Consider the following 57671-nt stretch of genomic DNA (forward strand, 5'->3'; position numbering starts at 1 on the left):
GCCGTGGCCGCCTGCCTCAATAGGCTGTTCTTCTGCAATGCCTGAGATCTGGCTTAAGCCGGGAAGGGCGTCGAATTCACCGAGAATGGCAATGACCGGACCTTCGTCGCCTGCTTCACCCATGACGGCGGTCGGCAGTCCTGCGATGCCGCGCGAGACGCGAAACCCTTCAGCTTCAAGCATTGCAGCATGAGCAGCGCTGGACTCATATTCTTCATAGTTGGTCTCGGGATGATCCCAAACCGTGTCGCTGAGTTCGAAATAAGCGGCACTTTTGCCGTCCACAATATCCCAGATATCGTGATGGTTCTTCGCCATAGCTCGATCCTCCATCGTCTGGCTCCCATTATATTGGGGTCCGTTATTGTCGGCCCTTATGTTCGGGATTGCGCTTTTCAGCGCAATCCCGTCGAAGGGAGTAATCTGAAGTGGTGCTGATTACCCCCTTCTGCGTTCTTGTCAAACATTGAATTGAAAGCCATCAACCGTGAATGTCTGACCGGTGATGAAGCACGGTTCGGATGTGGCAAGGAAAGTGACAAGGCGCGCGACATCGTCAGCGCAGCCAAGGCGACCGAGCGCGATGCCCTTGATGACTTCATCGGCGCGTTCGGTAACATTCGTGTCGATCTCGGTGCGGATGACGCCGGGGCAGATCGCATTGACGGCGATATTCGGGCCAAGTTCCTTGGCGAGCGAGCGCGTCATGCCGAGAATGCCAGCTTTTGCAGCGGCATAGGCAAACCTGCTGACGGCTGCGGTCACGCCACCGGAAAGTGCATTGAGCGACGACATGGAAACAATGCGGCCGCCGCCCTGTTTCAGCATATGTGGCGCTGAATGCTGGATATAATTGAAGCAGCTTTTCAGATTGATGGCGATCGCGCGGTCGAACTCATCTTCCGAAATATCGAGAATGCCAACCGGGGCAGAACGGCCTGCATTGTTGAGCAGAAAGTCAAGGCGGCCAAATGTTTCAACGGTTTGTGCGACGACTTCACCAGCCCGCTTGTGGCTGGAAACATCGGCCACGCAGGAGATTGCCTTGACGCCGAGGCCTTCGATTTCTGCTGCGGTTGCCGCGAGCTCTGCTTCCAGCAGATCAACCAGCGTAATGTCATAGCCCGCACGCGCCAGATCGAGAGCGCAAGCCTTTCCGATGCCTCTTGCCCCGCCGGTAACAATGGCAACCTTGTTTTGTGAGTTCATTTCCAGATGCGCTCCTTTTTGTATTGCCACTTGATCGTATGTCTGCCACATTATTCCACAATAGGAATTTGGTTCACATATATGAACATTGAAAACAGTGGTGAAGTTAAGTCGGCCGTTCGGGTTCTCGAGATCCTCGAATTCCTCGGTCGTGCGCATAAACCTGTGACGCTCAAAGCAATAGTCGCTGAGCTTGGTTATCCCAAAAGCAGCACGTTCAATCTGCTGGCAACATTGGTGGCTCGGGCCTATGTCGTGCGGGACGATACCGAGTCCTATCGCATCCACGAGGCGTTTCGTGACGGGCCGGGCTGGTCAAGCGGCGGCGATGCATATCTGATCGCGACGGCCCAGCCGATTATGGATGCCATGCGTGACAGTGAAGGCGAAACCGTCTTTCTCGGCACACGCCGCAAGGATGGGCGGGTTAAGCTCCTCGCCAAGAGCGTCAGTCATCAGGCGGTCCGCTTTGATTCCGATCTGACAGGGTCTGATCCTGCCTATTGCACGGCAATGGGGCGGGTTCTTCTGGCGCATTGGCAGCCGGAAAAGACATCTACCTATCTAGCCAAAGAACGGATCGTTCCTTTGACGGATAAGACGGTGATCGATCGCGTACAGATACGCCGTATCATTGAAGCTGCCCGCGAGGACGGTTTTGCAATCTGTGATGAAGAGGCGGTTGTCGGCGGGTCAGGCGTCGCTGCTCCGGTTTTCGATGCCAGCGGCGACGTGATTGCAACGCTCAATATGGCCACCATCTCATCGCGCTTTACCGCATGCCGTCAGCGCATGGTCGATGCTGTCGTCAAGCACGCGGCGGAGTTGAGCGCACGCCTTGGATACAAACCAACAACAGCAGACAAGCAATAACATGGATATTGAATTCAAAGCAAAGCGGGTCCTGGTGACCGGGGCCGCAAGGGGAATCGGACGGGCTATCTGCGGGGCATTTGCTGCGGACGGTGCAATCGTCACTGCTACAGACGTTCTGGATGATGAACTGGCAGAATTGGCCCGTGAGGCACAGCCCGGGCGTGGCGGCTCGATCAAAACCGTGCATCTGGATGTGACTGATGAAGCCGCGATAGCCGCATTGGCGGCGGTCGAAGAGGCCAATGGTGGGTTCGATATTTTCGTCCATGTAGCCGGTGGGGTCCTCGGACAGAAGAAGCGCCCGGTGGAAAATGTTCCAGCCGCCGATTGGGATCGCATCTACGATATCAATGTGCGCGGTGCATTTCTGGTCGCCCGGGCACTTGTCCCCGCCATGAAGCGGAGGGGCACCGGCAAAATGGTCTTCATTTCCAGTGGGGCCGGTCTTGGCGTTAGCCTCACGGGCATTCAGGCCTATGCAAGCGCAAAGGCTGCGCTGATCAGTCTTGCCCGTCAGTTGGGTCACGAGCTTGGACCGTTCGGGATCAACGTCAACGCCGTCGCTCCCGGTTTTTTGCGCACCAGCCCTGACTATGAGCGTCAGTGGGCTTCCTATGGTGATGAGGGGCAGGCCGCAATGATCAACGAAATTCCGTTGCGTCGTATCGGGCTGCCGGAAGACATCTCGAATGCTGTGCTCTTTCTCGCATCTCCCTTTGCGAGCTGGATCACCGGGCAGACATTATCGGTCAGTGGAGGGCCGACATCATGACAACCGACGCGCCTGTTCCAACCTGGACATGGTCTGAAGAACGGCTTCAAACCATCATGAACCGCGCCCGCGCTGGCCGCAGTTTCAAACCGTCTTCATGGCAAGGCGGCGCTCGATGTGCCGTCGCTTTGTCCTTCGATTCAGACCATGACACGTTTGAACTGCGTGATGGCGGAAAATCGATTTCGGCCTTGTCGCAGGGGCAGTTTGGCCCAAGGCAGGGGATCCCGCGTATCCGCGAAATTCTGCGCCACGATAACATCCCGGCTACATTCTTCGTGCCTGCCATTTCGGCCATGCACTATCCTGATGAACAACGCGCCCTGATCGGCGAGGGGCACGAAATTGCCCTTCATGGTTGGATACACGAGCGCAACACATTGCTTGACGGTGAAACAGAGCGCGATCTTCAACATCGTGCCGCTGATGCGCTGGAAAAGATCACCGGTGTTCGCCCGGTCGGCATTCGTACGCCGTCCTGGGATTTCAGCGACAACACATTGCAGATCACTTCTGAAATGGGATTAATCTATGATTCATCGCTTATGGCGGATGTAGATTGCTACGAGCTTTTACTTAATGGCGAGCCGTGCGGTGTCACCGAACTGCCTGTGGAGTGGATTCGGGATGATGCAGCCTATCTCGTCATGGACAGATGGGGCGGGTTGCGCCCGCAGATCGCACCGCACGATATTCTCCAGATATTTCTCCGGGAGTTCGATGCAGCCTATGAAGAAGGTGGTATTTTTCAGCTGACCATGCATCCGGATATCATCGGGCACCGTTCGAGAATTTGGATACTGAAAGAGCTGATTGCGCATATTCGCACCCATAAGGATATATGGTTTGCGACTCACGCGGATATTGCGCGCTATGCCAAGCTAAATGGTTGATAACTAGAGCTTTTCGGTGCTGCTGAAACTAACCTTGGCCCGATTTTCGGGCCGGGTGTGTTTAGTCATGTACGGCTTTCATAAAGCAGATCAAAGTTCATATATATGAACAAAATTCTGCTTTTCATCACTGGTCAGTGGGTTCAAACTCTTTGCAACCGGGCAGAGAAAAGCGCGTAACCGCCGCCCGCATTGCAGATAGAAAACACAAATAAGCATGAGGGAACTATGCTGAAGAAAATTGCGGCCATTGGCCTTTGCACTTTGTCGACGCTTTATAGCGGCAGCGTTTTGGCGAAAGATTGGAAAGCTGTGACCGTTGGTGTCGAGGGCGCCTTTCCGCCTTTCAACCTGACAAGCCCCGGCGGTGAGCTTCAGGGCCTTGACCTTGATGTCATCAAGGAAGTCTGCAAGCGCGCCGAGCTTGAATGCAATATTGTTGCGCAGGATTGGGACAGCCAGATTCCGTCGCTGCTCGCTGGTAAATTCGACGTAGTACTGACGATGGGGCCAAACCCGGAGCGTCGCAAGGTCATCGATTTCTCCGATCCATATGTGATTACGCCGAATACGTTCCTGGTGCCAGCCGATGGTCCTTTGGCCAATCTGCCGCACACGGGTGAAAGCCTTTCCACGGATACCGAGGAAGGCAAAAAGGCGATTGCTGATCTCAAGGAAGCGTTGAAAGGCAAGACGATTGGTGCTTCGCTTTCGACCAGCCAGTTGCAGTTTGTCGAACAGAACTTCGGTGATGCCGTTCAGGTCCGCACCTATAAGGGATCGGAACAGGTCAAGCTGGATCTTGAATCCGGCCGCGTTGACGGTCAGTACGATAATGTGGTTTTCGCACGTGACCGCGCTGAGAAGAGCAATGGCAGGCTGAAAATCACCGGGCCGCTTCTGGTTGGCGGTATTCAGGCAACCAATGTCTGCATCGGCCTGCGCAAGGAAGAGCCGGAGCTGAAAGCCAAGCTCGACAAGGCACTGGGCGAAATGCGGGCAGATGGCACGCTCGCTAAGATGTCGGAAAAGTGGTTCTCCATGGATTTGAGCCCGAAGAGCTAAGCGAACAGAACCCTCGTCTTTTCAGAATGACCCCGCGTTTGCGGGGCTTTTTCTTTTTTGGTGCCGTAAACGGTTCGCTCGATCTGGCGATGCGATCATTTTAAATGCGCACCTTTGACTTCATTCATACTCTATTCAAACATTTGGAATTAAAGCATAGTCCGGCTATATGAAGGGACTAAGAATGATATCTGTAGTTAAGACTACGGTTGCATCGCTTTGTCTCGCGGCGTGATGGCATTGCTTTCGCCGATGCTCGCAACGACCGCTTCCGCAGCAGAGTTGCAGCGTTGTGCTAGCGAGGGCGGCATTTGCCGACTGCCTTACCCGGCTGAAGTTGTCTATGGAACAGGCGGGCGCAACACGCCCCGTTTCATCGATCGCCAGGACGTGACGTGCTCGAATCGTGTTTTTGACGACCCGGCACCGGGCAAAAAGAAAAGCTGCTCTTTCGTTGTCCGTGACCGTGACTACCGAGACGGTCGCCTCGACCGTCCCGATCGTCGGGGTCGACCAGATCGTTACGACGACCGGGACCGGGATTGGAGACCTTGCGCCAAGGAAGGCGGATATTGCGACTTCTATGGTCGTAAACGGGTTCGCTATGGCGCAAACGGTCGCTTTATAGAGCGCACTTTCCGTGATGGGGTCGATTGCGGTAATTATTCATTCGGTGATCCGGCACCTGGAAAAGGAAAAGCCTGTTATGTGCTGGACTAAGCACTAAGGCATTCTGCAAGCCCGAAGGTATCCTGTTAGGTTGCCTTCGGGCTTAATTTATCCGAACGCGCCTGTGTTGCTGCACGCCTTCAATGCGCGGTTACAAGACTGTGTATGATCGAGAACATCGTGCGCGCGCCATCGGCTGCCGCAAGAATGGCCTGTTGCATTGGCCCAGCTGCGCAATCACCCGCAGCATAGACTCCCTTCAACGAAGTCTCATTCATCTCATTGCGCCACAGGCCGCCATTATCGCGTAAATTGAGTGCCAGTCCCGTGACGATGGGTGTTTGGCTTTGATGTGGTCTGATCCATAGCGACTGGATATCCTCTCGACGTTCATCCTCGATCACTATTCCACCGATGGTGTGACCATCGCCGCTAAGAACTTCTTTGATCGGGATTGTTACCAAACTGATATCTGCGCGTGACAGATCTGGCAGTTTCCCGGTTGGCAGGTCAGCGCCATTGGTGAAGACGGTCAGGCGACCCGCCCAGTTTTTGAAGAATGCGGCGCGATCCAGCATTGCTGTAGTTTCCGCAAGCACCCCCCAATGCTCGCCGCGATGCTCAAAGCCATCGCAGAAAGGGCAATTATGAACGCCGCGGCCCCAGTTTTCCGCAAGGCCTTCAATGGCTGGAAGCTGATCCGTCACGCCAAGGGCGAGGAGAATTTTGGGCGCAGAAACAACGTCTCCATCGACCAACTCTACTGAGTAGCCTCCATTTGTTGGCCGGATCGCCTGGGCAAGACCTTCGCGATAGGTCACTGTGTCATAGCGTGATAACTCTTCACGCGACACCTTCCGAAATTCTTGCGGCATGATACCATCCCGTGACAGGTAACTGTGCATGGCGGGCGCTTTTCGATTTCGGGGCTCTCTGCCATCGATGATTAGCACTTTGCGCAGTGCGCGGCCAGCAATGAGGGCTGCTGAAAGTCCAGCGGGGCCACCGCCGATTATAATGGTCTCGTAATTTCGCATGATTGTTATCCGGTCATCTTGATTGCCGTTGAGGGAGTCCGTGCCCAAGCAGCTTGGTCCAAACTATCGTTGTGAACTCCGAAAACGGTGCTTAATCACATATGACACAACATAAGTTACATGAAAAGAGGGAGTCAATAGTCATGTAACTTCACTTGTATCAATTTGCTTCCTGTCCAGAAATGCCCGATAATCAAGCTCGTCTTTTCAGGTCGATACAAAGAGTGAAAACATATGAGGCAGGATAGCCGGCTCTCCCGCATGTTGCATGTGTTGATCCATATGGATCACCACGACGGCGCCATGACTTCAGAAGAAATCGCATCAATGTTGGATACCAATCCGGTAGTGATCCGACGCACGATGGCGGGGCTTCGTAAGGAGGGCTATGTGCATTCCGAGAAGGGACATGGCGGTGGCTGGACATTGGCCCGGCCGCTAAATCAACTGACCTTGTTTGACATTTATCGCGCTGTTGGCGAGCCATCAATTTTCGCGGTCGGTCCCGCCTATGACATGCCCGGTTGCGTTATAGAACAAGCAGTTAATGACAAGCTTAAAAGCGTTTTCAATGAAGCAGAGCAGCTGCTTATGACACGATTACAAGGCGTCACCCTTGCAGATATCGCGCAGAATTTTTCGACAAGCATGGCGAGGAATGGCCATCCGGGAAAAGCAAAACGGTCCTCTGCCTGAAGCTCGAGCTGGAGATCATTTGCGGGGCGGCTCTTGCCTTCATTTAGTCTAGTCTCCCACAATTTCACGACCATGAATAAGCCACATTAGGACAGGGTTCCTCGCCTTGAAGGCACGTGCAGGGACGGTGCTCTTTGAGGTTGAATCCGCGTAAAACCTCATTCAGCAACGGTTCATGATCACGCAGGTAACGCTTCTGTGAAGTTGCCGTAATTTGCCTCTATTCGCATTCCAGCATGCGCGGAATCGGAAGCAGGCCCTTTGCTTATCAGTTCTGCCTTCCAGAAGGAGAAGGATTTATGTCTATTCGTTCCAAGCTTCGCGCCACTGTTGCGATACCGGTGATGTCGATCTGTGTTTTTGCACAGCCATCTTTCGCGGATATGCTTTCGCAGCCTTATCAAGTGGCACAGGAAAACAGCGAAGAGCGAGCACCTCAGGAGCAGCCCGTTGAACAGCCACAGGCAGAGGGCGAGGGTCCTTCTGAGGAAGGCCAGGGGCGTCGTCATGCTGAGGAGCAGAAGCAGGCTGAACAGGAAGAAGCGCGGCGTCAAGCCGAAGAGCGCAAGCGTGCCGAGCAGGAAGAAGCGCATCGTGAGGAAATAGAAAAGCAGCAGGCGGAAAAGGCAGAGGCTGCAAGGCAGGCTGAAGAACGCAAGACGGCTGAAGCGGAAACGCAGCGTCAGGCGGCTGAACAGGAAAAGGCCGAAGAAGAAGCTGCCGCACAGCAGAAGGCGGCAGAACAGGCACAGCGTAAAGCTGAGCAGCAGCAGAAAGCAGAGCAGGAAGCAGCGGAACGCCAGGCTGAGAAGCATAAGCAGGAGAAGGCTTCTGCCGACGAAGCTGAAAAGCAGGCTGCCGAGCAAAAGAAGGCGGCAGAGCACGAAACGCAGCGCCAAGCCCAAGAGAAGAAGCCTGCATCGGAAGAAAGCGCGTCGAAAGGCGAGGCTGAACCAGAACAACAGGTTCCTGCCCACAAGAAGCCAGCAGCGAAGACGCCGGATACAAACGGGGCATTGGAAGAGACTGCCAAGGAGCCTGCGGAACGGCCAAAGAAGAGGCCGGCTCCTGCCGACGATGCACAGGCGCAGAAGCCAGCGCCACAGCCGGAATCTGCACCTGTTCCAGTGCAGCCGACCGAACCGCAGGCTGGTGAACTCAATCCCCTTCAACCTGCGGAACCGCCAGCTGTCAATGAACAGCATGGAAAGAAGAACCGCGAGCCGTCGCCGGTAGAACAGCAACCAGTGGAGCAGCCGCAGGAAGCTGAAAAGAAGCCCGAGCGTGTGCCTGCAATTGTGGACAAGCGCTCAGCTGCCGAAAAGGAAGCAATCGCGAAGGATCCATCGAAGACCGACGAAACCGTGGTTCTACCGGTCGAAAATGGCGCTGCCATTCTCGATAGCGACAAGGATGCCGATAATAGCGGTGGCAATCAGGCCCGCGAGCAACGTCGCAAGCAGCGTGGTCAACAGCGTGAAGCCGAAGCCTCAGCGCCGCCCCCCGCAGACGACGCATCCGCTCAGATTGCCATCCCCGAGCAGATCAAGGCCGATCTTCCCAAGAAGATTGAAGCCAATCTGAAGGAAAAGGGAAAGCGCGTCGACGAAGCACCGGCTTTCGTTGTCCCGGAAACCACAAATATCGTGAACAACACCGTTGTTAACAACACGGTCGTCAATAACACGACGGTCAACAATGTGACGAACAACGTCAGCAATGTAAAGGTGCTCGAGCAGGTCGATAACCGGGTTGTTATGGATGTCGGCGACCGGATGTTTGTGCGCGGCGATGACCGCCCACGTCTGCGCCACAATGCCGAAGAAGCCTATTATGATGAGCTGCCACGCGGCCGCATGCGCGAAACGATTGTGCGTCCCGGTGGCTACCGTGTGGTCACTGTTTATGACCGTTATGGTGATGTTGTGCAGCGCTCCCGTATCGACCGCGATGGCAACGAGTATCTGATGGTTTATGCCCCCGACTATGAAGATACGTCGCGTGCCGCCATCGCCGATGTTGGTTACGATCTGCCACCGATGCGCCTCACGATCCCTGTCAGCGATTACATCATCGACGTAACAGACGATCGTGATCGTGACTTCTATGACTTCTTGGCCATGCCACCGGTCGAGCGTGTTGAACGCGTCTACACGATCGATGAAGTTCGTCACTCTGCTCGTCTGCGCGATAAGGTGCGCCGCATTGATCTGGACACAATCCACTTTGCGACCGGTAGCGCTGAAGTCTCGCTTTCACAGGCCAAAACGCTGCGCAAAGTGGCTGATGCCATGCAGAAAGTTCTTTCCAAGGACCCCGGTGAAACCTTCTTCATCGAAGGCCACACGGATGCTGTCGGCTCTGATCGATCGAACCTCGTTCTTTCCGACAAGCGCGCAGAGTCAATCGCAAGCCTGCTGACGGAAGTCTATGATATTCCAGCTGAAAATCTCGTCACGCAGGGTTACGGCGAACGGTTCCTGAAGATCAAGACTGATGGACCGGAACAGGAAAACCGCCGTGTCACCATCCGTCGTGTAACCCCGTTGGTTCGCCCGGTAGCGCAGCGCTAACCACCGGTGGCGCATCACAAGCAACAGGTCAGGCCGCATGACAAATGCGGCCTGAACCATAAGATCAGTCTCCCAGCACCTGTTTGTCGTCGCCGTCGCGGGACCGGACAAGCTCCTCCTTGATCTGACGGAGCACATGGGCAGACCGGTTACGGTCAGCATAGGCAACCATGTTTGCCAGAATATCGATGGTCGCCAGATAGGCGTAGCGGGTGGATGTGGGGCGAAAGATATTCTTGCCTTCATCAAGATCGATTGTGATCACCAAGTCAGAAGCCTGTGCAACGGGGGAGTTGCTTTGGGTTATCGCAATCGTGGGAATAGCGCGTGCCCGCAGCAAATTCATGCAATGCACCAGATCACGGTCACGTCCCGTGATGGATGAACCGATGACAACTGTTCCCGGTTGGGCGGCAGCGGAAAGCATATGGTTCATGCTGTGATCTGTTGAAGCATTGATGCGACATCCAAGGCGGAACAACCGGTTGTGGAGTTCGTTGGCGATCATGGCCGAGTTGCCGGTAGCACCGAAGGCCTGAATGAAATCAGCCCCACGCAGCAAGTGGGCGGCCCTTTCCATGGTAGCCAGATCGAGTTGGCGGTGGAGTTGAAAAAGCGCGTTTTGTGCTTTGGTGATAATGTCTTCAGCCACTTCTTCTACCGTGCTGGTTTCCGTCTCCGGCATCAGATAGCGCAAGCCGACATAGGTGATTTTGGCCAGCTGTACCTTGAAGTCGGAATAACCCTGACAGCCGATCCGCCTGCAAAATCGCGTTACCGTCGGCGGAGATACGCCCGCTTTCTCAGCAAGCTCGCCAATGGAGGAGTTGACGACGAAATCGACATTTTCAAGCACAACAGCAGCGAGCTTTTTCTCAAGACCGGAAAGCCTGCCTTCCTTGTCCGACAATGCGTGAATGACGTCCATGGGATCTCCGGTCAGGTTGCAAACTGCGCTTGGCAGGTGATCTTCCAAGTTTATACTCTGAAAAATAATTACATAACTATGGAAATTGTCTACGTTCTGATTAATGATTATCTCTCAATTGCGGTCAATCAAGAAAATAATATACACCGCCATCGAAAATCGCGTCGCACATCCGAGAGAGGCACTCTATGACGTTCCCCTGGCCAGAAGCAGGCACGCCACTTGAAAACATCCCCACCCCAATGCCGGTCATCGATGAAGATCGTATGACTGCAAACATTGCGCGCGCGCAGGCTTACTTCGACCAGCATGGGAAGGCTTTTCGTCCGCACATCAAGACGCATAAGATTCCGTCTGTCGCACAGCAACAGGTAGAAGCGGGAGCCAAAGGCATCAACTGCCAGAAGATCACCGAGGCGGAGGTTTTTGCCGAGGCCGGTTTCGATGACATCCTCATCACCTATAATATTTTGGGTGCAGCGAAACTTGCGCGGCTGAGAGCGCTCAATGAGAAAATTGGTGGGTTGAAAGTGACCGTCGACAGTGACGTCACGATCAAAGGACTTGGTGAGACGTTTAATACCGAGCGGCCACTCGCCGTTCTGGTGGAATGTGATACGGGCGGCAAGCGTTGCGGTGTACAGACGCCTGATGCTGCGGTGGCGCTGGCTGAATTGATCTCCGCGCAGCTGGGCTTACGCTTTGCCGGGATTCTAACTTATCCGGCGGCGGGTGGGGCAGATCGGGTCGAGAGTTTCATCGTTGAGACAATGGCAAAGCTTGCCGCGAAAGGAATAGATTGTCCGATCCGTTCCAATGGCGGCTCACCGGACCTTTATTCCGCCCATCTTGTGCCATCGGCGACCGAACACCGTGCCGGTACGTATGTCTACAACGACCGCAGCATGGTTCGGGCAGGGCATTGCACCCATGACGACCTTGCCATGCATATTCTGGCGACTGTGGTTTCGCGGCCTGCGCCGGGCAGGGCGGTTCTCGATTGCGGCTCCAAAGCCCTGACATCGGATCTTCTGGGCTTTGTGGATCACGGCGTCATCGAAGGATTTGACGGCGCAAGGGTTGTCACCCTTTCGGAAGAACATGGCGTGGTTGATCTGACGGACTGTAAACAGGGATTTCCACCAGTGGGAGCCGTTGTCCGTGTCATCCCGAACCACACATGTGTCGTCAGCAACCTTTTCGACCACATGGTTTTTCATCGTAACGGCGTGGTGACTCGTGTTGAAAATGTTGCCGCGCGTGGCACCGTTTGGTGAGTTACGTGTTGTTCGTGGAGTGAATTGACAGCGCACTCCAAAAATTATGAACAGAACTTATGAAAAAAGAGCCGGATTTTCCGGCTCTTTTTTCATCTGATAAGTAAAGTTATCCCGTTCGACACGTTGTTCCTGGCGCCAAAGGCCTTGAAAGAACGTAGATTATCGATTTGTCTTTGCTGAAAGATATCTACGGCATCGTGAAAATCAATTTCACAAATTTTCATTCATCAGCCTGATGATGGGTCTGGATCGAGATATCTGGTTGACACAGCCAATATTCGACGCATTATCAAGAAAATAAATTACAGAAAATAATCAAAGGGCGAACACAAGGCGGAGACCATTTTCATAGACCGATTTCAATTGTTGTGCCGGCAGGGTCGCCGGACTGCGTGAACTGTTCCCTGTGTGCAGGACATGGAGACACTCTTGAAGCCAGCGCGCGTGATCGTGAGATCGTGTGCGTGTTCATTTCCCAATAATACGTCCTTGCTGAACCCGTGCACCTGGAACCAACACATGCGCATATTCACAGCCTCGATGGCTACGGAAACGAATACATTTTCCCCCGTTCCAACGGACATGGATGCATTCAAGGCTGCCTTTTATGCTGGGCCGGGCGAGCACCCGGAAACACCGACTTTGTGTTCATCGGTTGTGCCTATCTTGCGACGCCGCGGCAAAGCTGAAGGTTTCACGGTTATAGAAGGCACGTCCTGCTGGGCTGAACCTGCCGGTCTCATTCAACGCCAGACCTATGAGACGCTGCGTGATACAATTCTGGCAGAGCTGGAAGCAGCGCTTCCTGTGGATGCTGTCGTTCTGGGGCTGCATGGTGCGATGGTGGCGCAGGGCTACGATGATCCGGAAGGGGACTTTCTGGAACGAGTGCGAGCAATCGTTGGTCCTGACATTCTGGTCGCTGCCGAATTCGATCCGCACAGTCACCTGACCGCAAAGCGTGTGGCCAATCTTGATATCATGGCAACGTTCCTTGAGTTTCCGCATACGGATTTCGAAGAGCGTGGAGAACATGTCGTTGATCTGGCTCTCAGGATGCTGCGCAGCGAGATCAAGCCCGTGATTTCGACCTTCGATTGCCGCATGATCACCATTTATCCCACCAATCGCGAGCCAATGCGGTCTTATGTTGATCGCCTCGCGGCCATGCAGGGTAAGAACGGCGTCCTGTCGATTTCCGTGATCCATGGTTTCATGGCCGGCGACGCGCCCGACATGGGGACGCGGATTGTCGTCGTTACCGATAATGACAAGACGAAAGGCGACGAGATTGCACAACAGCTGGGACACGAATTGTACCGCATGCGCAAACTCACGGCTATGGAGATGTTCGATACAGAAGCGGGGCTGAACCGCGCATTGGACGTGCGCGCCAGCGACCCGTCCCGCCCTGTTGTCATCTCCGATATCTGGGATAATCCAGGCGGTGGCGTGGCGGGTGATGCAACCTATATTCTGCGCCGCATGCTGGAGCGCAAGCTCGACAATTTTGCGGTTGCCACCATCTGGGATCCTGTCGCCGTTGCTTTCTGCCATGCGGCAGGCGAGGGGGCCGAGCTCGAAATCCGTGTCGGTGGAAAGTCGTCATGGCAAGGCGGTGAGCCGCTGGATTTGCGCGTTACCGTACAAAAAGTGGCGGATGCAGGCTGGCAGAGTTTCCGCAACAGTCGGGTCAATCTTGGGCGCGTCGCAGTCATCCGTCCCGTTGGTACACAGATCGACATCATTCTGATTACCAGTCGGTCCCAGACCTATGAGCCGGATATCTTCTCCAATCTGGGGATCGATTTTGCCAACAAGGACTTCCTCGTCGTCAAGTCGACCAACCACTTCCAGGCCGGGTTTCAGCCGATTGCATCGGAGATCGTCTATATCGCAGCGCCAACATCATATCCGACCAATCCGGCGGTGACACCATACAGGAAAGCAAGTCTGGAACTCTGGCCACGGGTCGCCGATCCGCTGGGGCTGGACTAACAACAGCGAACCATCCGTCAGTTCAATTATAAAAGGGGAGTTACAATGAAGAAACGTTTCCTGATCGCGGCCACCGCCGTACTTCTATGTTCAAGCGCGATGGCTTTCGCGCAATCGTCGGATGGTATTCTCACCATCGCAACCATTGGCGAGCCGCCAACGCTGGATGCGATGCAGACTCCAACCGATATTGTTCTGACGATTGATCAGCATATCTTTGAGACGCTTTACACCTATGATGAACAGTGGAAGTCGGTTCCGTTGCTCGCTGCTGGCATGCCGGAAATCTCCGAAGATGGATTGACTTACAAGATTTCGCTGAGAGAAGGGGTGAAGTTCCACGACGGTAGCGACTTTGACTCCAAGGACGTCGTTGCATCCTTGAAGCGATGGATGGAAATCAATTCCAAGGGCAAGCAGGTTGCCGGCATCGTGGACAGCCTGGCTGAAGACGGCGACCATGCCGTCATCATCAAGCTCAAGTCGCGTTATGCGCCGCTACTCGCGACGCTCTCGCAGGCGTCGATTATTATCCCGTCGGAGACAGTCGCCGATACGCTGACGAAGTTCGTTGGAACCGGTCCCTACGCGCTCAAGGAACGCAAACCGGATCAGTACACGCAGCTCGTGCGCTTCGATGATTATAAATCCCCGGAAGGCGAGCCAAGCAACTATGCAGGCAAGCGCGAGGCCATCGCAAAGGAACTGCGCTTTGTGCCTGTTCCCGATGCGAACACACGCGTTGAGGGGCTGATTTCCGGTCAGTTTGATTTCGCAGATTCGCTTCCTGTCAGCGCCTATGAGCGCGTTGAGGCAAGCGGCAAGGCGAAGCCGGTCATCTTCAAGAACTCCGGCTGGGCCTCCATGAACATCAACATGAAGGAAGGCGCGCTCGTCAAAAAGGAACTGCGTCAAGCGGTTCAAGCTGCACTCAATGCATCTGACATGATGCTCGCAGCCTTCTCCGATGACCGTTTTTACAGCGTCGATGGTTCGATCTTCCCGGAAGGTTCGTTCTGGCACACTGAAGCTGGTGTCGCCCGCTATGGCGAAGGTGATCCGGAAACAGCAGCCAAGCTCCTGAAGGATGCCGGATATGATGGCACGCCGATCCGACTCTTGACCAGCCGTCAGTATGAGTTCCATTACAAGATCGGCGAAGTGGCGAAAGCTTATCTTGAGGCAGCCGGTTTCAAAGTGGATATGCAGGTTGTCGATTGGGCCACATTGACGACGCGCCGCGCCGATCCCAAACAGTGGGATATCTTCATCACTCATTCGAACTTCCCTGGCGATCCGACGACCATCAACACCATTACAGACACTTATCCGGGCTGGTACGTGTCGGATCAGAAAGCCAAAGCCGTCGCCACCTATATGGATGCGACGAGCGATGCAGCAAAGCAGAAGGCGTGGGAAGGCATCCAGACCGTCATCTATGATGACGCGCCGCTCTACAAGGTCGGTAATTTCAATGCGCTTTCCGGCGTTGCGGACGGGGTTTCGGGTTATACGCCAACCTACTGGCCGCATTTCTGGAATGTAGCCCCGAAGAAGTGAGGCAAACCATGTCAAGGATCGTCCGGGCACTGTTGCATCGTTTGATAGGCATGGCCGTCGTGCTTGCCCTTGTCGTGACAGTTGTATTCGTCATTGTCCGGGTTACACCGGGCGATCCGGCTGCCGTCATGTTGGGGTCTGATGCGACCCCGCAGGACATTGCAGATTTGAGAGCGCGGATGGGGCTTGATGCGCCCCTTCTGGTCCAATATGGTCAGTTTGTGCTGGGCATATTCCAGGGAGATCTCGGCCAGTCTATCTTTCTCAATCAGCCCGTAACGCATGCGCTCGCTTCGCGTGCGGAACCGACATTTTTTCTCACGCTGTTTTCCATATTGATCGCGGTGCTGATTGCCTTGCCCGTCGGTGTGTTCTCAGCTGTGAAGCGAGGAACGTTCTTCGATCAAACTGTGGTCGTGCTGACCATGGTAGCCGCAAGTATACCCAGTTTCTGGCTGGGCTTGCTCCTTATTCAGATTTTCGCCGTGCAATATGGCTGGTTCCCAGCCTCTGGTTATGGTGGTCCCGATACAAGCTTTTTAGAGCGCCTGCACCATCTCATCTTGCCTGCGGTGGCGCTTGGCGTGGTTAATTCCGCACTCATTACCCGCTTTACCCGTGCAGCTATGCTTGATGTGCTGGGGGACGATTATGTACGGACGGCACGGGCAAAGGGTGCCAGTGAAGGCCGCGTTATCCTGAAGCATGCCTTCAAGAATGCGCTTGTGCCAATCATCACCGTCATTGGACTTTCTATCGCGATGCTGGTCGCAGGGGCCGTCGTTACCGAAACGGTATTCGGCCTGCCGGGCATTGGAAATCTGGTGGTATCGGCGGTTCTGCGCCGCGACTATCCGGTCATCCAAGGGACCTTGTTGGTCGTGGCCGCGATCTATGTGCTGATCAATTTTATGGTCGATATGCTCTATATTCTCGTAGATCCGAGGGTACGACTGTGACGCTCGCTTCTTTCTCCATGCCCTTTGCATCCAGCTTTCGACGTCTGTTCGGCAATCGGGCGATCTTGTTCGGTGCGCTGATCCTGCTCGCCGTGGTGCTGGCAGCCATTCTCGCGCCCTGGGTTGCACCCTATGCACCTAACAAGCTGTCGATCATTAACAAGCTTCAGGGACCTTCGTGGACGCATATTTTCGGCACTGATGAATTCGGACGCGATATTTTCTCACGTGCCATTTATGCAGGGCGCATCTCGCTGCTCGTCAGCCTCGGTGTGGTTGTGCTCTCAACTGTTCTGGGTGTCATACTGGGTGTCACGGCCGGATATTTCCGCAAGCTGGATACCCCAATCTCCAGACTACTCGACGCGATGATGTCCTTTCCGGATATTCTTCTCGCGATAGCGCTTGTTGCGGCGCTTGGCCCTTCGCTAATGACGGTCATCATAGCGCTCGGGATCACCTATGCGCCACGTCTGGCGCGTATCGTGCGCGGCTCGACACTGGTGATCCGCGAGATGCCCTATATCGAGGCGGCAATTTCGCTTGGCCTTCCGACATGGCAGATATTGTTGCGCCACGTACTGCTCAATCTGGCCTCTCCCATTCTGGTACAGGCAACATTCGTATTCGCATCTGCAATGCTGGCAGAGGCCAGCCTATCGTTCTTAGGCGTTGGCGTTTCAGCGGACATGCCGACCTGGGGAACCATGTTGGCATCGGGACGGGAATATATGAACAACGCACCGTGGCTCATGCTTTTTCCCGGCCTTGCCATAGTCTTCTCCGTCCTCTCGCTGCAACTTGTCGGTGATGGCCTGCGCGATCTGGTCGATCCGCGTCTCGCGAAGGAAAGCTGATCATGTTTGAAGAGCATAACGGCGATATTCGTCCTGTTCTGTCGGTTGAGAACCTGACCACCTCGTTCAAATCCGCAGAGGGTTGGCGGCCCGTTATCCGCAACATCAATTTCTATGTGAATGCTGGCGAGACAGTTGCAATTGTCGGCGAAAGTGGCTCAGGCAAAAGCGTGACCGCGCTTTCCACCATGCGGCTGCTGCCGCCCGCAAAATCAAGGTCTGAAGGCCGGATTCTGCTTGATGGGCGCGATCTCTTACAAGTATCGGAAGCGGAAATGCAGTCGGTGCGCGGTGGCTCCATCGGGATGATTTTTCAGGAGCCGATGACATCGCTCAATCCCGTCTTCACTATTGGCAATCAATTGGCTGAAGCGTTGGTGCTTCATCAGAAACTGAGCTGGCAGCAGGCCGAGGAGGAAGCTGTTCGCCTCATGGAGCGCGTTCGTATTCCTGCTGCACGCTCCCGCCTGAGAGAATATCCGCATAAGTTCTCCGGCGGCATGCGCCAGCGGGTGATGATTGCAATGGCGCTCGCCTGTCGCCCAAAGCTTCTGATCGCCGACGAACCGACGACAGCGCTGGACGTGACAATTCAGGCCGAAATTCTTCACCTCATTCGTGAACTGCAGCAGGAAGAGAACATGGCCGTTCTCTTCATCACGCATGATATGGGCGTGGTTGCTGAGGTGGCGGACCGTACTGTAGTCATGTTCCGTGGCGATATGGTCGAGACCGCTCGAACGGAGGACCTCTTCGCTGCGCCAAAAGAAATCTATACCAAATCCCTCCTCGCTTCCATTCCACGTTTGGGAACCATGGGGCGCGCAACGGCTCCAAAGAGGTTTCCTGCGGTCGATCCGAATACCGGAGAAGCCACAGATGGCAGGCAGACAAAGCCCGTGCTTGCGGATCAACCGCCGCTACTTCAGGCCTCCAATATTGTTGTGCGGTTTGAACTTCCAAACGGTCGCATTCACGCCGTTGAGGATGTTTCTTTCGACCTTCGCCGCGGGGAAACCTTGGCACTGGTGGGAGAATCCGGTTGCGGAAAATCGACGACTGGTCGCACGATTATGCGTCTACTGCAGCCCACATCGGGAAATATCGTCATTGACGGTCAGGACGTGACCACGCTTGGCGCATCGCAACTGCGCGCGATGCGGCGCAGTGCGCAGATGATTTTTCAAGACCCTTTTGCCTCGCTCAATCCGCGTATCCGCATTGGCGCGGCAATTGCCGAACCCATTCTGGCCCACAAGATGATGGGCAAAGGTGAGGCGAGGGCGCGGGTTGCAGAACTGCTGGAGCAGGTCGGGCTTTCGGCTTCGATTGCAGAACGCTTTCCGCATGAGTTTTCCGGGGGGCAAAGACAGAGAATTTCCATCGCACGCGCCTTGGCGTTGAAGCCAAAGCTTATCGTCGCTGATGAGGCGGTTTCGGCCCTCGATGTTTCAGTCAAGGCACAAGTGGCGAATCTCCTGCTTGATTTGCAGGAGCAGCATGATCTTGCCTATCTCTTCATCAGCCATGACATGGCTGTGGTGGAGCGGATCAGCCACCGCGTAGCGGTAATGTATCTCGGCGAAATTGTCGAGATCGGTCCGCGCGAAGCAATCTTTGGCAATCCTCAACACCCTTATACACGCCGCCTCATTGCAGCCGTGCCGATTCCTGATCCGTCGTCGCGCGGGCTGGTGCGCCCAGAGCTTGGGGAGGAGATTAAAAGCCCATTGCGGCCGCTCGATTATGTGCCGCCCAAGCACGGCTATATCGAAGTGTCGCCCGGGCATCTGGTGCAGGATTTCGCCGAATGGGGCGAGCGCCTATCCGCTGCGTGAGTGATACAACAATACCAATTGAATAAGGAGCCCAGACATGAGCAATGAAAAGCTGATCCGTTACGAAACCGCTGACAATCAGGCAGGCGGACAGCGCCGACCTTTTGCGAAAGCGGTTCGGGCAGGCGATTTCGTTTATGTCTCGGGACAAGTTCCGACGCTTAACGGTGAGGTTGTAGCGGGCAATATCGTTGTCCAGACCGAACAGGTGATCACCAACATTAAGGACGTGCTGGCTCTTGCTGACTGTACATTGGCTGATGTGGTCAAGGTAAATGTCTGGCTTGATGATGCGCGCGATTTCTCCAGCTTCAACGCGGTATTCCAAAAGCATTTTATCGACTATCCGCCAGCGCGTTCCACAGTCCAGTCGTCACTCATGGTCGATGCCAAGGTGGAGATGGACGTGATCGCCTATAAGCCGCAGGCATAAACGATAGCAATCTTCGTCAAGGCAATCTTTGATTTGGCTTGCCGAAATTGTACGTCAGTTGTGATCCAAAACACGCGACAGCCGCAGGGCAGCCAGCGTGCAGATCGCGCCGGATATCAGATAACCGCCGATGAAAATTATTCCGAGGCTACTCGCAAGGCCAAGTGCGACGAGAGGCGCAAAAGCCGCGCCAACCAGCCAGGCAAGATCCGATGTCAATGCCGCGCCGGTATAGCGATAATATTGTGTGAAACGGGAGGAGACAGCACCCGAAGACTGGCCAAATGTTAGCCCCAATATGCCGAAACCAATCAGAATATACGCATCTTGTCCCGCGCTGCCCGCATCGAGAAGAAAGGGGGCAGAAAAACTGAATATCGCGATGATGATGGCGCCAACCATCAGTTCGCTACGGCGTCCGATGCGATCCGCGACAAAGCCCGACAAAATGATGCCGACGATGCCGATTGCAGCACCAGCTACCTGCACCCAGAGGAAACGTTCTGCTGGCTGTGTTCCTGAAAGGACAACCCAGCTGAGTGGAAAAATCGTCACAAGATGGAACATGGCGAAGCTTGCCAGCGGCACAAATGCACCAAGCAGAACGTCGATGCTATGCTTGCTGAGCATTTCAAACACCGGTCGCGGCTGCAATTCCTGCGCTTCCATGGCTGCGCCGAATTCACTGCTCGCAACGATCCGAAGGCGCGCAAAGAGCGCAACGACATTGATCGCGAAGGCGACAAAGAATGGATAGCGCCAGCCCCACGCCAAAAAGTCTGCTTCGCTGAGATTATGTACGAAATAGGCGAAGAGAATGCTGGCGAGCGCAAAGCCGATGGGCGCCCCCAATTGCGGTATCATTGCGTACCAGCCCCGTTTGTTCTGGGGCGCGCTCAGGCTGAGCAGTGAAGCCAAGCCATCCCATGCACCACCGAGCGCGAAGCCCTGTCCAAGACGGAACAACGCGAGCAGAAACACGGCCCAATAACCGATCGTCTCATAGCCGGGCAGGAACGCAATAGAAGCAGTTGAGCCTCCAAGAATAACGAGTGCGAGCGTGAGTTTCGTTCCTCGTCCGTAATGGCGGTCAATCCACATGAAGATGAAAGAACCCACGGGACGCGCAATGAACGCGAGGGAAAAAACGGCAAATGACATCAATGTCGCCGACACCGCATCAGGCGCAAACGGGAAAATCAGCTTGGGGAAAACCAGAATGGACCCGAGCCCATAAACGAAAAAATCGAAGAATTCGGATGTGCGACCGATGACGACACCAATCGCGACGTTTCCCGGAGACAAGGGCTTTCCATCGCTGTGGATGCGTCGCGCGTCTTGTTCAAGACCTGTCGATGTCGGCGTGGCGGACGAACTCATGAAACTCTCCGAGGGAAACGTATCATGTGCTTTATGATGTCGCACCGAGGTACGATATCAAGGAACCAGCCAAAAAAAAAGCAGATATAGTTGCTTAAAAGCTCCTTTGCCGCGAAATTTTCATAAACTGAAAAATGGGTCTTTCCGAAATACGATTGTGCCTTATCATGTTTGAAGGAACAGAATGTAGGTCGGGTTTATCATGGACGCATTCTTTAGTTTCATACGAAATACGATACTGGCCTCACTTCTTTTGGGGCTTGCCGGGTGCAATATGGTCGTCATGTCCCCGTCGGGAGACATTGCCGCCCAGCAGAGGGACCTTATCGTCATATCGACGATCCTGATGCTCATCATTATTGTGCCGGTTCTTTTCCTTACGCTTTTCTTTGCGTGGCGATACAGGCAGTCCAATAGTTCGGCCAAATATGATCCTGAGTGGCATCATTCGACCGCACTGGAAGTGGTTATCTGGACGGCGCCTTTGCTCATCATTATTGCATTGGGTGCGATCACATGGGTCAACACGCATAAGCTGGACCCCTACAGAGCGCTGGATAGAATTGACAGCGCACGACCGGTTGAGCCGGGAACGAAGCCGCTGACCGTCGAGGTCGTGGCGCTCGACTGGAAGTGGCTGTTCTTTTATCCGGAGTACGGTGTGGCCACAGTCAACGAGATGGCGGCCCCCGTCGACAGGCCGATTGATTTCAGGATCACCGCTTCATCCGTCATGAATTCCTTTTATATTCCAGCACTTGCGGGCATGATTTACGCCATGCCCGGAATGCAGACACGACTGCATGCGGTGATCAATAAGGCTGGTGAATACGAAGGTTTTTCATCGAACTACAGCGGTGAAGGCTTTTCACATATGCGCTTCCAGTTTCACGGTCTCGATGATTCCGGCTTCGACACTTGGATCAGTCAGATCAAGCAGAACGGAACCGCGCTGAACCGCGATACCTATTTGAAGCTCGAAAAACCCAGTGTCCGGGAGCCGGTTCGGTATTTCGGCGCAGTCGAGAACGGGCTTTTTCAAGCCATATTGAATATGTGCGTTCGCCCCGGCCAGATGTGTATGAGCGATATGATGCATATTGATCGAATGGGCGGCGCAGGCATCGACAGTCGTGAAAACAAGCTCAAGCTTGAACACGACAATCGATATAGTCGCGACGATGCTCAACCTGCGGCGGCAGACGTTCAGGCCACTCCGAGCACTCATCAGAAACAGAGGCATGACATGCAAAATATGCACAACATGCCTTGAAACTGGATCAGTTCGATGGCGTGAAAAAGTTGGGTGTGACACTACAGTAGAGATTAGACGAGTACACAGGTCCAAACATTGAAAACGCGATGATCGCGTGAATATAACTTCGGGAATGTTCTATCATGATTGGCGGTAACAGTCCTACGAGTATAATTTTCGGGCGTCTCTCTCTTGAGGCGATACCCTATCACGAGCCCATTCTTTTGCTGACCTTCATCGTGGTCGCAATTGGTGGGATCGCCATTGTGGGGCTGATTACCTATTTCAAACTGTGGGGCTATCTCTGGCGCGAATGGTTCACCAGTGTGGACCACAAGAAGATCGGCATCATGTATGTCGTTCTCGCCTTGGTCATGCTTTTGCGCGGCTTTGCAGACGCGATCATGATGCGTATCCAGCAGGCGATCGCCTTTAATGGTTATGAAGGCTATCTGCCGCCGCATCACTATGACCAGATATTCACCGCCCACGGCGTGATCATGATCTTCTTCATGGCGATGCCATTCGTGACGGGCCTGATGAACTATGTGGTGCCGCTTCAGATCGGCGCGCGCGACGTATCGTTTCCGTTTCTCAACAATTTCTCGTTCTGGATGACGACCGGCGGCGCCATCATCATCATGATGTCGCTTTTTGTAGGAGAGTTTGCTCGTACTGGCTGGCTGGCCTATCCACCCTTGTCCGGTATTGATTACAGTCCTGATGTCGGCGTCGATTATTACATATGGGGCCTGCAGGTGGCGGGCGTTGGCACGACCCTGTCTGGCATCAACCTGATCGCTACCATCGTCAAGATGCGTGCGCCGGGCATGTCGTTCATGAAGATGCCGATATTCACCTGGACGTCGTTATGCACCAATATTCTCATTGTGGCGACGTTCCCGATCCTGACCGCAACACTCGCACTGCTATCCTTGGACCGTTATGTGGGGACCAACTTCTTCACCAACGACCTTGGTGGCAATCCGATGATGTATATCAACCTCATCTGGATCTGGGGGCACCCGGAAGTCTATATTCTTGTACTGCCGGCATTCGGCATTTTTTCCGAAGTGGTGGCGACATTCTGCGGTAAGCGCCTGTTCGGTTACGCTTCAATGGTCTATGCGACCTGCGTTATCATGATCCTGTCCTATCTCGTGTGGTTGCATCACTTCTTCACCATGGGATCAGGCGCTTCGGTTAATGCGTTCTTCGGCATCACGACGATGATCATCTCCATTCCCACGGGCGCAAAGATGTTCAACTGGCTTTTCACGATGTATCGGGGGCGCATACGCTATGAAGTGCCGATGCTATGGACGTTGGGGTTTATGGTGACATTCGTGATTGGCGGCATGACAGGCGTGATGCTTGCCATTCCTCCGGCCGATTTCGTGCTGCATAATTCGCTCTTTCTCATCGCGCATTTTCATAATGTGATTATTGGAGGCGTTGTCTTCGGCCTGATGGCGGGGTTGGTTTACTGGTGGCCGAAAGCCTTTGGCTATAAGCTCGACCCATTCTGGGGCACCATGAGTTTCTGGTTCTGGCAGATAGGCTTTCTCTTTGCTTTCATGCCGCTCTACGTTCTGGGCCTCAAAGGCGTCACACGCCGCGTCAGCCAGTTTGAAGATCCGTCGTTGCAGATATGGTTTGTTCTGGCCGCCTTTGGAGCGTTTTTGATCGCGCTCGGCATTGCATCATTTCTCATTCAGCTGGTGGTCAGCTATCTGAAGCGGGAACAACTGCGCGATTTGACTGGCGACCCCTGGGGCGGACGGACACTTGAGTGGTCAACCGCTTCACCACCGCCGGAGTATAATTTTGCTTTCACCCCGGTCGTGCATGACCACGACAGCTGGTATGATATGAAAAACCGTGGTTATGAGCGCCCGCTTACTGGTTATCGTCCCATCCATATGCCGCGTAACACGGGTGCAGGCGTCATACTTGCAGGGTTCAGCGTCGTTCTCGCCTTCGCTCTCATCTGGCACATCTGGTGGCTAGCAATAGTCTCCTTCGTGGCTTTGCTGATCACCGCAATCGGCCATACATTCAACTATAAACGTGACTTCTATATCCCTGCTGAAACCGTGGCGGCGACTGAAGATGCGCGTTCGAAACTTCTCGCTGGATAGGTTGAATTATGACAGAAACACATCTGGACCAAGCCGAGAAGCCGCAGTTCTATCTGACGGAAGACCACCATCCGGAAAACAGCACTATGCTGGGCTTCTGGCTCTATCTGATGAGCGACTGCCTGATATTTGCTGTTCTTTTTGCTACCTATGGCGTGCTTGGTCGCAATTATGCGGCCGGACCTTCACCAGCCGACCTGTTTGATCTCAGCCTGGTCGCGATCAATACGGCGATGCTTTTGCTGTCGTCGATCACATATGGCTTTGCCATGTTGCAGATGCAGCGTGATGACAAAACGGCAACGCTGTTCTGGTTGGGCATTACCGGCATTTTAGGCGCATTGTTTCTTGCAATCGAAATTTATGAATTCAGCCATCTTATTCGCGAAGGGGCCGGGCCGGGCCGTTCAGCATTCCTATCCTCGTTCTTCACGCTTGTAGGCACTCACGGCCTGCACGTCACTTTCGGTATCATCTGGCTGATCACGCTCATGTTGCAAGTCATGCGTCATGGTCTGATCGTCGAGAACCGCAGACGTCTGATGTGCCTTTCGATGTTTTGGCATTTTCTCGACGTTATATGGATCGGCGTGTTCTCCTTTGTATATTTGTTGGGAGTTCTGGGATGAGCGTACAAGGCGAGCACCACGGAGCCCAATCGGGCCATCACGACAATCATGGGTCGGGCGCGGACGAAGTCCATGCGACCTTTGGCGGATACATGACCGGCTTTGTGCTGTCGGTTATTCTCACCGCCATCCCATTCTGGCTTGTTATGGGCGATGTTTTCGCCAGCAAGCAGCTGACCGCCATGCTAGTCATGGGGATAGGGGCGGTCCAGATTGTGGTTCACATGATTTACTTCCTGCATATGAGCCCACGCTCTGAAGGCGGCTGGACGCTGATGGCACTGATCTTTACGCTCATCATCGTTGGTATCGCACTGGCTGGGTCTCTTTGGGTTATGCACCATCTCAACGAGAACATGATGCCGATGAGTCCGGAGATGATGAAGAACATGCCTTAGCTGCGGTCCCGGCGACCGCGCCTTTTATGACCTGTGTGCTGAAAGCCGTAGTGACAGAATTTCGGCCACAGCGGCAGGAAGTGAATCTTGTGGTAGTTCCTGAGCAGATACTGCGCCCATTGACGCCTGGACGTCGGCGATTTTGTCAGCAAGAGCGCCTGTCAGACCCAAAGCATCAAGTGTGGCGGCGCTTTCGCGCATTTCGGCCGCCCGGCGTGCACCGTGACGTAGCGTCCGCTCAAACATGTAGTTGACGTTCTGTGGCCAGCCGAGGCCCGGGTAGCTCGCTGAAAGCGAAGAAAGGACGTAGTCAAAGCAACCCGAAGCGGATGCAGCCAGCATCGTCTCGACAGTTAGTGCTTCAAGACCTTTGACGAAGAGAGAACGAACCATCTTGATGGCGGTCGCCGCACCCGGTTCCAGCCCTACGACTTCGAAATTGAAGCCAAGAGCGCGCATGTCGTCAGCCACTATATCAGCTGTTGCACCGGCAAGCAGCACGGGCGTTTGGTGGCCTCTTGGGTCGACGGGCGCCATAACCGCCATGTCGAGATAGGTGGCACCGCTTTTTCCCACTATGGCTGCGGTCTCTTTTTTCCGGTCAGGTGAGACGGAATTGATGTCGATAAACAGCTGATCACTGGAAAGTGCATCCATAACCGCAGCGGCGGCATTGAAGCTCTGGTCGGCGGTAACAGCGCTGATAATCCAGTCGGCACCCGCGATCGCTTCGCCTGCGGTGGGCTTTAATGCAAGACCACGCGCATTGGCTGCGGCAGCAATCGTGCTGTCCGCTTTCAGGTCGTAGGAGGCTATTATTTTGGCGGTGCCCAGCTTTTGCAAGCTGTCCGTAAATGAACGCGCGGCTTCGCCAAATCCAATAAATGCTATTTTCATAGTTCCTCTCAAGATTGGTGTGCCGCCACCAGATCGATGAATTGTTGTTGCGCTGCCGTTGGCATCCAGTTCTTACGTGTGGTCAAACCTATGGGGCGCTCGGTATGGCTAAGGTCGAGCGGCAGTTGTTTGAGAAATCCGCGAGCGAGTTCCGCCTGTGCCTGAAGATAGGATATGCAGCCCAAATGCTCGGTGCTGAGCAGCAATTCACGCATTAGCACCAGCGAGCTGGATTCGATGAGACTATCCGGTGCGCAGTCGGCATTTTCAAACAGCCGGTCGAAGTGCTGGCGGATGGGCGTCTCGCGGTTGCCGACGATCCAGGGGTAGCGGGCCAGATCCTGAACGGTAATGGTGCTTCGGCGCATCAAGGGATGCTCGCTTCCTGCAATCAGCGCCAGCGTATCGGTGAAGAGAACCTGTTGTTCCACATCGTCTATCGGTGTGGGAAACCGCAACGCTCCAATAAGAAAGTCAATCTCGCCTCGTCGCAGTGCGGAAAGAAGATCGACATAGGGTCCTTCCACAATCTTTATAAGGGTCTTGGGACGCAAAACGCGAAACTTGGCGATTGCCTTTGGCAGAATATAGGACCGTGACAGCGGCATGCCGCCGATCACCACCCGGCCTGTTTCTTCGGATATCGTATCTGCCACATCGGCTTCCGCCTGTTCAAGCTCGGCAAATGCCAATCGCGCGGCCTGGGCCAATTGCACGGTTATGCGGGTCGCAATAATGCCATAGGCAGTGCGTTCGAAAAGCTTGCGTCCAGAGGCATCTTCCAGCTGCGTGATTGCGCGGTGGACGGTGGGCTGGGCCAGATGCAAACGCCTCGCGGCCAGCGTAAAATTCTGGGTCTCATGGACAGCAATCAGTGCTTCCAGCTGCGCCGTAGTGACGGTGATGCAAAGACGCGGATTGATGCCGGACAGGATCGGGTCGATCAGTTCGAAAGTGCGCCGCACGCGAGTCGCAAAAGCCTCGCCGTGTAGATTGGCAAAAAGACCTGTGCTGGTGCGGGAAAACAGCGACATGCCAAGCTTGCGCTCTAATTTCGCCAGTGCCTGTGTCACGGCCGGTTGCGAGACGTGGCAGGTTTCCGCAGCCCTCGTTACGGAATTGCTGTCGACCACCGCCAGAAACACGCGCAGATGCCGGAAATTATGACGCGTATCCGATTGTGAAGAGGGCGATATGTGTGGGAAGAGCGGTGTTTCAGCGTTCATTTTTTCAAGCTTGCCAAGGTTAGCAAACTCTAGGCTGAGTTTAACGCTCTGTCCACGAGAGACACGGCGATGCGGTGTACTTGGCCGGGACTGATCCATGCGTTAAACCTCACATAACCGCTTTCGAATTATAGATGGGAGCGGCAAATATTGCCGCTCCCATCGCCTTTTACTTTGCAGGATCCTTGACCTGATCGTAGGTCTGAAACTCGGTGTTATAGAGTTCTCCGTCGACTTTCTCGACCTTGCGCATATAGATGTTCTGGACGATATCCCGCGTTGCCGGATCGATGGAAATCGGACCACGTGGGCTGTTGATTTGCATGCCTTTGGCAGCATCGACAAATGTATCGCCGGTTGCATCACCGCCGGTCTTTTCCAGCGTCTTGTAAATCAGCTCCAGCGCGTCCCAGGCGGACACTGCCACCATGTTGGGACGCATGCCGCCGTTTTCCTTTTTGAAGGCTTCCACGAAGGCCTTGTTTTCAGGCGATGCATGGCTCGCAGAGTAGGGACCTCCGGTGATAACGCCGATAGCCGGATCACCCATATCATTGATGAGGTCATCGTCGGTGACGTCGGCCATGGCGATGACCTTGATACCCGACTTGTCGAGTCCGCGCTCCACAAACTGCTTCATGAAAGCCGCACCCGCGCCGGTCGGCACGAAGACGAAGATCGCTTCAGGCTTTTCGTCTGCGGCGCGTTGCAGAAACGGAGCGAAGTCCGGATTGGCAAGCGGCACTTTGAGCTTGGACAACAGCGTGCCGCCATTGTCCTGCAACGTCTTTTCAAACCATTTTTCGGCATCCGCGCCTGGGCCATAGTCCGACACGATGCTGACGAATTTCTTGGTACCGTTTTCTGGCGCCCATTTGCCGATAACCGCTGCCATCTGCGGAATGGTCCAGGACGTCCGGAGAATGTAAGGCGATGCACCGGGGATTGAAGAAGTGGCCGCCACCATGATGATTTGTGGCACCTTGGCACGCTTCGAAAGTTGCGCCACCGATAAGGCCGTCGGTGTGTTGCCGAAGCCAGTCAGAATGGAGACCTTGTCTTTGGTCACCAGTTCCTGCGACAGCCGCAAGGCGTTGTCGGGGGTGCTGGCATCATCCTTGATGATGAATTCCACCTTCTTGCCGCCCGCCTTATCACCATGCGTGGCGAGATAGGTTTTGAGTGCGGCATTGATCTGCCGTCCGTTCGATTGAAAGCCGCCGGTCAGCGGAATGACGACGCCGACTTTAACGGTGTCTTCAGCCTGTGCCAGTGCAGGCAAACCGATTGCTGCTGCTGTCAGCGCTCCAAGTGCAAGTTTCTTTAATCCCATTGTTTTCCTCCTCCAAATTTTACCGGATACCCACGGCTCCGGCGATGTGTTCAAGTTATCGGCTGGTCCTACGAAAGGCCGACGCCCAGAAGCTGCCCCAGTGTGTCTTCATCACGGGCCAGCTCGTCACTTCGGCCCGCATAGGCCACAGCCCCGCGGTCGAGAACGATGGCTTCGTCTGTGATGTTGAGTATTTGTTGTGCGTGCTGTTCCACGATGATGGCCGAAAGGCCTTCCTCGCGAACGATCCGGCGTATGGCGGCCAGCAGTTCTTCCACGATGATCGGCGCCAGACCTTCGGTCGGCTCGTCGAGCAGCAGGACTTTGGGATTGATCACCAGCGCACGCGCGATAGACAGCATTTGTTGTTCGCCGCCCGACAGCTGATTACCCATATTGGCGCGCCGTTCCTGTAATCGCGGAAAAAGCGTATAGACCGCGTCGAGTGTCCAGCGACCGGGCCGCGCAATGGCCGTGATGTTTTCCTCGACTGTTAGTGAGCGGAAAATGCCGCGCTCCTGCGGAACCCACCCGATTCCCGCCGCAACGCGCCGTTCCGGTGCCATGCGCACTATGTCTTCGCCATCCAGTAAAATGCGCCCGCTGTGAAAGCGGGTCAGCCCGACAATGGTGTTGAGCGTCGTCGTCTTGCCAACACCGTTGCGTCCGAGTAGCGCCAGCGCTTCGCCTGGCTGAAGGCTGAAGCTCACGCCATGCAGCACGGTTGCCTTGCCATAACCGGCACAAAGTCCTTCCAGTTGTAGAAGATCAGCCATGCTGACCACCTCCAAGATAGACTTCCTTGACGCGTGGATCAGAGGCGATCTCTTCAACATTTCCTTCCGCAAACAAGGCACCGGAAACCAGAACTGAAATGCGGTCGGCAAAGCTGAAGACGAGGTCCATATCGTGTTCGATCAGTAGAACCGAAACATCGGCCGGAAGTTTCGCCAGACGCTTGAGCACTTCCTGCCGGTCGGCCTGCGGCACACCTGCCGCGGGTTCATCAAGCAGCAGAACTTTCGGTTCGCAAGCGATGGCAAGGGCAATTTCCAGCAGGCGTTGTTTGCCATAGGGCAGGGACGAGCAGGTGGAATCCATGACGCTTTCCAGCCCGAAGTCCTCGACCAGCCGCGCAATTTCGTCGTCGATCCCGGGCAAGGCACCAGTGCGGCGATACCATTGGGTGCCATATCCGCGACGCTCATTGATGACGAGCGCCAGACTTTCAACGACGCTAAGCTCGGCGAAGAGCTGGTTGATCTGAAATGTGCGCACCAGTCCGCGTTTCACACGCTTCTCACGCGAAATGGTCGAGACTCCGGCCCCATTCAGACGAATTTCGCCTTGTGACGGGGTAATCACGCCGGTCAACAGATTGATCAGTGTGGTTTTTCCGGCTCCGTTTGGCCCGATCAGGGCATGGCGTGCGCCGCGTTCCAGGCGGAAAGTCACATCATTAGTGGCTTTCAGTCCGCCAAAGAATTTGCTGAGATGAATAGTTTCCAGTGCGGCGACGGTCATTGTGTGGCCTCGCGGGATTTCTGAGTGCGCCGCGACAGCCGTGCCGAAAGCGCGCGGATGAATTGACGAGGACGGTCGCGTCCAAACAGAACGAAGGAGACGAGAAGGACGCCGAGCCAGAACTGCCAATATTGCGGTGTCACGGATGACAAGGCGTCCTGGATCAATTCGTAGACGAGTGCGCCAATCAGGCCGCCATAGAGATAGCCGGTGCCGCCGATGACAAGCACCATCAGGCCGTCTGCCGATTTCTGGAACGACAGAACATCGAGCGAAATGAACTGCTGTGTCTGGGTGAAAAGTGCACCCGCTATGCCGGCATAGGCACCGGCAATGGTGTAGATGCTCACCAGTCGGGAGCGCACGGGAACGCCAACTGCCGAAGCGCGTAGTGGGTTTTCGCGGGTTGCTTGCAGCGAATAGCCGAAAGGCGAGAAGACGATAAGGCGGGCCAGGACGAACAACACGAATAATACGGCCAGACTGTAGGCGTAGCCGGTATGGCCAAACAGATCCAACTCGAAGACGCCGAAGATCGGCTCGATGGTAATGCCTTGAAGCCCATCTGCGCCTCCTGTCAGCCAGCTCGCCTGATTGGCGATTTCATGACACACGGCGGCAACGCCGAGCGTCACCATGAGGCGGGTGAGGTCGCCGCCGCGCAGCAAGAGAAAACTGGTGGCGAAGGCCAGAAGTGCACCGGAGACCGCGCCGACAGCGAGACCCGTCAGCGGTTCGCCGGAGACATAGATCGAGAACAGGCCGCTGGCATAAGCGCCGACGCCGTACATTGCAGCCTGTCCAAGGGTTACCACGCCGCCATAACCGAGGATGAGGTCGATAGAAAGCGCCAAAATGGCAAAGCCGACGACCTCGATCAAGATGAGATGCTGGTCGGGAAAGAGGAACCAGGCGGCGACCGCTGCAACCCAGAAAACGACTTCTAGTAATCCCCAGCGGGTTCTCCGCTTGAGGCTCTGCGCGACATCCGAGGCGGAAACTGTCTGTGTCAGGGCATTATCCATCAGCTTGCCCTCGCAAAGAGGCCCTGCGGACGGAAAACAAGCACCGCAACCAGAACGATATAGATGATGAAACCGCCGAGTGCGGGAACGTAATATTTGCCCATCACATCGGCAATGCCGAGCAAGATCGACGCGACAAGTGGCCCGGTCATGCTGGAGGTGCCGCCGATGGAAACGACGATCAGGAAATAGACCATGAATTTCAAAGGAAAAGTCGGGTCGAGGCCGAGGATTTCAGCACCCAGTGCTCCGCCTAGTCCAGCCAGACCAGAGCCGACAGCAAAGGTCACGGCGAAAACGGTGTTGACGCGAATGCCAAGTCCTCGCGCGACACGACGATCATCGACCGAGGCGCGCAATTGGCTGCCGAAACGGGTCCTCGCTAATGCCAATTGGAGCGCTATAGCAAGAGCGCCGCACACGACAATAAGAAATGCGCGATAGATGCCGATGCCCACGCCAGCAATTTCTACCCGTCCGCGCAGGAACTCAGGGAGATTGAGGATCTGCTGTTGTGATCCCATCAGATAGTCGATTCCGGCCACGGCGATGAAAACAATGCCGATGGAAAACAGCACCTGATCGAGATGCGATTTTTCATAAAGACGGATATAGAGCGTCTTTTCCAAGATGACCCCGGCTATGGCCGTCACGATGAACGCGATGGGCAGCGTCGCCAAAAAAGGCACGCCAATACGGTTCGTGAGAATGACGGTGACATAGCCTCCGGCCATGGCGAAAGCGCCATGCGCGAGATTGATGAAATTCATCAATCCCAGCGTTACCGCCAATCCGCATGACAATACGAATAGCAGCATTCCGTAAGCTACCCCGTCGAACAAAAGGGTAAGCATTCTTCCTCCCAGTCGGATCGCGCCGAAAGGCGCGCCTCTCTATCGGATGATCGGAAGCAGCCATGCACTCGCGGCGCTTCCAATGCGTCCTGATTGGCTGTCAGGATTATGGAAAGTGCGCGTCAAACCCATTTAGAAATGGGCGTGACGACATAAGAAAATGCTATAGTTGGAATAGCACACATCTATGGGTTGGATTTATCTATAGCAAAAACTTATCATGTTGCGCCCATAACCAAATTGGAATGTGACGCGGTCTGTTGTGAAGTTTCCTCAGTTTAGAGGAGAGTTTCATGACCGAGAAAAAGACGGCGCTCGTTATCAGTGCGCATGCGGCCGATTTTGTCTGGCGCTGTGGCGGGGCAATCGCGCAGCACGCCGAGCTTGGATATAACGTAACCGTCGTCTGCCTTTCCTTTGGTGAGCGTGGAGAATCAGCCAAGCTCTGGAAAGATGCAGGTATGACGCTGGAGCGCGTCAAGGCGGCGCGCCGTACGGAATCGGAAAAGGCGGCAAAGGCTTTAGGCGTGCATGACCTCGTTTCGTTCGATCTTGGCGACTATCCGCTGCGTCTGAACGATGAGGACAAGTTCAAGCTCGTCGATGTAATCCGCGATGTGCAGCCGGCTTTCATGCTCAGCCATTCGCAATATGACCCCTACAACACCGACCATATGTATGCGACCGAGATTGCGCTTGAAACACGCATGATCGCACAGGCCTGGGGGCATAAGCCGGGTGAGAAAGTGCTTGGCGCGCCGCAGCTTTATCTGTTCGAGCCACACCAGACCGAACAGATGGGCTGGAAGCCTGACACGTTTTTGGACATCACATCGGTTTGGGACAAGAAATGGGCCGCCATCCAGTGCATGGAAGGGCAGGAACATTTGTGGGCCTATTACAAGAATGTCGCCGAAAATCGCGCGAACCATTTCATGCGCAATTCGGGCGGGCAGTCCGGTGGCCGCAAGGCAAAATATGCCGAAGGCTTCCAATCAGTATTTCCACGTACCGTGGATGAGCTTTAAACAGCATGGCGTATGACAGGGAGGACGCCATGGAGCGGAGTTTCGATATTGCCCACCTCGCGCATGTCGAGGTGTATACCGACAAATTCGAGGAAAGCCTCGATTTTTTCACGCGCATCTACGGGCTGAAACTGTCTGGCATGGATGAGCAGTCCGCCTATTTGCGGGCCTGGGACGATTATGAATTCCATTCGCTCAAACTGACCCGGCATCACACCACTGGCGTCGGACATATCGCTTATCGCGTAGCGTCGCCGGAGGCATTGGAGCGCCGTGTGAAAGCCATCAGCGAAAGCGGATACAAGATCATCGGTTGGGTGGGGGGTGATCGAGGGCATGGCCGAGCGTTCCGGTTTGAGGATCCGTTCGGCCATGTCTTTGAGATCTATTGGGATACCGTGCGCTATACGGGACAAGGCGCGGATGCGCCGGTTCTCAAGAACACCGCAAGCGCCTATACCGGCGCAGCACCGCGACGGATCGATCATCTCAATCTCCTGTGCAGCGACGTGACGGAGTTCCGCAGGTTTATGGAAACTTGTCTTGGGTCGCGTGTCACGGAGATGATCCAGCTCGATAATGGTCGCATCGGTGGTGCGTGGTTCACCATCAACAACAAGACCTACGATCTTGCCTGCACGGAAGAGCATGGCGGCGGTCATGCGCGTTTACATCATCTCACCTATGCCACGGATCAGCGAGAAGACATTCTGCGTGCAGCCGACATCTTCCTTCAAAATGGCGTTCATATCGAGACCGGTCCGCACAAGCACGCCGTGCAGGGCACGTTCTTTCTCTATGTCTGGGAACCGGCGGGCAATCGTGTGGAACTGGCCAATTCAGGCGCACGTCTGATCCTCGCGCCGGACTGGGAGCCGATCGTCTGGACGGAGTCGGAGCGCAAAAAGGGACAGGCCTGGGGTCTGAAGACAATTGAGACGTTCCATACTTACGGAACGCCCCCGGTCGCCGGAAGTAACAAGGAGCATTGAATGCCAGTCGTCGTTCAGAATATCGCGCGCGCCAAACCGGAAGTCATTGATGGGCTGGCGGCGGCAGGTGTGGCAACCGTCCACGAAGCGCAGGGACGCAAAGGTCTGCTGGCAAGCTATATGCGCCCGATCTATTCCGGCGCGCAGGTTGCCGGATCGGCTGTAACGATTTCGGCGGCTCCGGGCGACAACTGGATGATCCATGTGGCAATCGAACAGTTGCAGCAAGGCGATATTCTGGTTCTGGCGCCAACAAGCCCCTGCGAGGATGGCTATTTCGGCGATCTGCTTGCCACTTCGGCACAGGCGCGGGGGTGCCGCGGGTTGATCATCGATGCGGGTGTGCGCGATGTGCGCGATCTGACGTCTATGGGCTTTCCAGTTTGGTCAAAGGCTGTCTTTGCGCAGGGAACGGTGAAGGAAACACTGGGATCGATCAATGTTCCTATCGTCTGTGCCGGAGGCTATGTCGAGGCGGGCGATATTATCGTGGCCGACGATGACGGTGTCTGTGTCGTGAAGCGCACTGAGGCTGAAGACGTGTTGAGTGCAGCACAAACGCGCCTTGCCAATGAGGAAGCTAAACGCGCGCGGCTGGCGGCGGGTGAGCTGGGTCTCGACATCTACAAAATGCGCGAACGTCTGGCGGAAAAGGGCCTCAAATATGTATGAGGACGGCATTCCGTGCTTCTGGATGCGGGGAGGGACATCCAAGGGCGCCTATTTTCTGGCCGAGAACCTGCCATCTGATAGGCAACAGCGTGATGCACTACTGCTGGGCGTCATGGGCTCGCCGGATGTTCGCCAGATTGACGGTATCGGCGGTGCCGATCCACTGACCTCGAAAGTGGCCATCCTGTCGCCTTCCAGCCGCGATGATGCGGATGTGGATTATCTCTTTTTGCAGGTCCTTGTGGATCAGCCACTTGTCAGTGATGCGCAGGGTTGCGGGAATATTCTGGCAGGTGTTGGACCGGCAGCCATTGAAATGGGATTGGTGGCTGCGAAGGACGATGTGACGCCGGTACGCATTCACATGGTCAATTCGGGTGAGATCGCGCTTGCCCAGATTTCCACTCCCAGCCGTCGCGTCAATTATGCCGGTGATACAGCAATCGCTGGCGTTCCGGGCACTCATGCCGCCGTACCTCTTCTGTTCATGAATGTCGCCGGCTCCATGTGCGGAGCGTTGTTGCCGACCGGCAACGAAATGGACGTCATAGACGGTGTCGAAGTAACCCTTATCGACAATGGAATGCCTTGCGTCATCATGTGCGCTGCCGATTTCGGCCTGGCAGGTACGGAGACCCGCGAAGAGCTGGAAGCGAATAATGATCTTAAAGCAAAGCTTGAAGTAATCCGACTAAAGGCAGGCCTATTGATGAATCTCGGCGATGTGCGCGAGGCGTCCGTACCGAAAATGACGCTCGTTTCTGCGCCCACTGCCGGAGGTGCCATATCGACGCGCAGCTTCATTCCGCATCGTGTTCATGCTTCCGTCGGTGTTCTGGCGGCGGTGACGGTCGCGACAGCAACACGCTTGCCCTCCAGTCCCGCAGCTAAGCTGGTGAATGCACCGCAAGATGGCCGCTATGCGATTGAACATCCAAGCGGCGCGATGGAGGTTTTCCTCGATCTGGCGGCAGACGGAACGGTCAAAGGCGCAGGCACGATCCGGACAGCCCGCAAACTGTTCGAAGGCAAGGTTTTTCCGACGGCGAGTAGGTAGTCATTTGACATGCATTTGATGAATATGCCTGTGTGAGGAGCGAAACAGGCGGGAAACAAATGCTGACATTGCGACAAATCGAAGTTATCCGGGCAATCATGGTGACCGGGACGATTGCCGGTGCGGCCAAACTGTTGAATGTCTCTGCTCCGGGGATCAGCAGGCTCATGAAATATTCGGAAGATTCCCTCGGCATCCGGCTCTTTGATCGCTGCGGCGGGCGTTATGTTCCAACATCACAAGCCCGCAATATCTTCGATCTTCTGGATACGGTGCACCGGAAAATCGATGATCTGCAATCGGCTGTTGCCGATTTAAGCAAAGGCAAGGCGCAGGAACTCTGCGTTGCATCCGTGCCGAGTATAGCCAATGTAATGGTGCCGCGCGCGGTCGCAAAGCTGCGCGAGCGTTATAGCGATGTTCACCTCGACCTCAATATTCTCAAGATTGAAGAAGCTGTTGACTATCTTCTCCTAGGACGTGGCGAGATCGTTGCAATCTCATCGCGCTTCGATCATCCGCTGATCGAATTTGAACCGCTGGCAAAGGGGCGGTTGCTCTGCATCGTGCCTGAGACAAGCCCGCTGGCATCACGCGAAAAGATCACACCTCGGGAAATGTCAGAACATCCGCTGATCGGCATCAACCCGAAAGACCCATACGGCGCAATCATGGCGGCGATGTTTACCAATGCGGGTCTCGACTATCGCATGAACATCAAAGCCCGCTTCGGGACGACCGTGTGCAGTCTGGTCGCAGCCGGATTGGGTATAGCGATTATCGACGAATTTACGGTCGCGCATGGCGTGGTGCGTGGCCTGAAAAGCATTCCAATTGACGCGGAGAGCGCCTTTCACACTTATATTGCCTATCGCAACGATCTGCCGCTTTCCGTCTATGCGGAACATTTCATCGATGTGTTGCGCAAGGAAATGAACGCTGTCAGCTCATTCAGCCAGTAATGTCGACGCTCAGAGAATTAACATCATGTTATGGATTCCTATTCATTTGGTAGGCGATATTATCTCTGCCATTCGCTAATCTGTTCCCGGGAGCGCTCGAATACAAGCGCGCAGGCTAGGATCAGTGAATTCATGGCATATGGCGATAATGCTCAATCTTTGCAGGACAAAGGGCCGTTTCCAAATGGAGCGACGCGCCTTTTTCCTGTGGTTGGAGATCCGATTGAGCAGGTGCGTTCGCCGGAAGTAATGACGGAACTGTTCCGCGAGCGCGGCGAGAATGCGCTTGTTGTTCCGCTGCATGTTGCGCCATCCCATCTGCCAGTTGTTTTCGCCACATTGAGCGTGGTGGATAATATCGGCGGTTTGCTGGTGACGATACCGCACAAGCAGCAGGCCTATGAGCTATGTGCCGGACTGACGGACAATGCTGCCTTCATTGAGGCGGTCAATGTTGTTCGGCGCGCTGGAAATGGGTGGTACGGCGATAATACTGACGGCATCGGCTTTCTCGATGGCATCGAACGGGAAGGGTTCGATGTACAAGGGAAAAGCGTCCTTCTCGTCGGATGCGGCGGTGCTGGAACAGCCATTGCGCTGGAAATGCTGAAGCGAGGAGCAGCGCGGCTTGCCATTCACGATGTCGACGCTAACAAGCGTGATTCTGTAATCGGCAAGCTCAGTGCACGTTATCCGGGTAAGGTTGTCATTGGCAGCGATGACCCTTTCGGGTTCGATCTGATTGCAAATGCTACGCCGATGGGTATGAAATCGAATGATCCATATCCCGTAAACGTAACAAAGTTGCGGTCAGAGCAGTTTGCTGCTTGCGTGATCACCAAACCGCACGTATCGCCATTTATCGAGGAAGCTAGAAAACGGGGCTGTCAGACGATGATTGGTGCTGGAATGTTCGATGCGCAGGCGGAGGTCCTGGCGGATTTTGTGACCGGTCACGACGGGCACTGTGCAGGTTGCGCGCCGTTACCTACACCCGAAAAAGGGTAGGCTTATCTCTATATCTTGATCTCTATGAACTTAAGGGGAGGAACTAAAATGCATTATCGTAAGAAACTTCTGGCGCTTTCGACGGCGGTTTTCGCGACTTTCGGCGCAGCCCACGCAGAAGACGTGGTCAAACTCGGCATGGTTGTCGAGCTGTCCGGTCCGGGCGCACCGTCCGGCACGAACTGGCGTGACGGCATCAAGATCGCCATTGATGAAGTGAATGCGGGCGGCGGCATTCTGGGCAAGAAGGTCGAGCTGGGCGAGTATGATACCCAGACCGATCCGCAGGTCTCGCGCGCGCTCGTGCAGAAGGCCATTGACGATGGCGCATATGCCATCCTTGGCACGATCTATTCGGGCTCGACGATGGTCAACATGCTGGTTGCACAGCAGAACAGCATTCCGCAATTCGTCGGTTCGGAATCGCCGAGCATTGTCGAAAAGGGCAATCCGTTCGTGTTCCGCACGTCAACCGGCGCTCAGAAGGGCGTTCCAGCACTGACGTCTTACTTCACCGACACGCTGAAGGCGAAGAAGGTCGGTGTGGCCTGGCTGAACAACGAGTTCGGCAAAGGCGGCCATGACGTTTTCGTTGAGGAAATGAAGAAGGCTGGGATCGAGATTATCGCCGACGTTGCCTCCGAACAGGCGCAGACTGATTATGCGGCCGACGTTGCCAAGCTCAAGCAGGCTAATCCTGAAGCGATTTTCGTCTATATGAACCAGGAAGAATCTGCACGTTTCCTGATTGAAGCGAAAAAGCAGGGTCTGAAGATGCCTCTCGTTGGCGAAGTAACGCTGACGGAAGCCAAGGTGGTTGAACTTGCAGGCGGTGCTGCGGATGGCGCTATCGCACATGTTGGCATCACAGCTGCGGCGACGGATGTGCCGGGCATCGGCGAATTCGCGAAGAAGTTCGAAGAAGCCTACAAGCGCAAGCCGACCCATGACGCTTTGAAGGGTTATGTCGGTGTCTGGACCACCAAATATGTCACCGACATGGTGGGCAAGCTCGACGGTGAAGCATTTGCTGAAAAGATGCATGGTCTTTGCCTGAAGGCGGCTGACTATCCGAAAGTGCTTCTTGACACCTGCTGGGATGACCGCGGGGAAATGTCCCGCCCAAGCTTCATGGTTCAGGTGAAGGACGGTGTGCCGACGGTCATTGGTACCGTTCCGGCAAACTGATCAATCCTTTCAGCAGAGGCGGCGGCTTGGCTGCCGCCTCAGACGGGTAAAGTCATGTCCCAGTTTCTACAGGTTTTGTTATCCGGTCTTGCGACCGGCTCCATTTACGCACTTGTTGCGATCGGTTTCACACTGGTTTGGCAAGCAGCCCAGACCGTGAACTTCGCTCAGGGTGAATTCGTGATGCTGCCGGCCTTCTTCGTTCTGGCGGCAATGACCATCTTTGGTATTTCGTTCTGGCCCGCTCTGCTTATCGGGTTGGTGGTCGCTCTGATCGTGCTTGGGCTTTTGTTCAAGAAGCTGATCGTTGAACCCATTCTGCCCCATGGGGGTATCACGCTGATCATCGCGACGATGGTCTTGGGCATCTTGCTCAAAGAAAGCGTGAAAGAATTCTATTCCGCTGAAGCGCAGCCATTCCCATCGATGTTCCCGAACGATCCAATCGAGTTTTTCGGCGCGGTTCTCTCATTGCGTGACATTCTCAATCTGGCGCTATCGCTCGGTATCGTCGTTCTGCTAACGCTGTTCCTCAATCGCACCCGCACGGGTCGCTGCATGCAGGCAACAGCGCAAAATCCGGCTGTTGCGGAAATTCTTGGCGTCAATATCAAGCGCATGATCCTCTATACATTTCTGATCAATGCAGCGCTGGCCGCTCTGGCGTCCTATCTGATCAGCCCTGTCTATCTCGCAAAGTTTTCCAACGGTGAAACGCTTGGCCTTATCGCCTTCATTGCGGCCATTGTTGGTGGTTTCAACCAGATCCGCGGTGCGCTCGTCGGTGGATTGCTGATCGGTGTTCTCGATAATCTGACGGCGGCTTATGTGACCGCGCAGTATCGTGCCGCTTTGCCATTGGTCCTGTTGATCGTGATTATTCTCGTCCGTCCGCAGGGCATCATGGGCACTTCCGAAGGGAGGGCCGTGTGATGACCGCAAGCAAGCGCAATATTTCAATTGCTGTATTGTTGCTTTTGTCGGTGCTCGCACCGATCGGGCAGGGCAACTACATCATCTACGTTTTGACATCCTGGCTGATCTTCTCGATCGCAGCGATGGGTCTTAACCTAACGCTCGGTTATGCAGGCCAGATTTCGCTGGCGCAGGCGTCCTTCATGGCGATTGGCGCCTATACCACGGCGCTGCTGACATTGGCTGGATGGCATTGGTTTCTGGCAATGCCGGTCGGTCTCGTCCTGTGTTTCATCGTGGGCCTTGTACTTGGCTATCCGGCTTTGCGCGTCAAAGGGCATTTCCTTGCCTTCGTGACGCTTGCCTTCAACACTCTGGTCTTTCTGGTGTTGCGTAACGAAGAGTGGCTGACCGGCGGCAATTACGGTCTCGTCGGCATGCCGCGTCCTCATCTCGGACTGTTCGCCACCACCAAGCAGCTGCCATTCTACTACTTCACGCTCGGCATCACTGTTGTCGCCGCGCTGATCATGTGGGGCATCGTGCGTTCCCCGTGGGGCCGCGCCTTCAAGGCTCTGCGGGAAAACCCCATCCGGGCTGAAAGCCTTGGCGTTGATACACGTCGCATCACGCTTCTGGCGTTTGCCATCGGCTCCGTCTATGGCGGGCTTGCCGGATCGCTGATCACACCGCTGGTTCAGTTTATCGAGCCGGGTTCCTTCGGTCTCGTCCATTCACTGCGCATTCTGCTTATGGTTGTTGTGGGTGGTGCAGGCTACTTCTTCGGCCCTTTCATCGGTGCTGCGGTTGTCATCCTGCTGCCGGAAGTGCTTCGCTTCACGGAAGGCTACTATCTGATCATTTATTCCGTACTCGTGATCGTCATGCTGATCTTTGTGCCATCGGGTCTGATCGGAGTGTGGGGCAAGTTCCGCGAAAAATTCTGGCCGAAGCGTCAGGTGCGCGGTGACATGAGCGAAGGAGCGCGGCTGAAATGAGCAGTCCTGTACTTTCCGTACGCAATATCGAGAAGCGTTTCGGCGGCATTCACGCCGTTCGTGATGTGTCCTTCGACGTCAATCAGGGTGAGATCCTCGGGCTGATCGGGCCGAACGGTTCCGGCAAGTCGACGCTGTTCAACTGCATCCTTGGCCAGCTCCAGCCCAATGCTGGCGAGGTGCAGGTCAACGGCAAGAACGTTTCAGGCATGCGTGCATCCGACCTCAACAAGCTTGGCGTCGGACGAACCTTCCAGCAGCTTTCAGTCTTTCCGAAGATGTCTGTTCTTGAAAACATCATACTCGCTGGACAGGAACATAAAGGCACCATGGCTTCGCGGCTTTTTGGTCCGGGTGATGCCGGGCTGACCGAGGAAGCGGAACAGATGATTTCGTTCTTCCGCCTCAACCATCTTCGCGACGAACTGGCGGGGTCGCTTTCCTACGGCCAGCAAAAGCTGGTCGATGCTGCCATGGCGTTCATGGCAGGCCCCAGTCTTGTTCTGCTCGATGAACCGGCCGGTGGCGTTAATCTGACAATGCTTGCTAATCTCAAGGATCGGCTCGTTGCTTATAATGCGGAACATGGAACGACTTTTGTGGTCATCGAGCACAATATGGAGTTCGTCATGAGCCTTTGCACGCGCATTATAGTGCTGGCGGAAGGCCGCATCATTGCTGAAGGCAAGCCCGAAGAAATCCGGTCAAACCAGATGGTTATCGACGCTTATCTGGGAGGATGACATATGCTTGAACTCAAAGACCTTCACGGTGGCTATGGAAAGATCACCATTTTGAACGGTGTGTCTTTCTCCATTCCGAAGGGCTCGATTACGACTGTGATCGGCCCGAATGGAGCAGGTAAGTCAACCGTATTCAAGGCGATCTTCGGTCTCTTGAACATCCACTCGGGACAAATCCTGCTGGACGGAAAAGACGTCACCCGCAATACGCCGCGCCAGATGATCGCCAACGGCGTGACCTATGTGCCGCAAGGGCGCAATGTGGTGCCGCAACTTTCCGTCTACCATAACCTTGAGCTTGGGGGTATCACATCACCTGATCCATCCAAGGTTCGCACCCGCATTGAGCAGGTCATGGATCAGTTTCCAATGCTGCGGCAGTTCCGGGACCGTAAAGCGATTGAACTGTCAGGCGGCCAGCAAAAGCAGTTGGAGGTCGCCCGTGCTCTTCTGCTTGATCCGAAGCTCATTTTGATCGATGAGCCGTCCATCGGTCTGTCACCCAATCTCGTTCAGGAGGTGTTTCAAACACTCATTCGCTTGCGTGATCAGGGTGTAACCATTCTCATGGTCGAGCAGAATGCGAAAGCCGCGCTCGCCATGTCGGACTACGGCCTGGTTCTCGAACTTGGCCAGACGCGCATGCATGATGAAGCCTCAAAGCTTCTTGCTGATCCGCGCGTCGGGCAGCTGTTCCTTGGCGGACATGTCGAGCATGACGACGCAAAAGTTTGACGTCATCGACGCTCCTGCCAATCGTCTGGGGGAGTGTCCAATCTGGTGTGAGCAGACGGGCACCCTATGGTGGGTCGATGTGCTCACACCAGCGCTCATAAGCTATGTCCCGCAAGCGGGGCAAGTTCAACAGCACAAGGTTGAGGCCCGCCGTATCGGGTCTCTGGCCTTGCGGGAAAAAGGCGGCCTTATTCTAGCTTGCGACAATGGTCTATTTGCCTTTGATCCCGAGAGCGGCGAACAGACGTTTCTTGTGGACCCTGAACCGGGTGTATCGGGTCATCGCAAGAACGATGGACGTGCGGATTGGGCGGGCAATTTCTGGATCGGCACCTTGCGCGAAGCGGATTACGCACCTGTGGGCGCGCTTTACCGGGTACAACCGGATTATGCCGTATCAAGGGAAGCCGCCGATCTCGCAATTCCTAACGGATTAGCCTTCGATCAAGATCGCAAGCGCATGTATTTCGCTGATACACGCGCCTATACGATTTGGATGCGCGATTATGACCCCGCACAAAACCAGCTTGGGGAGCCGCAGATTTTCGCAACGACGACTGCGCCGGAACGACCGGATGGCAGTTGCGTTGACGAAGAAGGCTTCGTGTGGAGTGCGATTTACGCTGGCGGTAAGCTCATCCGTTTTGACCCGGACGGCGCGATAGATCGCGTGATCGAACTGCCGGTCAGCCATCCGACCTGTTGCTGCTTTGGTGGCGAAGCCCTCGATACGCTGTTTGTCACCTCGGCGATTGAGCCCCTTGGCCCTCAAGAGCGAACAATAGAACCACTTGCTGGCAAGGTGCTGGCGTTCAAACCGGGCGTTCGGGGACGAGCCGAATTTAAAACCCGACTTTGAAACAACGCGCAATCAATCGACGATACTGGCCCGAATTTGCTGAACGCGGGCGCAACAAAAACCGGAAGCAGGAGAGCACGCCATGAAAACTTCGATAGCAACGGTTTCGATCAGTGGTGATCTACCGCAAAAGCTCGAAGCTATCGCCAAAGCCGGCTTCGACGGTGTGGAGATTTTCGAGAACGACTTTCTCACTTTTGATGAAAGTCCACGTCAGGTTGGCCATATGGCGCGTGATCTCGGACTAGAGATCACGCTGTTTCAGCCTTTCCGCGATTTTGAAGGCATGCCGGAGCCGTTGCGCAGTCGCACCTTTGACCGCGCTGAGCGCAAATTCGATCTGATGCAGGAGCTTGGCACTGATCTCGTTCTTGTGTGCTCGAATATATCGCCGGTTGCTATGGGTGGCCTTGATCGGGCAGCCGATGACTTCCGCGAGCTTGGCGAGCGGGCAGCGCGCCGCAATTTGCGCGTGGGTTACGAAGCGCTCGCCTGGGGTCGCCACATTAACGATCATCGCGATGCCTGGGAGATTGTGCGCCGGGCAGACCATCCCAATGTCGGTCTGATCCTCGACAGCTTTCATACGCTTGCGCGCAAGATCGACGTGAATTCGATCCGCTCCATTCCAAAGGAAAAACTCTTCATCGTTCAGATGGCCGACGCGCCGCTGATCGATATGGATCTGCTTTACTGGAGCCGTCACTATCGCAATATGCCGGGTGAGGGTGACCTGCCTGTTCTGGATTTCATGCGCGCCGTGGCCGCGACCGGTTATGACGGCTATTTCTCGCTGGAGATTTTCAACGATCAGTTCCGCGGTGGGTTGCCCGCGTCCATCGCGGCTGATGGCCGTCGCTCGTTGATTTATCTTGGTGATCAGGTGCGTCGCGTGGAACCTGAAAATCGGCTGACTGTGACCGATATGCCTGCAAGAGCCAAAGTGGAGCGCGTCAGCTTCATCGAGTTTGCGGCCCATGCCGATAGCGCCGATAGGCTGGCGTTGGTACTGGGCGCCTTGGGCTTTCAGCTCGTGGGCAAGCACAAAACCAAGGATGTGGCGCTCTATCGTCAAGGCGAGATCAATCTGGTCGTCAATACCGATATACGCGGCTTTGCAAGCTCGGCCTATGCTGTTCACGGCACAACGGCCTATGCCATGGGCCTTGTCGTCGATGATGCTGCAGCCGCGCAAGCAAGAGCAGTTGCATTGGGAGCGGAGCCATTCGAACAGCCGCTCGACCCCGGCGAGATCGGCATGCCAGCGATACGCGGTGTTGGCGGCGGCCTGATCTATTTCCTTGATGAAAAGACCGATCTGGGTCGTATCTTCGATATAGAATTCGAACCTGTCGCAGAGGCTGGCGGCTTCCATGGGGTGGGGTTGACCCATATCGACCATGTCGCCCAGACGATGAAGTTCGATGAGCTTTTGACCTGGCTTCTGTTCTACACGTCGCTTACGGAATCCCGGAAATCGCCTATGGTTGATATTGTCGATCCGGGCGGCGTCGTGCGCAGTCAGGTCGTTGAAAATGACAGCGGCTCATTGCGGATCACGCTTAATGGTGCTGAGAACCGCCGCACATTGGCTGGTCGCTTCATTGCAGAAACCTTCGGTTCCGGTATTCAGCATCTGGCATTTGCCACCGACGATATTTTTGCGACAGCTGCAGCGCTGAAAGCCAACGGCTTTCATACGCTGGAAATTTCGCCCAACTACTATGATGATCTCGAAGCGAGGCTCGGCCTCGATCCGGATTTCACGGATAAGCTCAAAGCCGCCAATGTGCTCTATGATCGCGATGAAACCGGCGAATATTTTCAGCTCTATAGTCCAACCGACGATCAGGGTTTCTTCTTCGAAGTTGTGCAGCGGCGCAGCTATAAGGGCTATGGCGCTGTGAATGCCATCTTCCGCATTGCAGCGCTTCGGCGCTATCTGAGGCCCGATGGCATGCCCAGGATGATGCTCTGAGGCAATATCGCGATACGACCACGAGCTACTGCCTGAATATTTCAGTTACGCGCCGCAAACATTTAAGTGTTTGCGGCGCGTTTCATTATTATGGAAAACTATTTTAAGTCGGCTCGATGGGCTAATAGAACCTTCCTTGATAAATTCTATATAAATTATAGGTTTTTCGCGAATGCGAGAGACCATGACCAAAAATACGTTAGGAATATCAACGGATGTGCTTGTTGTTGGAGGAGGGCCAGCGGGTTGCTGGGCCGCGTGGAATGCTGCCGCAAACGGTGCGAGCGTCGTACTCGTAGAGAAGGGTTATGTTGGCACGAGCGGTGCTACCGCTGCCGGGAACACGACGACAATCTACACACGTCGCGGGACTGCCGAACGGAGCGCGACGGTCACACAGAGGGTGCGGTTGGGGCAGGGTTTTGCCGAGCAGGAGCGCATTGAGCGCGTGCTCGACCGGACATATGAGAACCTCGATTTGCTCGCTCAGTGGGGCTACGACTTCCCAACTTATGAAGATGGAACACCCTATCGCGGCATGCTGCGGGGACCCGACTATCTGCGATTTATGCGGCAGAAGCTCATCAAGGCGCGTGTCCAGATCATCGACCATTGCCCGATCGAAGAACTGCTTGTGTCGGACGGAGTGGTTGCAGGGGCCATTGCGCGATATCGGCGATCTGGTGAAACTCTGCATATCCGTTCCGGTGCAGTTGTGATCGCTACGGGCGGCTGTGCTTTTCGAAGTGGTGCGCTTGGCACCAACAACCTTACTGGCGATGGTTATCTTATGGCTGCGGAAGCGGGTGCCGTTCTTTCCGGCATGGAGTTTTCGGCGCAGTTTGGCATTTCTCCCGCCTATTCAAGTGTGACGAAAGGCGTTGTCTATTTCTGGGGCACGTTCAGTGACGAACAAGGCAATGAACTTTCTGCGGCAGGGGATCGCCAAAGCGTTGTCGCGCGGGAACTAATCAAGGGCCCGGTCTATGCGGTGCTGGACAAAGCGCCGCCGCGTCTACAAGAGGGGTTTCGCCGGGGACAGCCGAACATTTTTGTGCCCTTCGATCGCATGGGGATCGACCCATTCACGCAACGTTTTCCCATCACCCTCCGTCATGAAGGCACGGTTCGCGGTACTGGTGGGCTCAAGATTGACGGTCGTACAACGACGACGATCCCCGGTTTGTTTGCCGCTGGCGATGCCGCTTCCCGTCAGGGCATGTCTGGGGCTTCGAGCGGCGGTGGCGGACCGAACTCCAGCTGGGCGATGGCGACAGGTTCATGGGCTGGCGAGGATGCGGCGAAGTTTGTGCAATCGCTTGGTGCAAACTGGCGCGACCGGGCTGTGCGTTCCGCCAATGCGCAATTGAGCGAACGGGCCGATCAGGCAACTGGCGATGTCGATGCGGTTTTGGATGATGTCAAACAGCAAGTTCTTCCGTTGGATGGCGGGTTCTTCAGAAACCATGATCGTCTGGTCGCAGTTTCTGAGAGGCTGACCGCACTTTGGCAGGACGAGTCCTGGCGATCGCAACGCTCAACGAAGGTGCGTGAGGTCGAAGCGCTTATCGCGACCGCTCGCTGGGCAACCCATAGCGCGCTGTTGCGTAAGGAAAGCCGTGGTTTGCAGCGTCGCACGGATTTTCCGGAAGCAAATCCCACCATGGCGAAGCCGATCGACTCCGGTGGTGTCGACAACATCTGGGCTTCGTTCCAGAGCGCAAATCGAGTGAGTGCAGCATCATGATTGAGATCGTTAGTGAAGATCGCTGCATCAAGTGCGATCTTTGTGTTGAGGCCTGTCCGGACGATGTGTTCGAGGCTGTTCCCGATGGCGCTCCCATCATCGTTCGGCAATCGGACTGCCAGACCTGTTTCTTGTGTGAGCTTTTTTGCCCGACAGACGCGCTCTACGTATCGCCTCTTTCCGAGGCAATTGAAGGCGCGACAGAGAGCGAACTCATCGCACGAGGTGTGATGGGGAGCTTCCGTCGAGAGATGGGATGGAAAAATGCCAAGCCGCGCGGAACGGCTGGCGACTGGAGTTACCGGATCTTCGAGACCGGCAAAATCATACCCTGACTGGAGAAATGTATGAGACGTTTTCTATCAACCATGCTGTTGGTTGTCGGCGTTCTAACGGCTGCGGCAGCGCCATCGCATGCAGAGGATGCACCTGCGACTATTCGCTTTGGTGATGTGGGCTTTGGGTTCGGGACGCCATTCGGCGTTGGCCTTCAGGCTATTGCTGACGCGAAGGGCTTTATCGCCGACGAATTCAAAGGCACCTCTACCAAGATCGAGTTTACCTATTTCACGGGAACGGGTCCAGCGATCAACGAAGCGCTGTCTAACGGTCAGCTGGACTTTGCGTCCTATGGTGCGGTTCCCAATATTATTGGCAAGGCCAATGGTCTCGATACTGTCATTCTGGCGTCCTATGGCGGCACCACGATCTTTGGCGCGTCCAGGCCGGACCTCGACATCAAGACGATTGCCGACTTGAAGGGCAAAAAAGTCGCCATCCAGAAAGCGACAATCATTCACTGGGCGCTGATTACGGCTTTGAAGAATGCTGGCCTCTCCGAAAAAGATATCACCATCGTCGATCTGAAAAATGCGGACCAGCTTGCGGCTATTGCAGCAAAGAGCGTCGATGCCGTATTCGGTGCAGACTTCCTGCTTCCACTTGAGGATAAAGGTCTGGCCAAGATCTTCTACAAATCCTCTGCTGTTGGCGCGACCGGCGACGGTTTCGGCGCATTCCTCGTCACCGACAAGTTCCGTAAAGCCTATCCGGAAGCAACGCAGAAAGTCGTGACGGGCTTTGTCAAAGCCGCGCAATGGCTGTCGGATGACAAAAACCGGGAAGAGGCATTCAGTATCTGGTCGCGGGCAGGGTCGCCAATAGAGGTCATTCGCAAGTCCAATGAAGGCGGCGAGCTTGGTAAGAAGTACAATCCGCGTCTCGATGGTTTCTTTGCGGCGCGTTATCGCAGCGGTATCGACTTCGACAAGCAGCAGAAGCTCATTAGGCATGATATCGATCTCGATACATGGGTCGATAGAAGCTACGTGGACAATGCCGTCAAGACATTGAACCTTCAGTCGTTGTGGCCTGATCGTTCCGCGACGGGTGAACTTCTGAACTGATCGGAGAAAGCTGATGGCGACGTTCGAAGCTGGAGCCGACTTTAGCGTCTCCCGGAGAATGAAAGACGAGCGACTGGCGAAACTGCAGTTTCTCATCAAAAGCTCAGTTCTGGCCTTGACCGGGCCGGTCTGCTTGCTGGTTCTCTGGTGGATTGCGTCGGCTTACAGCTGGATTTCGCCGCAAGTACTGCCGCGTCCGGATTGGGTCTTCAATACGTTTCTGGATCTTCTAAAGGATGGCGACATATTCTCTGCCGCCGTCGTCAGCTTCCAACGCATTGCCGAGGGTTTTCTGATTGGCGCATCCCTCGGCTTTGCGTTCGGTTTCCTGATTGGGAAATCTAAAATCGCAGAGGCCTATCTGGGGCCAAGCTTCAGAGCGCTTGCCGCAGTACCCTCACTTGGGTGGCTGCCAATACTGATCCTGCTATTCGGCATCGAAGAAAGCGTGAAGATCATCATCCTTTCTAAAGCCTGTTTCGTGCCCATGGCTATCAGTACTGCCGAAGGAGCAAGGAACATTCCTAAAGGGTTCAACGAGGTTGCCGACATTCTCGGCCTCCGTGCGCGTACCCGGTTTTTCAAGCTGACAATCCCGGCCATGGCGCCCTATATCGCGAGCGGCGTCCGACTTTCGCTCAGTCAGGCATTTGTTTCCCTGATCGTTGTGGAAATGCTCGCGGGCACTGACGGGCTTGGTTACATGATGGTCTGGGGCCGCACGCTTTTCCAGCTCGATATCGTTATTGTTGGCATGCTCGTTGTGGGCGTTGTCGGCTTTGCCCTCGACCTTCTCCTGAAGCGGGCGGAAGCGCTGATGCGGAAGGGTAGTCATGTCTAAAGCTGAACGTTCCGCTTTGCGGATTCCTCGTGGCGCAGTGGTGCCGCTTGTGGCGGTCGCCGTTTGGTGGGGTGGTGTATCTGCAGGGCTGATCACTGGCCCCATGGCCATTCATCCCTTGCAGGTGCTGGAGGCGCCGTTCTTTGACCCTTCTGGGCGCGAATTGTGGGCGGGGCTTTTAGCAAGCATTGTTCGCGTGATGATCGGTGGCACTATCGGGTGCATTGCTGGGCTTGCACTCGGCTATGTGGTTGGCAGCTACCGCTGGGCCGGTTTGGCATTCGCACCGTCTATTCATGCCGTGCGTCAGGTTGCGCTCTTTGCCTGGATACCACTGCTGACGGCATGGTTTGGAAACGGTGAGGGCACCAAACTTGTGTTTACCGCTCTCTCGACATTTTTCCCGCTCTTTCTTGCAACAGAGCAGGGTGTGCGGCAGGTGCCGTCCTCGTTGATAGAAGTTGCTGACACATTGAATTTGCGGCGCTGGACCCGCATTCGTCGCCTTTGCCTGCCGTCGGCGCTTCCGAACATCTATGTTGGTTTGCAGATTGCCGCTCTATCGGCCTGGATCGGAACTGTCGGTGCTGAATATGCTATTGGAAATGGTCGTGGATTGGGCAGCTACATTGCCAGCGCACGCGATCAGTTTCGCATGGACATTGTGATTGCCGGCGTCTTCACCCTGGCAACGGGCGGCGTCTTGCTCGCGTCCATCATTCGCCATGTCACATCGATTATATCGCCCTGGAGCTCAGAGAATTGACGAACGCCCTTTCAATCGAACATGTCAGCAAGTCCTTTGTTCTGGATGGCGCACCTCGCCCGGTGTTGAGGGATATCAATTTTCAGGTCGGGCACAACGAGATCATATCCATTGTAGGTGCGTCGGGCTGCGGAAAATCCACGTTGCTGCGGCTGATTATCGGACTGGATGGTGACTATCGCGGGTCGATTGCGCGTGGCGACACTGACAAAACATCACCGACAAAGATCGGTATGGTCTTTCAGGACCATCGCTTGTATCCATGGCTAACTGTTGAGGGCAATGTCGAGTTGGCTTTCGACAAGTCTGATCTTTCGCCCGCATCCAAGTGCGAGAGAGTACAGCATTACCTCACGCTCGTCGGTCTCAGTGACTATGCGAAGGCCTATCCGAAGCAGCTTTCAGGCGGGATGGCGCAGCGCGCGGCGATAGCCAGAGCGCTGGCGCAGGAACCCGATATTCTGCTTATGGATGAACCTTTCGGTGCCTTGGATTCCATCCTGCGGATGCGTCTTCAAGATGAACTTTTGTCTATCTGGGAGAAGAATAAGGTCTCCATCATTATCGTGACGCATGATGTGGAAGAAGCGCTTTATCTCGCTGACCGGGTTTTGATCATGGAGCCTAATCCCGGTCGGGTGCGTGATGTGTTCGATGTCGGACTACCGCGTCCGCGCGACCGCAGCGCGTCCATATTGGCTGATCTGAAAAAGCGCTGCCTTGCCATGCTGGTTTGAACCGCTGCAGGCCTTCTAAATCACGATCTTCCAAGCTGCCTGCACAACGCTCTGCACAGTTTCGAATAGGAACGGAATCGCTTGACTCGCTCAAAACGATCATTAATGTTCACATTGGGAGCAGGACATGAGCGAAGCAAGAACACGTTTTCCGCAGGAACGTCACCGGCAGATGATGGACGTCATCGCCGATGCGAAACGTATTGGCACCTCGGATCTGGCTGGCATCATGGGTGTTTCGCTTCCGACGTTGCGTCGCGATCTCATCACGCTGGAACAGGCGGGGTTGATCCTGAGAATTCACGGCGGCGTCGTTGCCCGCGGTGCGGGCGAGGGTGTTGCCGAGCCGATGTTTCTGGAAAAACTGCGCATAAGTCAAAGCGCCAAGGCGCGGATTGGCGAAGCTGCTGCTGCTTATGTGGCCAATAATTCCACCGTTATTCTTGATTCCGGCACGACAGCGCTTTCTGTCGCGCGCGCGCTTGCGGGCAGGGCGATCACGCTTGTAACGATGGACCTGAAGATTGCCGAAGCGGCGGCTGTTGGCGCAACGGAAGTGCATATCATCGGCGGTCGGGTCAGAAATGACTATTATTCGCTCATCGGGGCCTGGGCCACGGAAACGCTACGCCATATCCGCGCCGATTGTTTCTTTCTGTCCGCCGACTGTGTCGATCTTGACGGTGTTTCCACGTCTACCGTCGAGGAAGCAGAAGTGAAACGCGCAGCAATCGCCATTGCGCAAAAGACGATACTTGTCGCCGATCAGCGTAAACTTGGATGCCGCAGTTTTGCGCCGGTTTGTGGGCTGCAGGATTTGAGCGGCTTTATCACCGATATTGGTTTTGAAGGCTCTTTGCAGCCTTATCGCGACCAACTGCCTTTTCTGGAAACCGTTTAACGGGCGCCTCGGGGGAGGAACTGAAATGCTAATCGCCAAACACGTTTTCGCCCGCTAAGCGGGCCAAGGCAACCAGCGCAGGGGAGAGCGCCAATGGATGCAAGACAGGACACGACGGGCAATTATCTGAAGGGGCTAGCCGTTCTGGCTATCGTCATCTTTGGAGTGTTGAGCCTGCTCGCGCCAGGCTTTCTAACGGCTGCAAACCTCAATTCAATGGGATTTCAGTTTCCTGAATTCGGGCTGCTTTCGTTGGCCGTTCTGCCGACGATGGTGTCGGGTGGCATAGATCTTTCTGTCGTGGCTACAGCCAATCTCGCCGCTATCGTTGCAGCGGTGATGATGAGGGCCGGACCCGAACTCGCCATCCTCGCCATTCCGGTTGCGCTTCTGATCGGAGTTGCATGCGGGCTGCTCAACGGCTTTCTGATTGCCTATCTGCGCCTGCCGCCAATTCTGGCTACGCTTGGCACGATGCAGCTGTTCACCGGGATTGGTATCGTAATTACCGGCGGCCCAGCAATTACAGGCCTGCCACAGTGGTACACAGCCTTTGGCAACTGGTCGGTTGGCGGCGTGGTACCACTGCCACTCGTTCTGTTTGTGGCCACAGCGCTTCTGTTGGGTTTTCTGCTTAAGAGAACACCGGTTGGTATCCACCTGCGGCTGTTCGGAGCCAATCCCGTCGCGTCCCATTTTGCGGGCACGCGCGAAAAAGGTTTGTTGCTTCGTATCTACGCTATTGCCGGTCTCATCGCATCGATTGCCGGGCTTGTGGTTCTGGCGCGAGTTAATTCCGCCAATGCCGATTATGGTAGCTCCTATCTGCTTCTTGTCATTCTCATCAATATTCTGGCAGGCGTTTCGCCAGCCGGCGGCTTTGGCACCGTGACCGGTGTGACGCTCGCCGTCATCTGTCTCCAGCTCATATCGAGCGGCCTGAACTTTCTGTCGTTCAGTGCGTTTTCACGCGATCTGTTCTTTGGTGGCCTGCTTGTGGTCGTCATGTCGGCACGCGTTCTGGCAGGCCTACTTGGCCTTGCGCCCGTTTTCCAAAGAAAGGCCCGTACGGCATGAAAAATCGATTACGTTCAACGCTCGAAGCATTGATGTTGACGCCTGGCCTGTCGGGCCATGAGGATCGCGTGCGGCGTCTCATCGCCCGCGATCTGGCTGATCTGCCGCTCGAATTTGCAACCGATCGTCTGGGCAATCTGATTGCAACGATGAAGGGGGATGAAAATGCGCCCTCCGTCATGCTGTTTGCGCATACGGATCAGCTGGGCTTCATCGTGCGCAAGGTCGAGGACAATGGCCTGATCCGTATCGAACGGTTGGGCGGTATTCCGGAAAAGGCGTTGCCTGCGCAAGCGGTGCTATTTTGTGTCGGCGAAGGGCGCGACGTTCACGGCGTCATTGCGAATAAGAGCCATCATGCCACGCCAGCCGAAGAAAAATACAAGGTTACGCCCTATGCCGAACTTTTCATCGATGTCGGCGCGGAAAGCGCTGCGGATGTAAAGGCGCTCGGCATTGAGATCGGTACGCCGGTGGTCTATGCACCGCGCGTCATCCATCTCAACGAAAACCGCGTTATTGGAACGTCGGTTGATGATCGGGCCGGTTGTGCCGTCGTGATGGAAGTTGCCCGTCAGCTCGCGAAAGGCGGTCCACGACCAACCGTTCATTTTGTTTTCGCGGTTCTGGAAGAGTTCAACCTGCGTGGTGCCATGGTCGCAGCGCAGGCCATCAAACCGGATATCGCCATTCAGCTCGATATCGGGCTCAATGCCGATACGCCGGATATGGCTCATCGCGGTGAAATTCAGTTGGGCGGCGGTCCGGCTATCAGCCTCTACTCTTTCCATGGCCGCGGTACGCTCAATGGAACGATCCCCCATCCGGCACTGCCGAAACTATTCTCCGACACCGCTGCCAGCGAAGCTATTCCGTTGCAACGTACAGCTCATACCGGCGCATTGACGGATTCGTCTTATGTGCAGCTCGTCAATGAGGGCGTTGCCTGTATCGATGTGTGTTTCCCGTGCCGTTATACCCATACGGCGCTTGAAATGTGCGATCTGCGCGATCTTGAAAGTCTCACGGCGCTTCTGGTCGCGGCTATTGGCAGGATCAACAAGGACTTCAGCCTCGACAGGGATCTTTACACCTGATGCGCTATTATCTGGGCATCGACATCGGCACATTTGAATCGAAGGGCGTTCTTTCCGATGAGGAAGGAAGGATCGTCGCCTCTACCGCACGTCCGCATCGCATGCTGGTTCCACAACCGGGGTGGGCGGAACATGATGCTGAACAAAACTGGTGGGGTGAATTTTGTTCGATTAGTCGTGAATTGATCGAACAAAGTTCTGTGGCAGCCAGCGATATTCGCGCAGTCGCGGCCAGCGGCATTGGCCCCTGTATGCTGCCAGTTGATGAAAAAGGCGCTCCGCTCATGAATGCCGTTCTTTATGGCGTCGACACGCGCGCGGCTGCTGAGATAGAGGAACTGACCGCTGAAATCGGGCTTGAACGCCTGATGCGGGAAGGCGGCAATGCGTTGACCTCGCAATCGGTTGGCCCAAAAATCCTTTGGTTGAAGAAGAACCATCCTGATATTTTTGACCGCACACACAAGTTCCTCAATTCCTCCTCTTTCCTCGTTCACAGGCTGACGGGGAACTATACGATTGATCACTATTCCGCGGCCGGATTCTCGCCGCTTTATGACGTTGCACGGCAGGACTGGACTGACGATTTTGCCGAACGCATCGTTTCACGTGAGCAACTGCCCGATCTCCTCTGGACAACCGACATTGCGGGAACGGTGACGCCGCAAGCCGCAGCCGCGACCGGGCTCGCTGTTGGAACGCCTGTGATCGCTGGCACCATCGATGCTGCGGCTGAGGCTGTAAGCGTTGGCGTGCAGAAGTCTGGCGAAATGATGGTCATGTATGGCTCGACCATGTTCATCATTCTGGTTACGGATCAACGCATCGCTGATACGCGGCTGTGGTATGCGCCTTGGCTTTTCCGTGGAGAACATGCCTGTATGTCCGGCACGTCGACCAGCGGAACGCTGACACGGTGGTTTCAGGAGCAGTTCGCTCGCGAGTTGCCTGCCGCCAGCGCCTTGCAAGCACTGGCGGAAGAAGCCGCATCGTCACCGCCCGGCGCAAAAGGGCTTTTTGTCCTCCCCTATTTTTCCGGTGAGAGAACACCAGTTCATGATCCGTCAGCACGAGGCATGATTTTCGGTCTCGATCTTACGCATAAGCGCGCTGACATTTATCGCGCGCTACTTGAAGGCGTCGCTTATGGCGTCAACGACATTTTCAATACCTATCACGCAGCAAATGCACCGCTGGAGCGAATAGCTGCTGTGGGCGGAGGCACCAGAAATGCCGTTTGGTCGCAGGCCATTTCCGATGTCAGCGGAAAGGTCCAACTCGTGAGAAGCAAGACCATCGGTGCGGCCTACGGAAATTGTTTTCTGGGTGCGCTTGCGGTCGGCGACGTCGCGAAGGCCGATATTGAGCAATGGAACCCGGTGGAAAGGCGCATTGAACCTGATGCGGGAACAAAGCACGTCTACCAGCAGGGTTTCGATACGTTCAAGAAGCTCTACGAGCGGACTGCCGATCTGATGCGGATCGCATCGGCTTGAAGGGAGGCCGGACGCAGTCACGCGTCCGGAAAGGAATTGGTGAAAGCCGCAGAAGCTTCGCCAGAATACAGCCTGACTGATTGCCGGGGAGGCAAGCAGGGGTGAACCAACGGAGGGAATAACAATGAATATCAGCTTGAGGAAAATGGCAGCCGGACTTGCTGTCAGCGCAGCTATTGTTGCTGGTGGTGCATTCTATGCGAACGCGCAGGACGCAAAACACACCATCGTCACTGTCGTCAAACTTTCCGGCATTGCCTGGTTCAACCGTATGGAAACCGGTGTGAAGGAATATGCCAAGGAAAGTGGAAACAACGCCACCCAGATCGGACCTGCTTCGGCTGATGCTGCCCTGCAGGTACAGCTGATCGAAGACCTGATTGCCAAAAAGGTGGACGCGATCACCGTGGTGCCGAATTCCCCGGAAGCTCTGGAGCCCGTGCTCGGCAAGGCGCTGCAGGCCGGGATCAAGGTAATCGGCCACGAAGCATCAAGCATGAAGAACGTCACCTATGACGTCGAAGCTTTCGACAATGGCGCCTATGGCGAACATCTGATGAAGGCACTGGCCGAAGCGATGGGCGAAGAGGGCGAATATGCAGTGTTCGTTGGCCATCTGACGGCAAAAACCCATAATGAATGGGTTGATGCAGCCATTGCCTATCAGAAAGAGCATTATCCGAAGATGAAGCTCGCGACCGACAAGATCGAGAGCAACGAGCAACAGCAGACGGCCTATGCCAAGACCAAGGAACTGTTGAGAACCTATCCGAAACTCAAGGGCATTCAGGGCTCCGCAGGTGAAGATGTTGCCGGTGCGGCGCTCGCGGTCGAGGAAGCGGGTCTTGAAGGCAAGGTCAAGATTGTCGGCACGAGCCTTGTTTCGGTTTCAGGCCCATATCTTGAAAGCGGCACGATCAACATGATCTCGTTCTGGGATCCGGCCAAGGCTGGTATCGCCATGAACAAGCTCGCCGCAATGGCCATTGATGGCAAGGCCGTAACCGATGGCATGGACCTTGGTGTCGAAGGCTACAACAAGGTTCAGCTCAAGGACAAGGTTGTCTATGGCCAGGCCTGGGTCGATGTGACCAAGGAAAATATGGGCAATTACGACTTCTGATCCATGGACAATGGGCCGCCGGGACAACCGGCGGCCTCTATGGGAGAGCTGCATGAGTGATACGCAGAATTCCGGCGCTTTTGTTCTGGAAATGCAGGCTGTTGCCAAGTCTTACGGTCCCGTACGGGTGTTGGAAGATGTGGGTTTAAGCCTGCGACCGGGTGAGGTGCGCTGTCTTGCCGGTGAAAACGGGTCCGGTAAATCGACTTTGATCAAGATATTATCCGGTGTCGTTCGTGCCGACGCCGGGACGGTCACGATTGGCGGCAAGTTCATCGAAAATGACGCGAAAGCCGCGATAGCAGCGGGGCTTTCAGTCATCTATCAGGACTTTGCGCTTTTCCCCAATCTGACTGTTTGGGAGAATGTCAGCTTTCTGGCGGCAGTGACCGAGAACAAGCGTTTCTTCAATCGCATGTCGGGACGTAAACGGGCGATTGAAACGCTTGCACGAATGAAGGTCGATATTGATCCCGATATTCTGGTGGAAAGACTGCCTGTTGCTTCCAAGCAGCTGGTTGCCATTGCGCGTGCGCTTGCCAATGATGCGCGCATTATCGTTATGGATGAACCCACCACGGCCTTGACCCGCAGCGAGGTCGCCAAGCTTCTTGATATCGTCTTTGCGCTGAAAGTAGAAGGCGTTGCCTTTCTGTTTGTCAGTCACAAGATCGAGGAAGTTTTTGCTGTTTGCGACAGCGTCACGGTTCTGCGTGATGGTCATGTCGTGGTGGCAGGACCGATAGGTGAATTCGATCCAGCGCGTCTGGTAGAGGCCATGTCCGGTCGACCAATTGACAGCCAGCGTCTGGCGCGTGAGGCGGTCACGCCTTCGCAAGCCATATTCAAAGTGCGCGATCTTGGGCGACGCGGCCAGTTCGCCTCGATCAATCTCGATTTGCGCGCGGGCGAAATCATATCCGTTGTGGGCCTTCTGGGGTCAGGACGAACGGAACTTGCGCTGGCTTTGTTTGGATGTCTTGCGCCGGACGAGGGTCGCATTGAAGATGTGAATGGACCATTACATCTCATGGCTCCTG

55 protein-coding genes (2 of these 55 running past the window's edge) are annotated in these 57671 nt (G+C 55.1%); 43 read left to right on the forward strand and 12 right to left on the reverse strand.

The window, feature by feature from the left end; translation table 11 throughout:
- Both JAU75_RS14510 and JAU75_RS14515 read right to left on the reverse strand, forming a co-directional pair.
- On the reverse strand, positions 1–333 hold the beginning of the coding sequence (locus JAU75_RS14510) for a M20 family metallopeptidase (RefSeq protein ID WP_199057212.1). Its footprint begins 1107 nt before the window's first position; only the first 333 of its 1440 coding nucleotides appear in the window; it begins with the start codon at positions 331–333; the stop codon falls past the left edge of the window.
- 126 nt (positions 334–459) lie between these two features.
- A complete protein-coding gene (locus tag JAU75_RS14515) occupies positions 460–1209 on the reverse strand; it encodes an SDR family NAD(P)-dependent oxidoreductase (protein ID WP_199057213.1) in 750 nt (249 codons plus the stop codon).
- Between the two features lie 81 nt (positions 1210–1290).
- Between JAU75_RS14515 and JAU75_RS14520 the strand changes: the two genes are divergently transcribed.
- The 5 genes from JAU75_RS14520 to JAU75_RS14540 all read left to right on the forward strand — a co-directional run bounded on the left by JAU75_RS14520 (position 1291) and on the right by JAU75_RS14540 (position 5535).
- Entirely contained in the window at positions 1291–2082 is a 792-nt protein-coding gene (locus tag JAU75_RS14520; RefSeq protein ID WP_199057214.1) for an IclR family transcriptional regulator, read from the forward strand.
- 1 nt (position 2083) lies between these two features.
- Positions 2084–2857 (forward strand): SDR family NAD(P)-dependent oxidoreductase, encoded by a 774-nt coding sequence (locus tag JAU75_RS14525; protein WP_199057215.1) that lies wholly within the window; start codon positions 2084–2086, stop codon positions 2855–2857.
- The gene (locus JAU75_RS14530) at positions 2854–3750 is read left to right on the forward strand and encodes a polysaccharide deacetylase (protein WP_199057216.1); all 897 of its coding nucleotides are present in this window, start codon (positions 2854–2856) and stop codon (positions 3748–3750) included. Before JAU75_RS14525 ends, JAU75_RS14530 begins: the two co-directional genes overlap by 4 nt.
- A 228-nt stretch (positions 3751–3978) precedes the next feature.
- A complete protein-coding gene (locus tag JAU75_RS14535) occupies positions 3979–4815 on the forward strand; it encodes a transporter substrate-binding domain-containing protein (RefSeq protein WP_199057217.1) in 837 nt (278 codons plus the stop codon).
- A 234-nt stretch (positions 4816–5049) separates the two neighbouring features.
- Entirely contained in the window at positions 5050–5535 is a 486-nt protein-coding gene (locus tag JAU75_RS14540; protein ID WP_247880504.1) for a hypothetical protein, read from the forward strand.
- Between the two features lie 89 nt (positions 5536–5624).
- Here the strand turns inward: JAU75_RS14540 and JAU75_RS14545 are convergent, their stop codons facing one another.
- Positions 5625–6521 carry an NAD(P)/FAD-dependent oxidoreductase gene (locus JAU75_RS14545; RefSeq protein WP_199057218.1) on the reverse strand — a complete coding sequence of 299 codons (897 nt, stop codon included), beginning with the start codon at positions 6519–6521 and terminating at the stop codon, positions 5625–5627.
- 234 nt (positions 6522–6755) lie between these two features.
- On the opposite strand from JAU75_RS14545, the gene JAU75_RS14550 reads away from it, so the two are divergent.
- Complete coding sequence (locus JAU75_RS14550; RefSeq protein ID WP_199057219.1) at positions 6756–7217, forward strand: Rrf2 family transcriptional regulator; 462 nt, start codon at positions 6756–6758, stop codon at positions 7215–7217.
- A gap of 299 nt (positions 7218–7516) precedes the next feature.
- Complete coding sequence (locus JAU75_RS14555) at positions 7517–9790, forward strand: OmpA family protein (protein ID WP_199057220.1); 2274 nt, start codon at positions 7517–7519, stop codon at positions 9788–9790.
- 64 nt (positions 9791–9854) lie between these two features.
- On the opposite strand, the gene JAU75_RS14560 is transcribed toward JAU75_RS14555, so the two are convergent.
- Positions 9855–10718, reverse strand: coding sequence for a MurR/RpiR family transcriptional regulator (locus tag JAU75_RS14560; RefSeq protein WP_199057221.1), 864 nt, complete (start codon positions 10716–10718; stop codon positions 9855–9857).
- Between the two features lie 188 nt (positions 10719–10906).
- On the opposite strand from JAU75_RS14560, the gene JAU75_RS14565 reads away from it, so the two are divergent.
- The 7 genes from JAU75_RS14565 to JAU75_RS14595 all read left to right on the forward strand — a co-directional run bounded on the left by JAU75_RS14565 (position 10907) and on the right by JAU75_RS14595 (position 19643).
- Positions 10907–11995, forward strand: a complete 1089-nt coding sequence (locus JAU75_RS14565) for a D-TA family PLP-dependent enzyme (protein ID WP_199057222.1) — start codon at positions 10907–10909, stop codon at positions 11993–11995.
- A gap of 522 nt (positions 11996–12517) precedes the next feature.
- Entirely contained in the window at positions 12518–13996 is a 1479-nt protein-coding gene (locus JAU75_RS14570; RefSeq protein ID WP_199057223.1) for a M81 family metallopeptidase, read from the forward strand.
- Positions 13997–14041: 45 nt separating this feature from the next.
- Positions 14042–15556, forward strand: coding sequence for an ABC transporter substrate-binding protein (locus tag JAU75_RS14575; RefSeq protein WP_199057224.1), 1515 nt, complete (start codon positions 14042–14044; stop codon positions 15554–15556).
- Positions 15557–15564: 8 nt separating this feature from the next.
- Entirely contained in the window at positions 15565–16515 is a 951-nt protein-coding gene (locus JAU75_RS14580; protein WP_210339311.1) for an ABC transporter permease, read from the forward strand.
- A complete protein-coding gene (locus JAU75_RS14585) occupies positions 16512–17372 on the forward strand; it encodes an ABC transporter permease (protein WP_371836182.1) in 861 nt (286 codons plus the stop codon). The genes JAU75_RS14580 and JAU75_RS14585 overlap by 4 nt, the downstream gene beginning before the upstream one ends.
- Positions 17373–17374: 2 nt before the next feature.
- Positions 17375–19210 carry an ABC transporter ATP-binding protein gene (locus JAU75_RS14590; protein WP_199057225.1) on the forward strand — a complete coding sequence of 612 codons (1836 nt, stop codon included), beginning with the start codon at positions 17375–17377 and terminating at the stop codon, positions 19208–19210.
- Between the two features lie 37 nt (positions 19211–19247).
- Positions 19248–19643, forward strand: a complete 396-nt coding sequence (locus JAU75_RS14595; protein WP_199057226.1) for a Rid family hydrolase — start codon at positions 19248–19250, stop codon at positions 19641–19643.
- Positions 19644–19697: 54 nt separating this feature from the next.
- Here JAU75_RS14595 and JAU75_RS14600 read toward each other — a convergent pair whose 3' ends face one another.
- Complete coding sequence (locus JAU75_RS14600) at positions 19698–21023, reverse strand: MFS transporter (protein ID WP_199057227.1); 1326 nt, start codon at positions 21021–21023, stop codon at positions 19698–19700.
- A gap of 202 nt (positions 21024–21225) precedes the next feature.
- On the opposite strand from JAU75_RS14600, the gene cyoA reads away from it, so the two are divergent.
- From cyoA to cyoD, 4 genes are all read left to right on the forward strand, one after another.
- Positions 21226–22296 carry a ubiquinol oxidase subunit II gene (cyoA, locus tag JAU75_RS14605; RefSeq protein WP_199057228.1) on the forward strand — a complete coding sequence of 357 codons (1071 nt, stop codon included), beginning with the start codon at positions 21226–21228 and terminating at the stop codon, positions 22294–22296.
- A 125-nt stretch (positions 22297–22421) separates the two neighbouring features.
- Entirely contained in the window at positions 22422–24419 is a 1998-nt protein-coding gene (gene cyoB, locus JAU75_RS14610; protein WP_199057229.1) for a cytochrome o ubiquinol oxidase subunit I, read from the forward strand.
- Between the two features lie 8 nt (positions 24420–24427).
- Complete coding sequence (gene cyoC, locus JAU75_RS14615; protein WP_199057230.1) at positions 24428–25048, forward strand: cytochrome o ubiquinol oxidase subunit III; 621 nt, start codon at positions 24428–24430, stop codon at positions 25046–25048.
- Positions 25045–25446 (forward strand): cytochrome o ubiquinol oxidase subunit IV, encoded by a 402-nt coding sequence (cyoD, locus tag JAU75_RS14620; protein WP_078337136.1) that lies wholly within the window; start codon positions 25045–25047, stop codon positions 25444–25446. Before cyoC ends, cyoD begins: the two co-directional genes overlap by 4 nt.
- Before the next feature lie 24 nt (positions 25447–25470).
- Here cyoD and JAU75_RS14625 read toward each other — a convergent pair whose 3' ends face one another.
- From JAU75_RS14625 to JAU75_RS14655, 7 genes are all read right to left on the reverse strand, one after another.
- On the reverse strand, positions 25471–26343 hold the full coding sequence (locus tag JAU75_RS14625; protein WP_199057231.1) for a DUF1932 domain-containing protein: 873 nt from the start codon (positions 26341–26343) through the stop codon (positions 25471–25473).
- Positions 26344–26351: 8 nt separating this feature from the next.
- A complete protein-coding gene (locus JAU75_RS14630; RefSeq protein WP_199057232.1) occupies positions 26352–27569 on the reverse strand; it encodes a LysR family transcriptional regulator in 1218 nt (405 codons plus the stop codon).
- A 169-nt stretch (positions 27570–27738) separates the two neighbouring features.
- Positions 27739–28902: an ABC transporter substrate-binding protein gene (locus JAU75_RS14635; protein WP_199057233.1), complete on the reverse strand. Its 1164-nt coding sequence runs from the start codon at positions 28900–28902 to the stop codon at positions 27739–27741.
- Between the two features lie 68 nt (positions 28903–28970).
- Positions 28971–29678, reverse strand: a complete 708-nt coding sequence (locus JAU75_RS14640; protein ID WP_199057234.1) for an ABC transporter ATP-binding protein — start codon at positions 29676–29678, stop codon at positions 28971–28973.
- Positions 29671–30426, reverse strand: a complete 756-nt coding sequence (locus JAU75_RS14645) for an ABC transporter ATP-binding protein (RefSeq protein WP_199057235.1) — start codon at positions 30424–30426, stop codon at positions 29671–29673. Before JAU75_RS14645 ends, JAU75_RS14640 begins: the two co-directional genes overlap by 8 nt.
- The gene (locus JAU75_RS14650; protein ID WP_199057236.1) at positions 30423–31451 is read right to left on the reverse strand and encodes a branched-chain amino acid ABC transporter permease; all 1029 of its coding nucleotides are present in this window, start codon (positions 31449–31451) and stop codon (positions 30423–30425) included. Before JAU75_RS14650 ends, JAU75_RS14645 begins: the two co-directional genes overlap by 4 nt.
- A complete protein-coding gene (locus tag JAU75_RS14655) occupies positions 31451–32305 on the reverse strand; it encodes a branched-chain amino acid ABC transporter permease (RefSeq protein ID WP_199057237.1) in 855 nt (284 codons plus the stop codon). The genes JAU75_RS14650 and JAU75_RS14655 overlap by 1 nt, the downstream gene beginning before the upstream one ends.
- 293 nt (positions 32306–32598) lie before the next feature.
- Between JAU75_RS14655 and JAU75_RS14660 the strand changes: the two genes are divergently transcribed.
- From JAU75_RS14660 to JAU75_RS14780, 25 genes are all read left to right on the forward strand, one after another.
- On the forward strand, positions 32599–33333 hold the full coding sequence (locus tag JAU75_RS14660; RefSeq protein ID WP_199057238.1) for a PIG-L deacetylase family protein: 735 nt from the start codon (positions 32599–32601) through the stop codon (positions 33331–33333).
- Positions 33334–33362: 29 nt separating this feature from the next.
- Complete coding sequence (locus JAU75_RS14665; protein WP_199057239.1) at positions 33363–34325, forward strand: VOC family protein; 963 nt, start codon at positions 33363–33365, stop codon at positions 34323–34325.
- Entirely contained in the window at positions 34326–34997 is a 672-nt protein-coding gene (locus JAU75_RS14670) for a 4-carboxy-4-hydroxy-2-oxoadipate aldolase/oxaloacetate decarboxylase (protein ID WP_199057240.1), read from the forward strand.
- Positions 34990–36054, forward strand: coding sequence for a 4-oxalomesaconate tautomerase (locus JAU75_RS14675; protein WP_199057241.1), 1065 nt, complete (start codon positions 34990–34992; stop codon positions 36052–36054). The genes JAU75_RS14670 and JAU75_RS14675 overlap by 8 nt, the downstream gene beginning before the upstream one ends.
- A gap of 59 nt (positions 36055–36113) precedes the next feature.
- On the forward strand, positions 36114–37016 hold the full coding sequence (locus JAU75_RS14680) for a LysR family transcriptional regulator (RefSeq protein ID WP_199057242.1): 903 nt from the start codon (positions 36114–36116) through the stop codon (positions 37014–37016).
- Between the two features lie 132 nt (positions 37017–37148).
- Entirely contained in the window at positions 37149–38024 is an 876-nt protein-coding gene (locus tag JAU75_RS14685) for a shikimate dehydrogenase (RefSeq protein WP_199057243.1), read from the forward strand.
- Between the two features lie 48 nt (positions 38025–38072).
- Complete coding sequence (locus JAU75_RS14690) at positions 38073–39212, forward strand: ABC transporter substrate-binding protein (RefSeq protein WP_199057244.1); 1140 nt, start codon at positions 38073–38075, stop codon at positions 39210–39212.
- A 54-nt stretch (positions 39213–39266) separates the two neighbouring features.
- On the forward strand, positions 39267–40145 hold the full coding sequence (locus JAU75_RS14695) for a branched-chain amino acid ABC transporter permease (protein ID WP_199057245.1): 879 nt from the start codon (positions 39267–39269) through the stop codon (positions 40143–40145).
- Positions 40145–41125 (forward strand): branched-chain amino acid ABC transporter permease, encoded by a 981-nt coding sequence (locus JAU75_RS14700; RefSeq protein ID WP_199057246.1) that lies wholly within the window; start codon positions 40145–40147, stop codon positions 41123–41125. Before JAU75_RS14695 ends, JAU75_RS14700 begins: the two co-directional genes overlap by 1 nt.
- A complete protein-coding gene (locus tag JAU75_RS14705) occupies positions 41122–41868 on the forward strand; it encodes an ABC transporter ATP-binding protein (RefSeq protein ID WP_113534267.1) in 747 nt (248 codons plus the stop codon). Before JAU75_RS14700 ends, JAU75_RS14705 begins: the two co-directional genes overlap by 4 nt.
- 3 nt (positions 41869–41871) lie before the next feature.
- Positions 41872–42603, forward strand: a complete 732-nt coding sequence (locus tag JAU75_RS14710) for an ABC transporter ATP-binding protein (protein ID WP_199057247.1) — start codon at positions 41872–41874, stop codon at positions 42601–42603.
- Complete coding sequence (locus JAU75_RS14715) at positions 42584–43462, forward strand: SMP-30/gluconolactonase/LRE family protein (RefSeq protein WP_199057248.1); 879 nt, start codon at positions 42584–42586, stop codon at positions 43460–43462. Before JAU75_RS14710 ends, JAU75_RS14715 begins: the two co-directional genes overlap by 20 nt.
- Positions 43463–43544: 82 nt before the next feature.
- A complete protein-coding gene (locus tag JAU75_RS14720; protein WP_199057249.1) occupies positions 43545–45440 on the forward strand; it encodes a sugar phosphate isomerase/epimerase and 4-hydroxyphenylpyruvate domain-containing protein in 1896 nt (631 codons plus the stop codon).
- Between the two features lie 184 nt (positions 45441–45624).
- Positions 45625–47187, forward strand: a complete 1563-nt coding sequence (locus tag JAU75_RS14725) for an FAD-dependent oxidoreductase (protein ID WP_199057250.1) — start codon at positions 45625–45627, stop codon at positions 47185–47187.
- A complete protein-coding gene (locus JAU75_RS14730) occupies positions 47184–47522 on the forward strand; it encodes a ferredoxin family protein (RefSeq protein WP_078337114.1) in 339 nt (112 codons plus the stop codon). Before JAU75_RS14725 ends, JAU75_RS14730 begins: the two co-directional genes overlap by 4 nt.
- A 12-nt stretch (positions 47523–47534) precedes the next feature.
- A complete protein-coding gene (locus JAU75_RS14735) occupies positions 47535–48593 on the forward strand; it encodes an ABC transporter substrate-binding protein (protein ID WP_199057251.1) in 1059 nt (352 codons plus the stop codon).
- 13 nt (positions 48594–48606) lie between these two features.
- Positions 48607–49434 (forward strand): ABC transporter permease, encoded by an 828-nt coding sequence (locus tag JAU75_RS14740; protein WP_078337112.1) that lies wholly within the window; start codon positions 48607–48609, stop codon positions 49432–49434.
- A complete protein-coding gene (locus JAU75_RS14745; protein WP_247880505.1) occupies positions 49427–50200 on the forward strand; it encodes an ABC transporter permease in 774 nt (257 codons plus the stop codon). Before JAU75_RS14740 ends, JAU75_RS14745 begins: the two co-directional genes overlap by 8 nt.
- The gene (locus JAU75_RS14750) at positions 50197–50937 is read left to right on the forward strand and encodes an ABC transporter ATP-binding protein (protein WP_199057252.1); all 741 of its coding nucleotides are present in this window, start codon (positions 50197–50199) and stop codon (positions 50935–50937) included. The genes JAU75_RS14745 and JAU75_RS14750 overlap by 4 nt, the downstream gene beginning before the upstream one ends.
- Positions 50938–51064: 127 nt before the next feature.
- Positions 51065–51838 carry a DeoR/GlpR family DNA-binding transcription regulator gene (locus JAU75_RS14755; protein WP_078337109.1) on the forward strand — a complete coding sequence of 258 codons (774 nt, stop codon included), beginning with the start codon at positions 51065–51067 and terminating at the stop codon, positions 51836–51838.
- Between the two features lie 93 nt (positions 51839–51931).
- A complete protein-coding gene (locus JAU75_RS14760; RefSeq protein ID WP_199057253.1) occupies positions 51932–52915 on the forward strand; it encodes an ABC transporter permease in 984 nt (327 codons plus the stop codon).
- Entirely contained in the window at positions 52912–54012 is a 1101-nt protein-coding gene (locus JAU75_RS14765; RefSeq protein ID WP_199057254.1) for a M42 family metallopeptidase, read from the forward strand. Before JAU75_RS14760 ends, JAU75_RS14765 begins: the two co-directional genes overlap by 4 nt.
- A complete protein-coding gene (locus JAU75_RS14770; RefSeq protein ID WP_199057255.1) occupies positions 54012–55508 on the forward strand; it encodes an FGGY-family carbohydrate kinase in 1497 nt (498 codons plus the stop codon). Before JAU75_RS14765 ends, JAU75_RS14770 begins: the two co-directional genes overlap by 1 nt.
- Before the next feature lie 124 nt (positions 55509–55632).
- The gene (locus JAU75_RS14775; protein WP_199057256.1) at positions 55633–56631 is read left to right on the forward strand and encodes an autoinducer 2 ABC transporter substrate-binding protein; all 999 of its coding nucleotides are present in this window, start codon (positions 55633–55635) and stop codon (positions 56629–56631) included.
- A gap of 52 nt (positions 56632–56683) precedes the next feature.
- Positions 56684–57671 carry the 5' portion of a sugar ABC transporter ATP-binding protein gene (locus tag JAU75_RS14780; RefSeq protein WP_199057257.1) on the forward strand. The gene runs 527 nt beyond the window's last position, so only the first 988 of its 1515 coding nucleotides appear in the window; the start codon lies at positions 56684–56686; its stop codon lies off the right edge, out of view.

Source organism: Ochrobactrum sp. Q0168, assembly GCF_016427605.1.
Lineage (GTDB): Bacteria > Pseudomonadota > Alphaproteobacteria > Rhizobiales > Rhizobiaceae > Brucella.

Bases quoted from the DNA above. Each gene is read 5' to 3' on its own strand.
- JAU75_RS14630 (WP_199057232.1), bottom strand. From the start codon at position 27,569: ATGAACGCTGAAACACCGCTCTTCCCACACATATCGCCCTCTTCACAA.
- JAU75_RS14515 (WP_199057213.1), bottom strand. From the start codon at position 1,209: ATGAACTCACAAAACAAGGTTGCCATTGTTACCGGCGGGGCAAGAGGC.
- JAU75_RS14765 (WP_199057254.1), top strand. From the start codon at position 52,912: ATGAAAAATCGATTACGTTCAACGCTCGAAGCATTGATGTTGACGCCT.
- JAU75_RS14650 (WP_199057236.1), bottom strand. From the start codon at position 31,451: ATGGATAATGCCCTGACACAGACAGTTTCCGCCTCGGATGTCGCGCAG.
- JAU75_RS14590 (WP_199057225.1), top strand. From the start codon at position 17,375: ATGTTTGAAGAGCATAACGGCGATATTCGTCCTGTTCTGTCGGTTGAG.
- JAU75_RS14525 (WP_199057215.1), top strand. From the start codon at position 2,084: ATGGATATTGAATTCAAAGCAAAGCGGGTCCTGGTGACCGGGGCCGCA.
- JAU75_RS14660 (WP_199057238.1), top strand. From the start codon at position 32,599: ATGACCGAGAAAAAGACGGCGCTCGTTATCAGTGCGCATGCGGCCGAT.
- JAU75_RS14755 (WP_078337109.1), top strand. From the start codon at position 51,065: ATGAGCGAAGCAAGAACACGTTTTCCGCAGGAACGTCACCGGCAGATG.
- JAU75_RS14655 (WP_199057237.1), bottom strand. From the start codon at position 32,305: ATGCTTACCCTTTTGTTCGACGGGGTAGCTTACGGAATGCTGCTATTC.
- JAU75_RS14560 (WP_199057221.1), bottom strand. From the start codon at position 10,718: ATGGACGTCATTCACGCATTGTCGGACAAGGAAGGCAGGCTTTCCGGT.
- JAU75_RS14575 (WP_199057224.1), top strand. From the start codon at position 14,042: ATGAAGAAACGTTTCCTGATCGCGGCCACCGCCGTACTTCTATGTTCA.
- JAU75_RS14535 (WP_199057217.1), top strand. From the start codon at position 3,979: ATGCTGAAGAAAATTGCGGCCATTGGCCTTTGCACTTTGTCGACGCTT.
- JAU75_RS14565 (WP_199057222.1), top strand. From the start codon at position 10,907: ATGACGTTCCCCTGGCCAGAAGCAGGCACGCCACTTGAAAACATCCCC.
- cyoD (WP_078337136.1), top strand. From the start codon at position 25,045: ATGAGCGTACAAGGCGAGCACCACGGAGCCCAATCGGGCCATCACGAC.
- cyoA (WP_199057228.1), top strand. From the start codon at position 21,226: ATGGACGCATTCTTTAGTTTCATACGAAATACGATACTGGCCTCACTT.
- JAU75_RS14700 (WP_199057246.1), top strand. From the start codon at position 40,145: ATGACCGCAAGCAAGCGCAATATTTCAATTGCTGTATTGTTGCTTTTG.
- JAU75_RS14705 (WP_113534267.1), top strand. From the start codon at position 41,122: ATGAGCAGTCCTGTACTTTCCGTACGCAATATCGAGAAGCGTTTCGGC.
- JAU75_RS14675 (WP_199057241.1), top strand. From the start codon at position 34,990: ATGTATGAGGACGGCATTCCGTGCTTCTGGATGCGGGGAGGGACATCC.
- JAU75_RS14555 (WP_199057220.1), top strand. From the start codon at position 7,517: ATGTCTATTCGTTCCAAGCTTCGCGCCACTGTTGCGATACCGGTGATG.
- cyoC (WP_199057230.1), top strand. From the start codon at position 24,428: ATGACAGAAACACATCTGGACCAAGCCGAGAAGCCGCAGTTCTATCTG.
- JAU75_RS14580 (WP_210339311.1), top strand. From the start codon at position 15,565: ATGTCAAGGATCGTCCGGGCACTGTTGCATCGTTTGATAGGCATGGCC.
- JAU75_RS14745 (WP_247880505.1), top strand. From the start codon at position 49,427: ATGTCTAAAGCTGAACGTTCCGCTTTGCGGATTCCTCGTGGCGCAGTG.
- JAU75_RS14760 (WP_199057253.1), top strand. From the start codon at position 51,932: ATGGATGCAAGACAGGACACGACGGGCAATTATCTGAAGGGGCTAGCC.
- JAU75_RS14710 (WP_199057247.1), top strand. From the start codon at position 41,872: ATGCTTGAACTCAAAGACCTTCACGGTGGCTATGGAAAGATCACCATT.
- JAU75_RS14600 (WP_199057227.1), bottom strand. From the start codon at position 21,023: ATGAGTTCGTCCGCCACGCCGACATCGACAGGTCTTGAACAAGACGCG.
- JAU75_RS14530 (WP_199057216.1), top strand. From the start codon at position 2,854: ATGACAACCGACGCGCCTGTTCCAACCTGGACATGGTCTGAAGAACGG.
- JAU75_RS14625 (WP_199057231.1), bottom strand. From the start codon at position 26,343: ATGAAAATAGCATTTATTGGATTTGGCGAAGCCGCGCGTTCATTTACG.
- JAU75_RS14540 (WP_247880504.1), top strand. From the start codon at position 5,050: ATGGCATTGCTTTCGCCGATGCTCGCAACGACCGCTTCCGCAGCAGAG.
- JAU75_RS14640 (WP_199057234.1), bottom strand. From the start codon at position 29,678: ATGGCTGATCTTCTACAACTGGAAGGACTTTGTGCCGGTTATGGCAAG.
- JAU75_RS14595 (WP_199057226.1), top strand. From the start codon at position 19,248: ATGAGCAATGAAAAGCTGATCCGTTACGAAACCGCTGACAATCAGGCA.
- JAU75_RS14740 (WP_078337112.1), top strand. From the start codon at position 48,607: ATGGCGACGTTCGAAGCTGGAGCCGACTTTAGCGTCTCCCGGAGAATG.
- JAU75_RS14545 (WP_199057218.1), bottom strand. From the start codon at position 6,521: ATGCGAAATTACGAGACCATTATAATCGGCGGTGGCCCCGCTGGACTT.
- JAU75_RS14635 (WP_199057233.1), bottom strand. From the start codon at position 28,902: ATGGGATTAAAGAAACTTGCACTTGGAGCGCTGACAGCAGCAGCAATC.
- JAU75_RS14730 (WP_078337114.1), top strand. From the start codon at position 47,184: ATGATTGAGATCGTTAGTGAAGATCGCTGCATCAAGTGCGATCTTTGT.
- JAU75_RS14715 (WP_199057248.1), top strand. From the start codon at position 42,584: ATGACGACGCAAAAGTTTGACGTCATCGACGCTCCTGCCAATCGTCTG.
- JAU75_RS14570 (WP_199057223.1), top strand. From the start codon at position 12,518: ATGCGCATATTCACAGCCTCGATGGCTACGGAAACGAATACATTTTCC.
- JAU75_RS14685 (WP_199057243.1), top strand. From the start codon at position 37,149: ATGGCATATGGCGATAATGCTCAATCTTTGCAGGACAAAGGGCCGTTT.
- JAU75_RS14665 (WP_199057239.1), top strand. From the start codon at position 33,363: ATGGAGCGGAGTTTCGATATTGCCCACCTCGCGCATGTCGAGGTGTAT.
- JAU75_RS14695 (WP_199057245.1), top strand. From the start codon at position 39,267: ATGTCCCAGTTTCTACAGGTTTTGTTATCCGGTCTTGCGACCGGCTCC.
- JAU75_RS14670 (WP_199057240.1), top strand. From the start codon at position 34,326: ATGCCAGTCGTCGTTCAGAATATCGCGCGCGCCAAACCGGAAGTCATT.
- JAU75_RS14645 (WP_199057235.1), bottom strand. From the start codon at position 30,426: ATGACCGTCGCCGCACTGGAAACTATTCATCTCAGCAAATTCTTTGGC.
- JAU75_RS14550 (WP_199057219.1), top strand. From the start codon at position 6,756: ATGAGGCAGGATAGCCGGCTCTCCCGCATGTTGCATGTGTTGATCCAT.
- cyoB (WP_199057229.1), top strand. From the start codon at position 22,422: ATGATTGGCGGTAACAGTCCTACGAGTATAATTTTCGGGCGTCTCTCT.
- JAU75_RS14690 (WP_199057244.1), top strand. From the start codon at position 38,073: ATGCATTATCGTAAGAAACTTCTGGCGCTTTCGACGGCGGTTTTCGCG.
- JAU75_RS14770 (WP_199057255.1), top strand. From the start codon at position 54,012: ATGCGCTATTATCTGGGCATCGACATCGGCACATTTGAATCGAAGGGC.
- JAU75_RS14775 (WP_199057256.1), top strand. From the start codon at position 55,633: ATGAATATCAGCTTGAGGAAAATGGCAGCCGGACTTGCTGTCAGCGCA.
- JAU75_RS14725 (WP_199057250.1), top strand. From the start codon at position 45,625: ATGACCAAAAATACGTTAGGAATATCAACGGATGTGCTTGTTGTTGGA.
- JAU75_RS14680 (WP_199057242.1), top strand. From the start codon at position 36,114: ATGCTGACATTGCGACAAATCGAAGTTATCCGGGCAATCATGGTGACC.
- JAU75_RS14520 (WP_199057214.1), top strand. From the start codon at position 1,291: ATGAACATTGAAAACAGTGGTGAAGTTAAGTCGGCCGTTCGGGTTCTC.
- JAU75_RS14720 (WP_199057249.1), top strand. From the start codon at position 43,545: ATGAAAACTTCGATAGCAACGGTTTCGATCAGTGGTGATCTACCGCAA.
- JAU75_RS14735 (WP_199057251.1), top strand. From the start codon at position 47,535: ATGAGACGTTTTCTATCAACCATGCTGTTGGTTGTCGGCGTTCTAACG.